At 56.0% G+C, this 56,910-nt stretch carries 50 protein-coding genes and 2 pseudogenes (2 of these 52 running past the window's edge); 29 read left to right on the top strand and 23 right to left on the bottom strand.

What is annotated here, in order from left to right:
• Positions 1–870, bottom strand: partial view of an IS110 family transposase gene (locus HLUCCO03_RS17750; RefSeq protein ID WP_027831535.1) — the 5' portion only. The gene continues 168 nt to the left of window position 1, outside the view; the window shows 870 of its 1,038 coding nt (coding positions 1–870); the start codon lies at positions 868–870; its stop codon lies beyond the left edge, outside the window.
• A 100-nt stretch (positions 871–970) separates the two neighbouring features.
• On the opposite strand from HLUCCO03_RS17750, the gene HLUCCO03_RS17745 reads away from it, so the two are divergent.
• The 3 genes from HLUCCO03_RS17745 (at position 971) to HLUCCO03_RS17735 (ending at position 3,321) form a co-directional block, all read left to right on the top strand.
• Entirely contained in the window at positions 971–1,348 is a 378-nt protein-coding gene (locus HLUCCO03_RS17745) for a transposase (protein ID WP_027831536.1), read from the top strand.
• On the top strand, positions 1,345–1,680 hold the full coding sequence (gene tnpB / locus HLUCCO03_RS17740; RefSeq protein WP_027831537.1) for an IS66 family insertion sequence element accessory protein TnpB: 336 nt from the start codon (positions 1,345–1,347) through the stop codon (positions 1,678–1,680). The genes HLUCCO03_RS17745 and tnpB overlap by 4 nt, the downstream gene beginning before the upstream one ends.
• A gap of 75 nt (positions 1,681–1,755) precedes the next feature.
• Positions 1,756–3,321: an IS66 family transposase gene (locus tag HLUCCO03_RS17735; protein ID WP_027831538.1), complete on the top strand. Its 1,566-nt coding sequence runs from the start codon at positions 1,756–1,758 to the stop codon at positions 3,319–3,321.
• A gap of 551 nt (positions 3,322–3,872) precedes the next feature.
• Here the strand turns inward: HLUCCO03_RS17735 and HLUCCO03_RS17730 are convergent.
• A pseudogene (locus HLUCCO03_RS17730) lies at positions 3,873–4,079 on the bottom strand (transposase domain-containing protein); the annotation flags it as partial.
• 106 nt (positions 4,080–4,185) lie between these two features.
• Between HLUCCO03_RS17730 and HLUCCO03_RS19440 the strand changes: the two are divergent.
• Both HLUCCO03_RS19440 and HLUCCO03_RS19435 read left to right on the top strand, forming a co-directional pair.
• Positions 4,186–4,281: pseudogene (locus HLUCCO03_RS19440) on the top strand (ATP-binding protein); the annotation flags it as partial.
• Between the two features lie 77 nt (positions 4,282–4,358).
• Complete coding sequence (locus tag HLUCCO03_RS19435; protein ID WP_197025656.1) at positions 4,359–4,610, top strand: HipA domain-containing protein; 252 nt, start codon at positions 4,359–4,361, stop codon at positions 4,608–4,610.
• Positions 4,611–4,758: 148 nt separating this feature from the next.
• Here HLUCCO03_RS19435 and HLUCCO03_RS17720 read toward each other — a convergent pair whose 3' ends face one another.
• From HLUCCO03_RS17720 to HLUCCO03_RS17705, 4 genes are all read right to left on the bottom strand, one after another.
• Positions 4,759–5,226: a nucleotidyltransferase domain-containing protein gene (locus tag HLUCCO03_RS17720; protein WP_081813524.1), complete on the bottom strand. Its 468-nt coding sequence runs from the start codon at positions 5,224–5,226 to the stop codon at positions 4,759–4,761.
• Positions 5,227–5,236: 10 nt separating this feature from the next.
• The gene (locus HLUCCO03_RS17715) at positions 5,237–5,476 is read right to left on the bottom strand and encodes a hypothetical protein (protein ID WP_027831541.1); all 240 of its coding nucleotides are present in this window, start codon (positions 5,474–5,476) and stop codon (positions 5,237–5,239) included.
• 257 nt (positions 5,477–5,733) lie between these two features.
• Positions 5,734–6,369: a metallophosphatase domain-containing protein gene (locus HLUCCO03_RS17710; RefSeq protein ID WP_027831542.1), complete on the bottom strand. Its 636-nt coding sequence runs from the start codon at positions 6,367–6,369 to the stop codon at positions 5,734–5,736.
• A gap of 44 nt (positions 6,370–6,413) precedes the next feature.
• Entirely contained in the window at positions 6,414–7,169 is a 756-nt protein-coding gene (locus HLUCCO03_RS17705) for a 3'-5' exonuclease (RefSeq protein ID WP_081813617.1), read from the bottom strand.
• Positions 7,170–7,459: 290 nt separating this feature from the next.
• Between HLUCCO03_RS17705 and HLUCCO03_RS17700 the strand changes: the two genes are divergently transcribed.
• Together HLUCCO03_RS17700 and HLUCCO03_RS17695 are read left to right on the top strand one after the other, a co-directional pair.
• Positions 7,460–8,317, top strand: a complete 858-nt coding sequence (locus HLUCCO03_RS17700) for a hypothetical protein (protein ID WP_027831543.1) — start codon at positions 7,460–7,462, stop codon at positions 8,315–8,317.
• Positions 8,318–9,007: 690 nt separating this feature from the next.
• Entirely contained in the window at positions 9,008–11,044 is a 2,037-nt protein-coding gene (locus tag HLUCCO03_RS17695; RefSeq protein WP_292016761.1) for a DEAD/DEAH box helicase, read from the top strand.
• A 33-nt stretch (positions 11,045–11,077) separates the two neighbouring features.
• Here the strand turns inward: HLUCCO03_RS17695 and HLUCCO03_RS17690 are convergent, their stop codons facing one another.
• The 5 genes from HLUCCO03_RS17690 to HLUCCO03_RS17670 all read right to left on the bottom strand — a co-directional run bounded on the left by HLUCCO03_RS17690 (position 11,078) and on the right by HLUCCO03_RS17670 (position 13,698).
• Positions 11,078–12,229: a hypothetical protein gene (locus HLUCCO03_RS17690; protein ID WP_051603817.1), complete on the bottom strand. Its 1,152-nt coding sequence runs from the start codon at positions 12,227–12,229 to the stop codon at positions 11,078–11,080.
• A gap of 196 nt (positions 12,230–12,425) precedes the next feature.
• Positions 12,426–12,551, bottom strand: coding sequence for a hypothetical protein (locus HLUCCO03_RS17685; protein WP_292016760.1), 126 nt, complete (start codon positions 12,549–12,551; stop codon positions 12,426–12,428).
• Positions 12,552–12,584: 33 nt separating this feature from the next.
• The gene (locus HLUCCO03_RS17680) at positions 12,585–13,211 is read right to left on the bottom strand and encodes a hypothetical protein (RefSeq protein WP_155939910.1); all 627 of its coding nucleotides are present in this window, start codon (positions 13,209–13,211) and stop codon (positions 12,585–12,587) included.
• 93 nt (positions 13,212–13,304) lie between these two features.
• Positions 13,305–13,550, bottom strand: coding sequence for a hypothetical protein (locus tag HLUCCO03_RS17675; protein WP_027831545.1), 246 nt, complete (start codon positions 13,548–13,550; stop codon positions 13,305–13,307).
• A 22-nt stretch (positions 13,551–13,572) separates the two neighbouring features.
• The gene (locus tag HLUCCO03_RS17670) at positions 13,573–13,698 is read right to left on the bottom strand and encodes a hypothetical protein (RefSeq protein ID WP_292016759.1); all 126 of its coding nucleotides are present in this window, start codon (positions 13,696–13,698) and stop codon (positions 13,573–13,575) included.
• Between the two features lie 78 nt (positions 13,699–13,776).
• Here HLUCCO03_RS17670 and HLUCCO03_RS17665 point away from each other — a divergent pair, with 78 nt between their 5' ends.
• Together HLUCCO03_RS17665 and HLUCCO03_RS17660 are read left to right on the top strand one after the other, a co-directional pair.
• The gene (locus HLUCCO03_RS17665) at positions 13,777–14,241 is read left to right on the top strand and encodes an antitoxin Xre/MbcA/ParS toxin-binding domain-containing protein (RefSeq protein ID WP_051603818.1); all 465 of its coding nucleotides are present in this window, start codon (positions 13,777–13,779) and stop codon (positions 14,239–14,241) included.
• Positions 14,242–14,591: 350 nt separating this feature from the next.
• Positions 14,592–15,449 (top strand): hypothetical protein, encoded by an 858-nt coding sequence (locus tag HLUCCO03_RS17660; RefSeq protein ID WP_027831546.1) that lies wholly within the window; start codon positions 14,592–14,594, stop codon positions 15,447–15,449.
• Here the strand turns inward: HLUCCO03_RS17660 and HLUCCO03_RS17655 are convergent.
• Positions 15,431–20,917 (bottom strand): hypothetical protein, encoded by a 5,487-nt coding sequence (locus HLUCCO03_RS17655; RefSeq protein WP_292016758.1) that lies wholly within the window; start codon positions 20,915–20,917, stop codon positions 15,431–15,433. The genes HLUCCO03_RS17660 and HLUCCO03_RS17655 overlap by 19 nt on opposite strands.
• A gap of 612 nt (positions 20,918–21,529) precedes the next feature.
• On the opposite strand from HLUCCO03_RS17655, the gene HLUCCO03_RS17650 reads away from it, so the two are divergent.
• From HLUCCO03_RS17650 to HLUCCO03_RS17640, 3 genes are read left to right on the top strand one after another with little or no spacing between them, the layout of a single operon-like run.
• Complete coding sequence (locus tag HLUCCO03_RS17650; protein ID WP_027831551.1) at positions 21,530–22,279, top strand: CLCA_X family protein; 750 nt, start codon at positions 21,530–21,532, stop codon at positions 22,277–22,279.
• A 39-nt stretch (positions 22,280–22,318) separates the two neighbouring features.
• On the top strand, positions 22,319–23,440 hold the full coding sequence (locus tag HLUCCO03_RS17645) for a DNA repair exonuclease (RefSeq protein ID WP_027831552.1): 1,122 nt from the start codon (positions 22,319–22,321) through the stop codon (positions 23,438–23,440).
• Positions 23,437–26,073 (top strand): AAA family ATPase, encoded by a 2,637-nt coding sequence (locus tag HLUCCO03_RS17640; protein WP_292016757.1) that lies wholly within the window; start codon positions 23,437–23,439, stop codon positions 26,071–26,073. Before HLUCCO03_RS17645 ends, HLUCCO03_RS17640 begins: the two co-directional genes overlap by 4 nt.
• A gap of 83 nt (positions 26,074–26,156) precedes the next feature.
• Here the strand turns inward: HLUCCO03_RS17640 and HLUCCO03_RS17635 are convergent, their stop codons facing one another.
• Positions 26,157–26,345 (bottom strand): DUF2892 domain-containing protein, encoded by a 189-nt coding sequence (locus HLUCCO03_RS17635; protein WP_027831553.1) that lies wholly within the window; start codon positions 26,343–26,345, stop codon positions 26,157–26,159.
• Positions 26,346–26,463: 118 nt separating this feature from the next.
• On the opposite strand from HLUCCO03_RS17635, the gene HLUCCO03_RS17630 reads away from it, so the two are divergent.
• Both HLUCCO03_RS17630 and HLUCCO03_RS17625 read left to right on the top strand, forming a co-directional pair.
• On the top strand, positions 26,464–27,084 hold the full coding sequence (locus HLUCCO03_RS17630; protein WP_027831554.1) for a Crp/Fnr family transcriptional regulator: 621 nt from the start codon (positions 26,464–26,466) through the stop codon (positions 27,082–27,084).
• Between the two features lie 212 nt (positions 27,085–27,296).
• On the top strand, positions 27,297–27,674 hold the full coding sequence (locus HLUCCO03_RS17625) for a fibronectin type III domain-containing protein (RefSeq protein ID WP_292016756.1): 378 nt from the start codon (positions 27,297–27,299) through the stop codon (positions 27,672–27,674).
• A gap of 24 nt (positions 27,675–27,698) precedes the next feature.
• Here the strand turns inward: HLUCCO03_RS17625 and HLUCCO03_RS17620 are convergent, their stop codons facing one another.
• From HLUCCO03_RS17620 to HLUCCO03_RS17605, 4 genes are all read right to left on the bottom strand, one after another.
• Positions 27,699–30,266 (bottom strand): CHASE2 domain-containing protein, encoded by a 2,568-nt coding sequence (locus HLUCCO03_RS17620; RefSeq protein ID WP_027831556.1) that lies wholly within the window; start codon positions 30,264–30,266, stop codon positions 27,699–27,701.
• 33 nt (positions 30,267–30,299) lie between these two features.
• On the bottom strand, positions 30,300–31,937 hold the full coding sequence (locus HLUCCO03_RS17615; RefSeq protein ID WP_027831557.1) for a FecR domain-containing protein: 1,638 nt from the start codon (positions 31,935–31,937) through the stop codon (positions 30,300–30,302).
• Between the two features lies 1 nt (position 31,938).
• The gene (locus HLUCCO03_RS17610; RefSeq protein ID WP_027831558.1) at positions 31,939–32,664 is read right to left on the bottom strand and encodes a response regulator transcription factor; all 726 of its coding nucleotides are present in this window, start codon (positions 32,662–32,664) and stop codon (positions 31,939–31,941) included.
• 66 nt (positions 32,665–32,730) lie between these two features.
• A complete protein-coding gene (locus HLUCCO03_RS17605; RefSeq protein ID WP_027831559.1) occupies positions 32,731–34,896 on the bottom strand; it encodes a DNA topoisomerase III in 2,166 nt (721 codons plus the stop codon).
• Between the two features lie 123 nt (positions 34,897–35,019).
• Here HLUCCO03_RS17605 and HLUCCO03_RS17600 point away from each other — a divergent pair, with 123 nt between their 5' ends.
• Together HLUCCO03_RS17600 and HLUCCO03_RS17595 are read left to right on the top strand one after the other, a co-directional pair.
• Positions 35,020–35,364, top strand: coding sequence for a BolA/IbaG family iron-sulfur metabolism protein (locus HLUCCO03_RS17600; protein ID WP_027831560.1), 345 nt, complete (start codon positions 35,020–35,022; stop codon positions 35,362–35,364).
• On the top strand, positions 35,361–35,984 hold the full coding sequence (locus HLUCCO03_RS17595; RefSeq protein WP_027831561.1) for an L-threonylcarbamoyladenylate synthase: 624 nt from the start codon (positions 35,361–35,363) through the stop codon (positions 35,982–35,984). Before HLUCCO03_RS17600 ends, HLUCCO03_RS17595 begins: the two co-directional genes overlap by 4 nt.
• Before the next feature lie 5 nt (positions 35,985–35,989).
• Here the strand turns inward: HLUCCO03_RS17595 and HLUCCO03_RS17590 are convergent, their stop codons facing one another.
• Positions 35,990–36,643 (bottom strand): hypothetical protein, encoded by a 654-nt coding sequence (locus HLUCCO03_RS17590; protein WP_027831562.1) that lies wholly within the window; start codon positions 36,641–36,643, stop codon positions 35,990–35,992.
• A gap of 219 nt (positions 36,644–36,862) precedes the next feature.
• Here HLUCCO03_RS17590 and HLUCCO03_RS17585 point away from each other — a divergent pair, with 219 nt between their 5' ends.
• Together HLUCCO03_RS17585 and HLUCCO03_RS17580 are read left to right on the top strand one after the other, a co-directional pair.
• The gene (locus HLUCCO03_RS17585; protein ID WP_027831563.1) at positions 36,863–38,479 is read left to right on the top strand and encodes a methyl-accepting chemotaxis protein; all 1,617 of its coding nucleotides are present in this window, start codon (positions 36,863–36,865) and stop codon (positions 38,477–38,479) included.
• 194 nt (positions 38,480–38,673) lie between these two features.
• On the top strand, positions 38,674–38,976 hold the full coding sequence (locus HLUCCO03_RS17580) for a monooxygenase (protein WP_027831564.1): 303 nt from the start codon (positions 38,674–38,676) through the stop codon (positions 38,974–38,976).
• Positions 38,977–39,030: 54 nt separating this feature from the next.
• Here HLUCCO03_RS17580 and HLUCCO03_RS17575 read toward each other — a convergent pair whose 3' ends face one another.
• Both HLUCCO03_RS17575 and HLUCCO03_RS17570 read right to left on the bottom strand, forming a co-directional pair.
• Positions 39,031–39,903 carry a patatin family protein gene (locus tag HLUCCO03_RS17575; protein ID WP_027831565.1) on the bottom strand — a complete coding sequence of 291 codons (873 nt, stop codon included), beginning with the start codon at positions 39,901–39,903 and terminating at the stop codon, positions 39,031–39,033.
• 4 nt (positions 39,904–39,907) lie between these two features.
• Positions 39,908–40,804: a cation transporter gene (locus tag HLUCCO03_RS17570; protein ID WP_027831566.1), complete on the bottom strand. Its 897-nt coding sequence runs from the start codon at positions 40,802–40,804 to the stop codon at positions 39,908–39,910.
• A gap of 123 nt (positions 40,805–40,927) precedes the next feature.
• Between HLUCCO03_RS17570 and HLUCCO03_RS17565 the strand changes: the two genes are divergently transcribed.
• From HLUCCO03_RS17565 to HLUCCO03_RS19430, 7 genes are all read left to right on the top strand, one after another.
• Positions 40,928–41,497, top strand: a complete 570-nt coding sequence (locus HLUCCO03_RS17565) for a LysE family transporter (RefSeq protein WP_051603819.1) — start codon at positions 40,928–40,930, stop codon at positions 41,495–41,497.
• A 113-nt stretch (positions 41,498–41,610) separates the two neighbouring features.
• The gene (locus HLUCCO03_RS17560; protein ID WP_051603820.1) at positions 41,611–42,357 is read left to right on the top strand and encodes a hypothetical protein; all 747 of its coding nucleotides are present in this window, start codon (positions 41,611–41,613) and stop codon (positions 42,355–42,357) included.
• A 428-nt stretch (positions 42,358–42,785) separates the two neighbouring features.
• Positions 42,786–43,865, top strand: a complete 1,080-nt coding sequence (locus HLUCCO03_RS17555; protein WP_036197398.1) for an AI-2E family transporter — start codon at positions 42,786–42,788, stop codon at positions 43,863–43,865.
• A 151-nt stretch (positions 43,866–44,016) separates the two neighbouring features.
• Entirely contained in the window at positions 44,017–45,393 is a 1,377-nt protein-coding gene (locus HLUCCO03_RS17550; protein WP_027831569.1) for a hemolysin family protein, read from the top strand.
• The gene (locus HLUCCO03_RS17545; RefSeq protein ID WP_027831570.1) at positions 45,390–46,406 is read left to right on the top strand and encodes a CNNM domain-containing protein; all 1,017 of its coding nucleotides are present in this window, start codon (positions 45,390–45,392) and stop codon (positions 46,404–46,406) included. The genes HLUCCO03_RS17550 and HLUCCO03_RS17545 overlap by 4 nt, the downstream gene beginning before the upstream one ends.
• A 492-nt stretch (positions 46,407–46,898) precedes the next feature.
• Positions 46,899–48,158, top strand: coding sequence for a tyrosine-type recombinase/integrase (locus HLUCCO03_RS17540; RefSeq protein WP_367142377.1), 1,260 nt, complete (start codon positions 46,899–46,901; stop codon positions 48,156–48,158).
• A 106-nt stretch (positions 48,159–48,264) separates the two neighbouring features.
• Positions 48,265–48,432, top strand: a complete 168-nt coding sequence (locus HLUCCO03_RS19430) for a helix-turn-helix domain-containing protein (RefSeq protein WP_197025659.1) — start codon at positions 48,265–48,267, stop codon at positions 48,430–48,432.
• 33 nt (positions 48,433–48,465) lie between these two features.
• Here HLUCCO03_RS19430 and HLUCCO03_RS17535 read toward each other — a convergent pair whose 3' ends face one another.
• A complete protein-coding gene (locus tag HLUCCO03_RS17535) occupies positions 48,466–48,819 on the bottom strand; it encodes a hypothetical protein (RefSeq protein WP_027831572.1) in 354 nt (117 codons plus the stop codon).
• A 162-nt stretch (positions 48,820–48,981) separates the two neighbouring features.
• On the opposite strand from HLUCCO03_RS17535, the gene HLUCCO03_RS17530 reads away from it, so the two are divergent.
• Positions 48,982–50,235 carry a hypothetical protein gene (locus HLUCCO03_RS17530; protein WP_027831573.1) on the top strand — a complete coding sequence of 418 codons (1,254 nt, stop codon included), beginning with the start codon at positions 48,982–48,984 and terminating at the stop codon, positions 50,233–50,235.
• A 1,084-nt stretch (positions 50,236–51,319) separates the two neighbouring features.
• On the opposite strand, the gene HLUCCO03_RS17525 is transcribed toward HLUCCO03_RS17530, so the two are convergent.
• Together HLUCCO03_RS17525 and HLUCCO03_RS17520 are read right to left on the bottom strand one after the other, a co-directional pair.
• Positions 51,320–52,273 carry an integrase domain-containing protein gene (locus HLUCCO03_RS17525; RefSeq protein ID WP_027831575.1) on the bottom strand — a complete coding sequence of 318 codons (954 nt, stop codon included), beginning with the start codon at positions 52,271–52,273 and terminating at the stop codon, positions 51,320–51,322.
• A gap of 971 nt (positions 52,274–53,244) precedes the next feature.
• Positions 53,245–53,463: an antitoxin Xre/MbcA/ParS toxin-binding domain-containing protein gene (locus HLUCCO03_RS17520; RefSeq protein ID WP_027831576.1), complete on the bottom strand. Its 219-nt coding sequence runs from the start codon at positions 53,461–53,463 to the stop codon at positions 53,245–53,247.
• Positions 53,464–53,648: 185 nt separating this feature from the next.
• On the opposite strand from HLUCCO03_RS17520, the gene HLUCCO03_RS17515 reads away from it, so the two are divergent.
• The 3 genes in view from HLUCCO03_RS17515 to HLUCCO03_RS17505 are tightly spaced (at most 47 nt apart) and all read left to right on the top strand, a layout consistent with a single transcriptional unit that may run on beyond the window.
• Positions 53,649–54,131, top strand: coding sequence for a hypothetical protein (locus tag HLUCCO03_RS17515; RefSeq protein ID WP_036197400.1), 483 nt, complete (start codon positions 53,649–53,651; stop codon positions 54,129–54,131).
• A 47-nt stretch (positions 54,132–54,178) separates the two neighbouring features.
• Positions 54,179–55,399 (top strand): hypothetical protein, encoded by a 1,221-nt coding sequence (locus tag HLUCCO03_RS17510; protein ID WP_027831577.1) that lies wholly within the window; start codon positions 54,179–54,181, stop codon positions 55,397–55,399.
• Positions 55,392–56,910, top strand: the 5' portion of a protein-coding gene (locus HLUCCO03_RS17505; RefSeq protein ID WP_027831578.1) for a phospholipase D-like domain-containing protein. Its footprint extends 518 nt past the window's final position; only the first 1,519 of its 2,037 coding nucleotides appear in the window; its start codon is at positions 55,392–55,394; its stop codon lies beyond the right edge, outside the window. Before HLUCCO03_RS17510 ends, HLUCCO03_RS17505 begins: the two co-directional genes overlap by 8 nt.

The following is a 56,910-nucleotide window of genomic DNA, read 5'->3' as shown; positions in this document are numbered from 1 at the left end:
GCTGCAACCGGTAGTGATCGCTCGCGCTCCGTGGATAAGCTGGGTGCGGAGGTAGCGGTCGCCATTCTTGGTGATTCCCAAGAGCTGCTGATGCCCACCGCTACTACGCTGTCGCGGTACCAAGCCAATCCAGGCCGCGCACTGGCGCCCGGTGCGGAACTGGTGTCCGTTGCCGATGCGCCCGATCAAGGCCGAGGCGACCAGCGGACCCACGCCTGGGATCGCCTGCAATGCTAGCCAGGCCGGCTGTTGTCTTGCCAAGGCATTGAGCTCCCGGGTCACTTGACGAATGAGATGGTCCCAATGCTTGAGTTCGTCATAGAGCCTGGCAAGGCACTGGCGCGCGACAGGGGATAATCCATTCTCGGCGTCTTCCAGGGCGCCGGGCAAGGCGGAACGCAAAGCGCTCAGGCCAATCGGAAAAATGACACCATACTCACTGGCCAGCCCGCGGATCTGGTTACCGATGGCGGTGCGTTGCTGGACATAGCGCTGGCGCTCCGTATGCAGCAGCATCAGATCCTGCTGAGCCAGGGGCTTTACAGGAACAAAATGGATCCCGGGACGGGTCGCCGCTTCACAGATCGCCAGCGCATCGCCGGCGTCATTCTTGTTCACCCGGACGAAAGGCTTCACGTGCTGCGGCGGGATCAGCCTGACCTGATGTCCCAGGGTCTGGAACAGCCGCCCCCAGTAGTGAGCACCGCCACAGACCTCCATCGCGATGAGGGTTGGCGGCAATTGCCGCATCTCGTCGAGCAGCCGGGGTCGCTTCACCGCTCGGTTGAACAGCACCTTGCCATGCGGACTAAGTGCGCAGAGCTGAAAGACATTCTTTGCCAGATCAATCCCAAGAATCTTAATATCCATGGTGGACGCCTCCTTTATCCTTCGACTTGGACTTCACACACTCAAGTCTGGCGCAATTGACGCCGATTCGGGAGGGGAGGCGTCCATCTCATCACTTACCATGAACGACTTAAGCGTAACCAAGCCCTACCAACGCCGTCGCCGGTTTTCCCGGGAATTCAAAGCCCAGATTGTTGCCCAATGCCTGAAACCCGGTGCCTCCGTGTCCCGAATTTCGCTGGATAACGGTCTCAACGCCAACATGGTCCGACGCTGGATTAGCGAGGCGCGGCGAGCGCCGAAAGCGCCGGCGACAACACCTGGGTTCGTGCCGGTCAATCTGCCAGAGGCAACCTCAGCACCGACCAACCCATCGGCCTCGGACAAGCGTAGCACCATCCGCATCGAGATTCCCCGTGCCGGCGGTGTGGTTGTGGTGGAGTGGCCGGCGGAGCAGGCCCATCAGTGTGCCGCTTTGCTGCGGGACCTGTTGGGATGATCCGCATTGACGAGATCTGGCTGGCCACGGAACCGCTGGATATGCGGGCCGGTCCAGACAAGGCCCTGGCCCGAGTTATTCAGGTGTTTGGTTCGGCCCGGCCCCATTGCGCCTACCTGTTCGCCAACAAACGGGGCAACCGGATGAAGGTACTGATCCACGATGGCCTCGGCATCTGGCTGTGTGCCCGCCGACTGAACCGGGGTAAGTTCCATTGGGGCGAATCCTGGCGCGGTGACCAACTGCGCCTGACCGAGGAACAGTTATCCGCCTTGGTTCAGGGCCTGCCCTGGCAGCGCATTGGCGCTGAAGGCGTTATCTCCATCCTGTAACCACAAGTGCCGTAATGCCGCTATAGCCAGAACCGCGAATCGCTTACGGCTCATGGGCTTGGCATACTACCGGGCATGACTCAGCGCCCTGATATTAACCAACTCTCTGCAGATCAGCTCCGTGCCCTGGCGACGGAACTGATGGACTCGCTGGACGCCAAGGATCAAGCCTTGGGCCGGAAGGATCGAGAGTTGGTGCGCAGCAATGCCATCATCGAGAAGCTGACCCACGAAGTGGCCATTCTCAAACGCCACAAGTTCGCCCGCCGCAGTGAACAGCTCAATGCCGTTCAAGGAAAGCTGCTGGACGAACTGATCGACAGCGACCTGGCTGCCATTGAGGTCGAGCTGGATCAGGCGATGACCGAGGAGGAGAAAGCCACCCGGCCAAAGCAGCAACCCAAGCGTACACCGCTGCCACCAGAACTACCCCGCACCCTGATCCACCACGAACCCGAAAACACCCAGTGCCGCTGCGGTTGTCAGCTCAAGCGCATTGGCGAGGATGTCAGCGAGAAGCTGGATTACGTTCCCGGCGAGTTCACCGTGGAGCGCCACATCCGGGGCAAGTGGGCCTGCGACGAATGCGAAACCCTGATCCAGGCACCGGTACCACCGCAAGTGATCGACAAGGGAATACCTACCCCTGGTCTGTTGGCTCAGGTGCTGGTGGCCAAGTACGCGGACCACCTGCCGCTGTACCGCCAAGAACGCATCTTTGGCCGAGCTGGCCTCGAAATCCCGCGTTCCACCCTGGCCGAATGGGTCGGTGCCTGCGGTGTGCAATTGCAGCCCCTGGTGGATGCGCTGAGAAACGCCTTGCTGGAACACAGCGTTCTGCATGCGGACGAAACGCCGGTCAGCATGCTGGCCCCGGGCAAGAAGAAAACCCACAAGGCCTACGTTTGGGCTTACTGCACCACACCGTTCTCAGATCTGAAGGCCGCTGTTTACGACTTCGCGCCCAGCCGCGCGGGTGAACATGCCCGTACCTTCCTGGGTGACTGGCAGGGCAAGCTGGTCTGCGACGATTATGCTGGCTACAAGGCCGGGTTCGGCAACGGCATCACCGAAATCGGATGCATGGCCCACGCCCGGCGCAAGTTCTACGACTTGCATGAAGCCAACAAGAGCGAGCTGGCCGCCAAGGCCCTGGAATACATCGGCGGACTCTACGAGATCGAACGGGACACCAAAGATCTGCCACCGGATAAGCGCCGGGAAATCCGACAAACCAGAGCCAAACCACTGGCTGACGCACTGCATCAGTGGATGTTGGCGCATCGACAGAAGGTGCCGGATGGTTCCGGCACGGCCAAAGCATTGGATTACAGCCTCAAACGGTGGGAAGCGCTGACGCGCTACCTGGACGATGGCGCTGTGCCCATCGACAACAACTGGGTGGAAAACCAGATCCGACCCTGGGCATTGGGGCGCAGCAACTGGCTGTTCGCCGGTTCACTGCGCAGCGGTCAGCGTGCGGCTGCCGTCATGACGCTGATCCAGTCGGCGAAGCTGAACGGGCATGATCCCTATGCCTACCTGAAGGATGTACTGACCCGCCTGCCGACGCAAAAGAACAGCGCCCTCGACGAGCTGTTGCCCCACAACTGGAAGCCGGCTATACCTGACAAGGTGTGATGGCCGGACGCTTACAGATCGACTGCTCGGCATCAGTAAGCGAGGCGACGGTTATCTGAGGAAGTTGCTGGTCCATGGAGCACGAGCCGTCCTCTGCCGCGTGGACGATAAAGAGGACAACCTAAGTCATTGGATCAAAGCACTTCGGGCGCGGAAGCATGCCAATGTCCACCGTGGCGTTGGCAAACAAAACGGCACGGATGGCTTGGGCGCTGGTTCGCGATGACATGGAATTTGATCCAAGGCTGGCAGCGGCAGCGCTATAAATTGAGAAGGGACCACTCCGGCAAACTTTGGGGAGAAGACCACCACGATTGCAAGGCAGTTTGATTGATGGCGACCAGGTAGAACCGATGCTGGGAAACCCCTGCCGGACGAGGAGCCGACAAGCTCCTGTAAGCGTTTGGGAACCACCATGCGAATAGCCCATCAGGGTCCGATGCTCATCTACAGGGCATCATTATAGAGACCGGATACACGTAGGCAGTCGTACCTTATCATGATCAAACAGAGTGCTTGCAATAGAGGAGGAGTCGATACACGTCCGGCCATCACACCTTGTCAGGTATAGCCGGCTTCCAGTTGTGGGGCAACAGCTCGTCGATGGCGTTGTTCTTTTGCGTCGGCAGGCGGATCAGTGCATCCTTCAGGTAGTCATAGGGATCATGCCCGTTCAGCTTTGCGGACTGGATCAGTGTCATGACCGCCGCCGCACGTTGGCCACTGCGCAGTGGCCCTGCGAACAGCCAGTTGGAACGGTTACGCTGAGCTCAGCATAAAATGGTTTATGAGCTAGCTCAGTCTAGATATACAATCGGATAAACGGAATCCAAAGGCCGGCTTTACCACTGCAGAACCCGTTCTGTGACCTTTGAGGCGAGGGTGGCGGACCCTATTCTCGATCGGCTCTTGTACAACAGCCACAAGCTAAATGTCAGTGGTGAATCCATGAGAAAAAGCCATCGGCAAAATGCATTCCGAACACTTCGAGTGACGGGGGGAACGGTTATCTTGATACCGATTTCGACGTTCTGCTCGTGGAATACCTGCTCCGAGATGTTATTAATACGGCTATCGGAAACACCGACAACCATGACCGTAATACCGCCATTCTCAAGCAGGATGGACTCATACATCTTGCATCAGCTTTCGACTTGGCGCCCATGGAACTCGACCGGGAGGCGGTCGCCCAGTCGACCGTATGGCCAAAGCCTTTCCATCATCCGCGTGGAGTGAATTATGTCGCGATCATCCAACGCCTGGCGCATGATCCAGAGGCGACCACCTAAGCCCTGATAGGCCGGGTTGGGACCTTGGCCGACTTCAGGGCTCGGGCCATCGACAAAGGCCTTCCGGAATCAGTTCAGATCAGCCCACTAATCCACCTGGATAGTTTCAGCTCAGTAGCGGAAACCATTCAGGGACAGTGGAATGAGGTCAGGACTGACAGACAATGATGCCTTCCCGGGCAATGGTCAGCAAAATAGTAGGATTGGAATAAGCTTCTGGCTCGTACCATTCAATTTCCCAGACTGGGAAAGGCTGAATCCGAATACCGGTCTGGAGCAGCACTTCGTAGGCGAGACCAGCCATGGCTAGTTTCGTCTCGACAAAATTACCGGGCTCTCCACGCAAAATTACTGCTACATCAGCATCGCTATCGGGCTGGTAATCACCACGGGCCCGGCTGCCAAACAGAATCAGTTGGGCGACTTTGTACTGGTCACTTAGCAGCTCGCCAAATGCCAGCGCCGCCTCCCGGATATTAACCTGACCTTCCATCACGTCCTGCTCTAAACCCACGGGCTCCGCCTGCTCCCATTCCAGTAGCTCTGGGGGCACGGGCGAACCGGGGTCGCATTGAACAAGAAGCTCTTCGAGCGTGTACGTTTTTCTCTCGGACATAAAATTGCCGTTATCTCAAATTTCCCCGCCGCCCGAGAATCACTGTGACAGGGATTGTTTTGTCTCTGTCCCCAGTGAACTTGTCTACTGCTGAGTACTCGCCATCCCATTCCTGAGCTTTCCGGTATCGAACCACGTCCAGGGTTTTTAGATCGACAATATCGTCATAGCCAGTCTCATAACCCTCGACAAGAACCGTTGATTCTGGCGGCAACGATTTCAATCGCTCTATCAGTTCTACAGCGGTCATGTTTTTCCTCACGGGTATGCACGTCTTCAATATCAAGAATAACCACCGCTATTCAGGTGGTCCAGGTAAGCTCGTACTTCATCACCTCGACCGCTGGAGACGAGATCTTCCGGTGTTAAATTGCCGAGGGAAGGAATCTCTGTCGTCCGATACCAGGTCCAGGCTGCGCTTTCTGAGCCAGCCCAAGGCGCGACTTGCCGAATAATGTCTTTCGCTTCCTGTTCCAGAGCCTCAGTCATCATCCTTCGGTCCTCCAACTAATCAAGATCCAGCACAATCGGTGGATTGGTAGGCTTGTATCGGACGGTGCACGTGCTGGCGTTAATAAGCCGCATTGCGCCTCGCATGTACTCACCGTAACCCTCGTGGATGTGGCCGAAGATATGTGCCCGCAACGATAGCTGGTCGATTCGGTGCAACAGATCAATGCATCCAGCGTTGAAACAGCGGAAACCCAGAGACACCTCGTCGCCGATATTTTTCGGTGGCCCATGGGTAATCAATACATCGGTGTTATCCGGAATAGTCTTCCACTTTTCATGCAATGGCTGCCCCCGATCCAGCATAAACCACCAGTCCTCGAAAGACGGCGTCCAGGGCGAACCCCAAAACCGAACCCCTTCTATCTCAACACCACTATCTTCCAGATAAACTGCGTTGGTCAGAGCCTCCCGCGCCAGATCCGGCGTTTCCTGAAATGCTGCGTCATGGTTGCCAGCAATCAGGATCTTGTGACGGTGGGGTAGAGTGCCGAGCCAGGTATTCAGATCCTCTACATCATCCAGAGTGCCTGCCCCAAGGCAATCACCTGCGTGGATCAGAACGTCGCCGTCTGGAATCCCCGGGATTCGGCGATGTAAAGAATGAGTGTCAGATAGACAAACAATTTTCATTCATCGGATCCCACATCCCGAAACAAGTCGTCAAAGCTCTCACCTTACCTTTCTCCCAGTTCACGCGTCACCCTGGCCGTTTCTGGATTGGGTCTACGCGGTTTTCCGAGCATGTTTAACCGTCGCGCCTTTGCTCGGGTGGCCTCGTCCATAGCATCAAGGCTAATAATGCGCTCCGACGAGACACTGCCTTTCAGGTGCTTGATTCCAGGATGCGTCACTAATTCGGTCTCGAGCGACCAGTCCATAAACGGAAGCAGCCGCACGATATTCCGCGCATCATCTACACCCCGATGATGACGACCCTCAAAGTCCAAATTGTGGAATGCCAGCGCATGGGCCAAACCATTTTTTTTCTTCTGACCTGTAGTGCGACGCCAGATCCGTTTCAGATTTAGATGCGGATACGCCATAAAACGCGGTGTATGCCCATGTTTTTGGCTCTCAGCCAGCACATGCAGGCGATCGTAGTTTCCCCAGCTGCACCAGATGAAGTCTTCAGAAGGTTGGCCAAGCCATTGGTCGAGGGCATCAATGATTTCTCGGTAAGACGGCTCGTCGTCCACCATTGATTGGGAAATGCTCGTCAATTCCGTACAGAAGTCACTAAGCTCCGGAAATCTCGTGGGGCGCACCAGAAAGGAACGGCTATCGAGCAACTTTCCCGCCCGAGTCGCCAATGCACAACCAAATTCAATGATCTCCATGTTGTGAACGCCCTGGGGCTCGCCGTCTGGCGTCGTTCGATGCTTCCAGCAGGTGGCCTCCAGATCGACGACCAACAATGTTTCGTCATGCACTTCTAGATTCCCCTTCACCAGTGGGACCGACGAACTCTTCAGTATGAAAAGTACCATAGCACTAATTTTACCAGACCTTAAAAAGTACTCACCTGTGGCTTTTCAGGCCTTCACAGTGCCGAAGCGTCGCGTAAGTGACCCGACTTTACCGTCGCTCAGAGCTTCACGCCCAATTCCGGTCTGAACTGTGTTAAAAGTTTTGATTGAAATTTAAGCATTAGCATAACGCCGACCTTGAGGACTCGGTTGACGGCCCGACTGGGATAAGAAACTTTACAGGATCAGACGCTATGACCAATCAGAACGCCTATGGAACTCTCGATACTTCAATCCTCGTACTGCATCCATCGAGTGCACCACATGTAATCAGCACTGCTGGAGCATTGGAATTCGAAGGTGAAACAGCCCTGGTGTTACCGGCGCAAAAGCAGCTAAAAGACAAGATGGTGAAAGTCCTCAACGAATTCGTAAGTTTTCGAAAAACACCCGGTATTGCGGTCGAAGCTCGCTTAAGGATTGAATCTCAGCAGCGAACTGAATTTCCCGCTACCCATGTTATCAGGCTTGAAGGATCAGGAGTTACGTCCGACGAGGTGATGGTGTTTCGGGCCGCTGCACAACTCATACTAAGCTCACTGGTTTCGCAGCGATCTTTTGGTGAGCAGGAGATGGAGCATGTTCTCACGGAAGATGAGAAGTTTTACTTGAACGAGCTAGGGAGTGGCGTTGCCGCCAAGTTTGCAGGTAAGTCGATTCCCCAGGGTTTTATCGTGAGGTTAGGTATCAACGACCGTCACGGGATAAACGTCCACGGCAATATGCAGCTATTGGCCTTGAAGCAAAGTGCGCACGGCACTATTGAGGGAGTTGGCAGGCCGATAGGCTTCGATGAACAGAAAAGCAGTGCAACTCTCTGGTTCAGAAAGGCTGCTAACGACGACGATGAGTCGCCAAACGCGGGGAAACTCGAGGTTTTATGCCACAACTTGGATTTTCTCCGCGTATTAGCTGGAGCGTACGCGAACCGCAACCAGGTCGAGTTCAAAGCGCTCAGGCAGCCTGAGGCGAGAAAAAAGAAATCAGTCATCACGCTTTTGGAGTTGAGGGAGGTGGCAGCCAATGACCCGGATCAATTTCAGCTCGAGTGAATTGCTTCGGATTCTCGTAAGGGCGACAGCGGTCCTGTCCGCGGGCAGTAAGCTGCTGCACTAGAAATGTAGGCCTACACTAACTAAAGACCGTCATGAAGGGGAGCCGGCAGCCGGTTTTGCCAGAACCAGCCCGAGCAAGCGATTGGTTGAAATGTGACGTTCCGACGCTAGATGAAGAGAGCCCAGTCAGTTCACTGGATATTCACAAGTGTCCGCGCCGGGCTATGGATGTTCTTAATAAAATTGAGGGTTTTTGAGCTCAGCCAGGTCCGACCTTCAAAAGGTTCAGTGAAGTAAAGGCCGCCAGGTTACACTATTACTGAACCGGCCGATTGCACAGGGTAGGAGGCACGTATCCGAATAGAAGACGAACTCTCGGCCATTGCACTGAAGCTATCCGAGCTTGAGAGGGAAAAGGCTGTCCTTCTTTCCCGAAGGAGCGAGCTTTATGCCACTGCGCAGCGATCCACAACAACGCAGCTGACACCTGATCAAAAAGCCGAACTGTTCCGGAACCTCTTTCGCGGAAGACGGGATGTTTATGCGTTCCGTTGGCAGGGATCCGGAGGCCGTTCCGGCTATGCGGTCGCCTGTGAGAATGAGTGGGTTCCGGGGATTTGTCAGAAACCCCGAATCAAATGTGGGGAGTGCCCGCATAAAAAGTTCAAGCCCCTGGATTTCAATGCCGTGTATGATCATTTGTCCGGCAAGCATGTGGCTGGGTTATATCCGTTGTTGCGGGACAGTTCTTGTTATCTATTGGCCGTCGATTTTGATAAGGAGGACTGGCGGGCAGACGTTCGTGCGCTGGCAGAGGCTTGTCGTGATGAAGACATTCCTTACCTTGTAGAGATCTCCCGGTCCGGTGCTGGTGCCCATCTATGGATCTTTTTTTCGGTCGCCGTTCCGGCTTGGTCCGCGAGGGCTTTGGGTTTCAAACTGCTGGATAAGGCGATGGAACGCCACCCTGGCTTGTCTTTTGATTCCTACGACCGTTTATTCCCCAACCAGGATACGATGCCTGAGGGTGGCTTTGGCAATTTAATTGCCCTTCCGCTTCAACACGAGGCGAGAAGTCGTGGATGTACGGTGTTTGTCGATGATGAGCTGAATCCGCATCCGGATCAGTGGGCGCTGCTCAGTCGGCAAGAGACCGTTTCGCCGGACGCGCTTCGAGAGATGGTTGGTAAAGAGCCTGATTCCGATGCTGCAGCGCCAGTTGCGTTACCGTGGGAGCAATCCTTGCCAGTCGAGACGGGGTTGATTGCAGGATGTCCCGAGAGCATAACTCTCACCCTAGCCAATCACATTTATATGAAGTTGTCAGACATACCGGGACAACTGGCTGCACGAATAAAGCGCATGGCGAGCTTTGCCAATCCCGTGTTTTTCAAAACCCAAGCACTTCGTTTCTCAACTCACTGCATCCCTCGCTACATATCCTCTGCCCGGATTGAGCAAGGTTATCTCTCGGTGCCAAGAGGCTGCTTTGATGAGCTTCAGGCATTGTTGCGGGAGCAGGGGATAACGGTAGAAATCGATGACCGCAGAACCCGGGGCCAGCTGCTGAGCGGAATCAGCCTGAAGGCAACGTTGCGCGGTGAACAGAAGAAGGCTGTCAAGGCACTCGCCCATCATGACACCGGAATACTTCATGCTCCGACCGCTTTCGGTAAAACCGTAACCGCCATTGGCATTGTGACCAGGCGGCAGGTCAACACGCTGATCCTCACTCACAGTCGTCAGTTACTTGATCAATGGAAGGAGTGCTTGGAAACGTTCATTGAGGGCGCATCCGTGGGCGTGATTGGCGGAGGCAAAAAGAAACCGACCGAGCAGATCGACGTTGCCACCTATCAGAGCCTGATCAACAAGAAAGACAATACGGTCTCGAGCCTGGTCCGGCAATATGGCCAGGTTATCATTGATGAATGCCACCATATTTCGGCGCCCCGTTACGAGATGCTGCTTAACGAAGTCAGCGCCCGATATGTTGTAGGCCTTACCGCAACGCCTGACCGTCAGGATGGTCACCAAAAAATCATGTTTATGGTTGCCGGACCCGTTCGTCACAAAGTTGCAGCTGAACATGGTTCCAAGTTTGTCCAACGCGTCGTCGTTCGGGAGCGTCACGAAACGCCGCCCACTGACCTCTCTCAGGGTGGTGAACGGCCTCACATAGCGTCAGTTTACCGCTGGCTTGCTGAGACTAACGCCCGGAATCAGGACATTGTTCAGGATGTCGTACGCTGTGTGCAAAGTCAGGCAAACTGCCTTCTGCTCACGGAACGACGAGAGCATGCTGAGACGCTGGCATCGCTGCTGGAAGCTGAATCCGTATCGTCGCTGGTGTTGCGTGGCGGGATGCGCGTCAGAGAACGCCGAGCTGCGGAAGCAAGGTTACACGAAGCCCAGGTTATCGTTGCAACCGGAAAATACATTGGAGAAGGGTTTGACTTGCCTCGACTGGACACCTTGTTCTTAGCCCTGCCCATCGCCTGGAAGGGAACGCTGTCGCAGTACGCAGGCAGGATCCACCGGGATGCCGATGGCAAGCAGGAAGTCACTGTCTATGACTACCTGGACACCGGCTTGCCCATGCTTGAGCGTATGTTCCGAAAGCGGGAGAAAGGCTACAAGGCGATGGGGTATCAGTTTGCCTCTTCTGGGCAAGAAAAGTTGCTAAAGATTTTAATTCATCGTTGTACCTTGCCCGGTAGCTGATGCCAGAGAGCGGCTTCTTTCTGGATTGAAACGTCATGTCTGGCGCTCAGTCGGGTCTTGTGCGAAAGCCTCAGCCACCCAGATTTTGAAATCCATGTCCTCGAATACCCAGACCCCTTTCTCGACCGGTGCCAGGAACTCTCCCCGAAGACGATTCAGCGCATTCTGGATTGTGTGCGTTGCCACCGCAGACTCTGACATCCCCAGCCAGGTGGCAATGAACCGGCGGGCTTCCTCTTGGTAGGGACCGGCAATGTCCTGCGCAATGACGGCCAGGATGGCTTGCTCGATGGGCTTAAGCTGGGACCAGGTTTTCTCGTACTCATCGGCATCACTGGTGAACTGCCGATACCGTTCGGTCGCGGAGGTGATGTCTGTTTCGCCGGAGAGCACCATCCCTTCGATGACGGCTCGAAAGTCTCGCGGGACCCTGTTCAGGGTAAGGAAAGCGTTCCAGGCGTTGTTGTAGCTCAGGGTCCGGGCCGTGGCCCGATCAAAAGCATCAAGCATGTGTTTGACGAATCCTGAGCCCAGCTCTGGCAAGTCGATCTGGGACGACGATCGAAACAGTGGCGCTTTCCGTCGATTGAACAGGCGATACAGGCCATCCCGGGAAGAGCCGGTATAGACGACATAGAGCTTATCCCGGTTCTCATCCAGCAGGGTCCTAAGGAAAAACACCAGGGGTTCGAAGGCACGGTCTGTGGCCAGATGCTGGACTTCATCCAGGCAAAGCAGAATCTTCCTTTTCCCTTTCAGTAAGGTCTCAAATCGACTGCGAAGCTGACTCAGGTCATCCTCCTGCGGCGGGATATTCTGACCAGAGACCTCGGCCGAGGCTTTCGCCGTCCCATCAATTCCGACCTCGCCACCCAGCTTCAAAGCCCCGAGGTGGGAATTCGCCCAGCGACGGCGCTCCAGCCAGGTCATTTCTCCGATGCTCCTTTCAAGACCTTTTTTGAGACAGGTAACGGGATTCCTGGGGTTGTCCCAGAAGCTCACATAGATGGGCCGGTAGCCCTGTTCATGCGCTTCCGGGATAAGGTCAAAGAGGATGAATTCCGTCTTGCCCATGCGCCGGGGCGCAAAAAGTGTCAGGGTGTTGGAGACACCGCTGGCGAAGGTTGACAGAAACTGATCTGTCAGTTCGCGGCGGGGAAAGTGCCAGTCCACATGTGCGTTCATAAAGCGCCTCGGCGGCCAGTAGTCGAGATTAGTAAATAAACCACTATGTTAGTAGAGTAAATTACTAAAGGCTACTAAAGGCGCCCTGCCTGCTGGCTTGTGCGATCTGCTCGGTCCCCGGGGTCTTACCTCAGCGGTGGTTGAAACCTTTGGAGCCACTTGGTCGTTATTGAAGTGGTGGCTGAGCCTGATAACGTCAGGGTTTCAGTTTCCTTTTTGCCCAAGCCTCCAGAACATCGGCTTTCCAGTAGCCAATGATGCCAATTGTAGAGAGGGCTAAAACAAAGCCTCCATAGCCGATAAGGGCTGCCATCATGTCCATATCGCTCCAGAATATTTATGAACTCTAAGAGAATTATATCTGCCCCGAGATATCCCTGGCGAGCCTCTCCACTTCTACTGGCTCATGCCCTGAGGCAAGCCATTCCTGAGGGCTTAGGCAGCGATTGTCGAGTGGCAGATCGCAGTGTTTACTGGTCATAAAACGGTTGATGGTGAGTGCGCTTACTTTTGGATCAATGTGCTTCAGGATCCTCTGAAGATCCGGCAGGAGACCTTGTTCTGTGAATTGCCAGCCTGGAAATAGCAGAACTCCATTGGGTGCTTTGAATGCGTGTAGGCCTGGGTGCTTCTTCGTGAGAAGCTGGAGAGCAGCCTCTTTTGACACGGAAAGCCGTTGCGCGACCTCGTTGAGGGTGAGCGCCTGCTGAATCATGGTACGAAGTTCGTCCTGGATTTGTTGAATTTGATGGTGGATGAGTTCGTCACGAGTGTGCCCGAGAGCGTCGCCGAACCGGACGCCACCGCTCTCAAGGATGTCCCTCTCTTCAGGTGTCAGTGGCCGGCGCGCAGTGCGCGGCGTAGTATTTGTTTCCGGGATTGTCGGACCGTTACTCATGGTGTCACCGGACAGCACGTATTTCCGATAATCCCTGCCCACGTTCGCTGCTAGTTGTCTCCGCATATCTTCGTCTGATACCACGCTTTACCACCTCCTTCCGGTGCGATCTTTGAGTCAGCCCCAAATCCTGTTGTCAACATATTATAGGATGCTGTGCCCGGACTTCTGGAGCGTTCACTCCTTCAAATCTTTCGGTGGTTGATCCCGATCGGCCATGAAATCGTCGGTCACGCGCTCCTCCGGCTCAAACCAATCATCCCAGACCGGCTCCAGGGGCCGCTCGTAGCGTTTTACGGAGCCTTTCAGCCGTTCCAAGGGTGTGAGCTCCTGCGAAAGCGGTTGCGCCAGTTCGTCGGCGTGGGCAGCGTGGGCATTGAGGTCTTGTAGGAGTACGTGTTCAGTCATCGGTTTTTCGGCCATAGCTCCTCCTTTGGAAGCACTGTCACTTTTTGTCCATTTTGCGTTCACTGAGTTCCAGTCGGCGTGACCAGAGGCACCAAACGGTCATCAGCCCGGCACCAGAAATGCCGATCGCCATCGCGGTGAGTATCCCGATCTCGAGGTCCATGATTTATCCTCATGAGAAGTGGTACTGAATATTGTAGGCTAAGGGTTGTGTTAGTCATCCTGTCCATACGGTGAAGTCATGCCCAAGTACATCAGTCACACGCCTTACTTTGCCCTCGTGGCTGAGCGCCCGCAAGAAACTCTCTTTTCTCGCGACATGCCTGAAGATGTGCTCTCGAACCCTGTGACTTTTGTTCAGTGGGCTCGCAGGGGTATACCCGGTAGCTGGTTGGCCTCTCTAGTGGGTAAGACCGGCTTGGAAAATGAGATTGCGACAGCACTTGGCATGACTTCACACCAACTACGTGCGGCCTGCCAGGCGGATGCTTTGGATGCCAGAACGTCAGAAATCGTGCTCGATTTGGCAAGGGTACTATCTTACTGCGCATCTGTGTGGGAATCGCGTGGTCAGGCCGTGGAATGGCTGAGTCATCCGGTACATGCTTTTGCTGATCAGGTTCCCATGAGTTTGCTGGATACCTTTGAGGGTAGACGGTGGCTCATGGAAGTGCTTTACAAAATTGAGCAGGGCGATTTCAGCTGAGCTGACACTATGTGACTCGTATGTCCACAGCCGATCTCTCTTCTGAAATATGTGTAAGTCAACTAACTCCTCGAAAATCTAGCCACTGTTACCGAAAAGTGCGCAAAAAACCCCGCTTTACTGCAAACCTGCCTTATTCAATTCTGAAACAATATGTCTGAGGGTGCCCTTGGTTTACCTCGGCAAATCACGGGTGTCGCCGAAATGGCCCGACTTTAGGCTTCTCGCCAAAATTCCGGTCTGAGCTGGTTTAAGGCTCTGATGGAAATTCAGGCGTTAGCTTAACGCCAACTGTGCACAGACAGGTGGCGGTCGGGCTGGGATCAGAAAATTGTAAAGGGCTAACTGTTATGACCAACCAGAAATCCTGCCAGACTCTCGATGCTGCCATCCTGGTGCTACACCCATTAAGCGCGCCCAGCGTGGTTCATTCAGGCGGTGCGCTAGAGTTTGAAGAGGAGGGTGCGCTGGTTTTGCCGTCGCAGAAACAATTGAAAGACACCATGGTTCGGGTTCTCAATGATTTTGTGAGCTTCCGAAAAACACCTGCAATCGCAGTCGAGTCTCGGTTGCGGGTTGAACCCCAGGACGGTACTGAATATCCCGCAACCCATGTCATCCGGCTCGTTGGATCTGGGACGACACCAGCCGAGGTCATGGTCTTTCGAGCGGCTGCACAGGTTATTCTCACGGCATTGGTTTCACAGCGATCATTTGGTGAGCAGGAGACCGACCATGTTCTCACGGAAGAGGAAAAACTGTTTTTGAACGAGCTCGGAGGCGACGTTGCCGCGAAGTTTGCGAGTAAATCGATTACCCAGGGTTTTGTGGTGAGGTTCGGTGCCACCGATCTTCATGGGATAACCGTGCAGGGCGTAATGCCGCCATTGGCGTTGGAGCAAAGTGCGCACGGCACTATTGAGGGCGTGGGCAGACCGCTGGGGTTTGATGAACAAAAAAGTACGGCAATATTTTGGTTTTCAAAGGCGGCAAATGATGGCGGTAAGGTGCCCTATAAAGGGCGCCTCGAGATTGTCTGTCATAACCTGGATTTCCTGCGCACGGTCGCGCGAGCGTTTGCGAACCGAAACCTGCTCGAGTTCAAGGCGATCAGCCAGCCCGAGCCGAAAAAAAAGAAACCGGTTATCACGCTGCTGGAGTTAAGGGAGGTCGCGGCAAATGATCAGGATCAGTTTAAGCTCGAGTAAATTGGCTGGGAGTCGGCTAAAGGCTGCATTGGCCCTTTCCGCGGGCAGTAAGCGGCGGCTATAGCGATGTAAGCCAGAACCAATTCAAGACCGTCGTGAAGAGGGCCAATAGCCGGTTTTGCTAGAACCAGACCAGCGTAGGATCGCGCCCGTCCAAAGGTTTTGCTGTGGTCTTCATTGAACGTATCCAATTGAGTCGTAACACCAGCTGCCGGGGCGAATTGCGCTTCGAGCAGTAAATTCTGAGCGCGTGGGACAGCGCTGGGCGGACTTTTTATCATCACCATGAAAGAGGTTTCCGGTAGCTCGAAGCTGTCGACAACAAGGCGAAGGAGGTATGACTCCTTCGGTAGGTTCATGAGCAAATGGCCATTTCTGCCGACGAGGTTTGAGGCCTGATCCAATGAGGGTAGAGGCCGAGAGTTGGCCAGTTGGTTTCTGGGCGGCAGTTTTTCAGCCAATTCCAGCAGTCGTGGCCAGACGCCAGAGGGTCGGGATTTAAGAAGAAAACGCGGTAGAGACTGACCATAGACATACGCCTTCTTACCCTGTTCAGGATCGAATACCTTGAATCGAATGCCCGCATTGATTCGGTCGACCAGGGTTTCAACGTCTGTCAATTCCCCGGGCTCAAAACGCAACAGGTGCTCAATCCGGTTTGTAGGATATCCAAGTGCCATAAGTCGTAAAGCCTCGATCACGATCGCAGGCGTCAGTTCTGCTTTTTGGGAGAAGATCGTTTGCAAAACATCTTGATCCGGCAGAGATACAATAGCCCAGTCGTTGGTGTTAATTGCCTTTGCAATGGAGCTGGCATAGTGGGATTTGACCGGGGTGAGCGTATCGGCCCACTCTGTGAGGAGGTGATTGTAGGAGCGGAACTGCGTGCGTGGGCTCTGATGTCCCAGTGCCCGGCCGATTGCCATCGCACCGCGACGTGATGGCTGCTCATGTTGTCCCAGCATGATATGTATGATGGCTTCTCGATCAATGGATTTGCACAAATTGGCAGCCAGTGGTGTATGAATCCCAAACAACGCAGTGGTCAATACGTTACAGAATGCATGCCTTGCCTGATGCAGGCTCGTTCTTGGATTGCCAGTGGCCAGTTTGAGCGCCTTCGCAATGTCGGTGGGAATTGAGCGAGCAAAGGGTGTGAGCGTCCCGTCGTTAGCCCCTAATATTGGCTTATTGGTGGCATCTGCAAACCGGGTTGTATAACGAGTCAGTGTCGTTTCAATCAGTGTCTGTTCGATCGCGTCCAACTGGAACAGTAGGGGTATCGCACGCCGGCTGTTTGTGGTGTTTTTTAAGGACCGAATAGCATTGCTCTGAACCAGTACCCAGGTCAGTTTTCCGGATTGGCACCAATCGGAGCGCAGCAAGCCCAAGGCCTCCTGGGCCCGAAGGCCGAATCGGAAGGCAAGAAAAAGAACAAAGGCAGCTTGCCTGCCACGATCCGGGTCTTCCGAATCAGCGCGTAGCAGTATCCGAAGCGCGTCCAAATATTCATCTTCTGAAAACAGCCAGGGGCGAACTGATCGGCGTGCTCCGCCCAGATCGAGCTCATCCCAGTCCGGAGTCGACACACCACGCTCCCCAGCCCAGTCAAAAAATTCGATGAGACGGGCGGAAAAGTAGTCCAGGTCCTTCTGTTTTTCCGCATGCCGGGAGAGCATTCTCGCGCACAGCTCGGTGACATCCTCATCGGTCATGATCATTAGATCGGCGTTATAGGCCAGGCCACCGAAAGACGGGGCCAGTGCACTCAGGTAACGTTTTATTGAGCTGGCTGCATAGGGTTTGTGGGTACGATTGGGTCTTCCTTTGCCTCTGCGGACCAGATGGGCGATCCAGTAACCGAGCATTAAAACGGCACTGCTGACCCCGTGGGCATTGGATTTACAGTGCCGCTCGATTTTCCTGGCACTCTCCTGTGAGGAGCTTTTTGTGTAACGATTCAGAATGTCATGCAACGCCCGGAAAAACGCCTTGGATGAATCGTAGAAGGCATTGGGGTAGCTGGCGGAGGCCATTGCTGGGATGTTTGGTAAAGCTTCCGGCGCCGAAATTGGGGGGCGTGTGTCACTTCCCGGTATTTGATAACGGCGGCCTTCGGTAAGCCGCAGGTAATCGTACAAACAGACGCTTGTCGGAGGGTTTCGTTCGCTCAGGGCGCCGGCGACTATGCCAGGAAAATCGACCAGGTTGGCCTGCTCCACAAGTCGGTGTAACGACTTGAGTACCTCGGCAAGCGTCAGGTCTGCTTGTCTCTTCCAGTGTTCAGGTCCAAAAGTTTTCAGGGTATGCTGAAGTGATCGCAGTGGCTTGGGGCAAGGCGTTCGAGTGAGATCCTTTGTGTCCTTTATGCCCGATCCTCTCGCCAACAGTCGGGCAGTGGTATGGTCGATTTCATGGCGTTGAACGGGCTGATCGAAGTTATCAGGCTCCAGTGCCTCACTGTACTCGAGGTACACACGTCGTTTGTGTTGGATCACTCGGTAATTCAGTCCCTGAACCAGGTCTGACAGAAACTGCGGATAGGATATTCGTTTTTCGATGGCGAGAAAGGCGACAGCAAGCGCCAGCCCATCGGACTTTGACAGTCGCCTCTGGCGGAGGGCGTGTCTGGTTTCGCTCGCCCAGCGCTGAAGTTCAGGCATCACTTGCAGTGCCCGGGGGCAGGAGCTGCGGAACAGTGAACGCTCCGTCCCCAGACGGGCCAGCCGGTGGCGGACAAATTGCCGTGCCTGTGGCCCCGAACTCTCCAACCATTGAATCAGCACTTCCATACGGACGGCAGCGCGGGGATGGGGTAGCCCGTTCTCGCGTAAGAGCATGCCTTTCACCACACCATCAACATACGTTTGGGTGAGCTGCTCATCCCCGTTGGGTGGATTAGCTTTAAGAATCAAATCGAGATCCTTGCGGGCCAATGCGCGAGCCTGATCCCGGGCCTGCAACCGCTCCATGTGACGCTTCGCTTGACCGAAATGCGTCGGCTCACGGTAGTTGTCTGTCTGGCTCCGGGGTTGAACCTGGATTTCGCCGTAGGTTGTCTCGGGTAGTTGAATCAAGAAACCCAATCGGTCAAAGCAGTCATTCAATGTCTGGTGATATCGCTCAGCATCCTCCTTCCAGCACCGTGGTGAATGATCGCTGTAGGTGATTGCCCCTCGTTCACCGTGTCCCATCCAGCCGTCAATGACTTCAGGATTGACACCACATCGTGCTAACTGCTGGGCAAATCGGTGCCGGAACAGGTTTTGGGGAAGAGGCCATTGGAATAGCCCGGCGCCCTGCACGGTTCCGTCATTCAGTGGATGCCATAAGCCAGAAGAGTCCAGGAAGAAAAACAATGGTAGCGAACTGGATGTGCCTTGCAGTACCTGGTCGATACGACCAGAAAGCTCCGCGTCTTGATTTGCCAGACCCTTCTGGAGATGGCGGAGGTGTTCACAGTACGTACTAACAAGCGCTCTGGCTCCATCGGCCAGGGGCACCATTCGGCCGCTGTGAAGACCGTCTTCGGTTTTGTCATTAATAAAGACCGCAGGAGGCTCATCACAAAAATGGCTGAGAGATTCAAAGGGCTCGGAAAGGTGGCGGCATCCCGTGGCGGCATAGAGCGCGGTGACCGTGTATTGCACCAGAGTGTTGTGGAATGTGACCGAATCCCCCTTGGTGCTGTCCAAGAGACTTCTGGTGCCTTCTTGAACTCCCTCAATCAGTACCGATTCGAGCGGCGCTAGGAGGCTGCCGAGCAGGTTAACCCGTTCATCGCTCGTAGATGAGTGCTTGAGCGGCAGCGCAAACCCATTCTGCACTTGCCGGATATCCCAATTGGCATAGCCGCAGGCTGCTGGAAGGGCGCTGCGAGGGTGGGCGGAGATCAGTCGCGCTAGAGAATGGTCGCCTTGTTCGTCAAAAACCCGTTGAGGTTGGGCATTGGCGAGTTTGGCGCTGGAGAGCCTGGGAAAATGCTGACGTGCATGTTGTCTGAACCAGGTTTGCAGGGTATGCGGGCAAGTCCGCCCCCATAATCGCCGCAGTGACGAGCTCTCTTGATACGACTGAGTCGCTTGCCGAAGTATTTCCTGGATCCGATCGGGCAGGGCAGTACATAAAGATTTCTCAAATGGCTCAATGAGGATCTCACCTGCTTTATCGGGAGTCCAGGAACTATGGCGCCTAGGTGTTTGGCGATGGGCTGATTCAAAGTCACTGGAGAGGCTCCACTCCGCCTGAGCGTCATCGGTGATCTGGAACTCCAATACAAACTCCAAAGATCGCCCAAAGTGAAGCGCCAGCCATACCAGGGCTGCGCCGAGTTGTTCCGGAAGTTCATCGTGAGCAAGGGTGCTTGTTAGCCACTGCTCAAGAAGGTACGTTTCCGGGGGAAGCGGCTTGTCCCATGACCATGGCAGATAATGCGATAGCTCTGCCGTTTGCAGCAGAATGCTTCGGCCGGATAGTTGTTGCTGTTCTGGAGTCTCTTGCGGGTTGACGTCGAACAGGATCAGCTGCTCAGGCCCTTCTTCACCGGCAGGGCTGCCCTCGCTGTCTGAAAGAGCCAGAACTTGGGGTGCTCCAATTTGCTTGTCGAGGGTGAGGGACGGGTCTCTACTCTTAAATAGCCCGCTGAAAGAGGATTCGGACAAGCGTTCTGTTCGGTGAGTTAGGATTGGGTTTCGTTGACCTTCGGCTACCTTTTGTAGGGAATTTAGTAACAGACGTTGTTTGCGTTGGGTTGGCTCTGAATATAGAGGCAGCAATTGTATGGCAGAGTGCCGTATCGCAAGGGAGAACTGTCCGTAGGAATAACGATCTGACGGGCAATTCTGCAAAGACATCGCAAGGACTGAGTCAATAGCTCTCCATTTATCGTCCTGCCCGTATAAACAGAGTGCGCTGGCAACCTGTCGTATTTCGTTGTCGTGGTAACAGGAATGCTCGACCGACCGTTCAAGGGCCTGCACGACGAGCCAAATTCTCAGAGTTTTGCGGAGGCGGTCCAATGACTCAGAACCGGATAGTGCCAACGGTTGCACGATCATTTCGAGCAGGAAGTGCTGGTGCTTGATATCGGCCCCGGCAGCGCGGAGAATATTCTTGGTATTGGCTCGTGATACGCCTTGGGGAATGCCAGCGAAGGCTGAAGAGATTTGTATTTCTTGGTTGTAGGCCGTGATCAGCTTGTTGAGCTGATAGATGTATGGGTTATCAGTCCATTGGGTAAGTATGGCCTGGGAATCTGAATCGGACAGTTCGCGCGAGAGGTTACCGATAATCGTGAAGTTTTCGGTAAAGCCAAAAGTGAGAGCAATGGCCTCAAAAATCTCGGATACGTCGTGTTGCTTCGCCCAGGTTTTGAGCGTTTCAAAATGGGAGCCAGCATGCCTTACGGTCAAATCGCTGTCGTCCGAGCCTTCAATCCTGTGCCAATGTAGGTGGTCGTCTTTCGCCATTAATGCACCTAGTCTCCGGAGCCTGTTGCTCTTGAAACTCTAATTCATACATCAATTTAAGGCAATTTCCACTAATTTGGCACAAAAAAAGTGGGTAATAAACTTCAGTCTCATAACCGTCGTAGGTTCGAATCCTGCCCCCGCTACCATATTTAGGAAAGGCAGATCAGTAACTTACTGGTCTGCCTTTTTTGCGTTTCGGGTCCGTAAAAAATGCCTGTGTCATCCAGTACCGGCAATGTTACCGAGCCGACGTCCAAACAACTCGATTGGCCGTATCAATAGCATCCAAACCAACCAAACAGGTACCCCATGTCACAACCCGGGCCCAGCAAAGAGTCACAATCCTCGCACCGCCTTCCCTGTCGGGGCTGCCTCCGCGATTGCACCAATTACGCTACCTGCAATGGTACGCCCTGGCGTGCAAGCGCGAGCAGTGGAGCCGCGCACCAGAAGCGCACCCTGTCCTGAGATAGTACAGTCAGTGATTGCCCGGTTCGTGTTGGCCGGGCCCGGGGTTGACCTGCCAGTCGATGCCATCCAGAATGCTGTCTTTATATACAGTATTCAGCGTGGCGCCAGAGATTCAGGCGCCCTGGCGGGAGAGTCATTATGACAGGGCAAGGCCCGGTTTCCTTTGTCACGGTAAGGCGCCAGTTCGAATTCCGCAGCATTGAAGTCGGCCGCTGGGTAACACCCGATGAGCGTGACAGGGCGGCTGGCCGGTTCTATCAGGCGCTGTGTGATCTGATGGCAATTCTCCGGGGGCCGGAAATCCTTATTTCCCTCCGTAGCACTCTGGGCCTGCAATACGGCATCGGTGGCCAGCCCGGCGTGGCGGCCCACTATATCCCCGCAACCCGGCAACTGGCCCTGGCCAAAAACGCCGGCGCGGGAAGCCTTGCCCATGAATGGTTCCACGCTTTCGACCACTACATGGGCAGCAAGGCGTTCCGCAAACTGGAGAAGCACGGCTTTGCCTCCGCCGGTTGGTTAAGCAGCGCCAGCCAGAAAGAGCACCCCCTGAACCAGCGGTTGAATGCCTGTTTTCAGGCTATCCTGCTGAATGAAAACGGCACCGCCCCCAGTCCATTGTTCCGGGCCTCACAAAAAGCCGATTCAGCCCTGAAGGTGCTTTATTACGCCCGGCCGGAAGAGCTCTGCGCCCGTGCCTTTGAAGCCTTTGTGGAAGATTGCCAGCCCCGGAACAGCTTTCTGGTAAGGGGTACCCTGCACTCTGATGAGGCGAAAGCCGGTCTGTACCCGGAAGGCGCCCAGCGTCAGCGGATCAACGACGCTTTCCTGTATTATTTCCAGGCACTTGGCGCCGCACTGTTTCGGGAACAGGCCAAAGCCGGCTAGAATTGCCCTCGGTTTCGCACTCAATCCAGGGAAAGTGGTATGCCCAAGTTTCTACACACGGCAGACTGGCAAATGGGGCGGGCATTCAGCCGCTTCGAAACAGAGGATGGCGCCGCGCTGGTGGAGGCCCGGTTTGAGGCCATTGAAAAACTCGCACGCCTGGCCAATGAGCACCAGTGTGATGCGGTGCTGGTGGCAGGGGATGTCTTTGACGCACAGACTGTTTCCGACCGCACTATCCGCCGCGTTTTCAACGCCACCAGGGAATTCACCGGCCCCTGGGTAATGCTGCCGGGAAACCATGATGCGGCGCTGGTGGAAAGCGTGTGGACCCGTGCAGAGCGCCTTGGCGCCGTTCCGGGCAACGTTCAACTGGCCCTGGAGCCGGGCGTAATCACCCTGGAAGCCGAGGGCCTGGCCATCCTCTGCGCACCCCTGACGCAACGCAACACCTACAGCGATCTCACTGAAACCTTCAGCAACACCGAAACCCCGGAAAGCCTGTGCCGGGTTGGTCTTGCCCACGGTAGCGTGCAGGGGCTATTGCCCGAGGAGATCGACTCCACCAATCCCATTTTGCCGAACCGTGCAGAAACCGCGCGGCTGGATTACCTGGCCCTGGGCGACTGGCACGGCACCAAGCAGATTGATGAGCGCACCTGGTACAGCGGCACCCCGGAGCCGGAGCGGTTCCGGAACAACGGTGCCGGTTACGCCCTGATCGTCAACCTGCCCGAACCTGGAGCAGTACCGGAGGTAACGGCGGTGGAAACTGCCCGCTACCAGTGGCACCAGTGGCGAGAAACCCTGACCGTCGAATCCGACCTGGATCAGCTGCTGGACAGGCTGCGGGCATTGCCTGAGCCTTCCGTGGTAGATCTTCGCCTGGAAGGCTCCGTGACACTGGCCGGCGAAGAAAAGCTGGTCAACGCGTTGTCCGTGGCTGAGGCGAGATTCCGGAGCATCCAGTGTGATCGCAGCGAGTTACAACTGGCGCCCACCGACGACGATATTGCAGCACTGAAAGCCGATGGCTATGTGGGGGAGGTCATTGAGCAACTGCGAACACGACAGCAGGATGACAACGCGGAGGCAGCGCGGGATGCGCTCGCCATCCTCGCCGGCTTACTGAAAGACCGGAAACAGGAGGCCAGCGAATGAAGCTCCGCAGACTACAGGTGGAGCAGCTTCGCCAGTTCCGTCAGCCGTTCGTACTGGACGACCTGCAGCCGGGCCTTAACCTGATCCACGGCCCCAACGAGTCCGGCAAGAGCACGCTGGTAAGGGCCATTCGCGCCGCCTTCTTCGAACGCTACCGGACCAGCTCGGTGGATGACCTGCGCCCCTGGGGCGATTCCGCTGCCGCGCCAACCATCACCCTGGATTTTGACGCCCGGCACAAGTCCTGGCACCTGGTGAAAAGCTTTCTCCAGCGCAAACGCTGTGACCTGAAGATCGACTCGGACAGCTACAGCGAAGATGAGGCGGAAGAAAAGCTCGCCGAACTCCTTGGCTTCCAGTTCTCCGCCAAGGGCGTCAGCAAACCCGAACACTGGGGTGTACCGGGACTGTTGTGGGTAGAGCAGGGCACCGGGCAGAACATCGAACAGGCGGTGGCCCATGCCGGCGATCACCTGAAATCCGCACTCAACGCGCTGGTGGGCGAAGTAGCCAGCACTGGCGGTGACGAGCTGATCGAACAGGTCAGAGCCCGCTGGAGCGAGCTGTTCACCCCCACCGGTAAACCCCGTGGTGATTACCAGAAACTGGAGAAAGAACGGGAAGAGCATCAGCAGGACATTGACGAACTGCAGGGCCGCGTGCAGAAGTACCAGGAGCAGGTGGACCGGTTGGGCAAACTGGCCCAGGACTTTGAGCGCACAGAGAAGGAACGCCCGTGGGAAGACGCCGAACGCCAGCTTGAACAGGCGAAGGAGCGTTACCGCCAGGTGGAGAAACTGGAGCAGGAACAGGCCAGGGAAAGAGAAAGCCTGGCCCACCTGCAGCGCAACCAGCAACTGTTGCGGCAGAACCGGGCACAGCTGGAGAGCCTGAACAGGAAACTGGAGGCGCGCAGAACGGAGCTTGATAAAGCCCAGCGGGAACTGGACCAGGCCGAGGCGCGCAGCCCGTCCATCACCGGCACCGTCAAGGAAGCAAAAGCCGCCTATGACGCCGCCGTAAAACAGTTGGACCAGGCCCGCCTGCAGGAAACCCGTGCCAGGCTGGAACAGGAAATCCGCAGGCTCGAACAGCAGAACCAGGCGCTGACCGACAACCTGAAAAAAGCCCGGCGGTACCAGCAGGATCTGGAGCAGGCCAGGGAGCAGGCGCGGCAGAACCAGATTGATGCCGATGCCGTGAAAACCCTGAAGAATACCGAGCGCCAACTGAACGACGAAGCCATTCGCTCGCAGACCATCGCAACCCGGCTGACCTGGCAACTGGAACCCGGAGCCAGCCTGGCGCTGAATGACGAAAACTTGCAAGGGCAGGGCGAGAAGCAGCTGCTTGAGGAATCCAGCCTGGCGATTCCGGGCGTTGGTACCCTGGGTATTGCTCCCGGTGGCGAGGACCTGGCCAGTACCCGGCGCAGACTCTCCACCCTTGAACAGGGCCTGGCCGGGCAGATGAAAAGCCTGGGGGTGACATCCACCCAGCAGGCCGAGCAACGGCTTACTGCCTGTGAAGCCGCGGAGCGCACCCTGCAACACACCCGCGAACTACTCAAGTCCGTTGCAGCGGGCGGCATTGATCAGCTCCTGGCGGACCAGAAAGAAATCGACGGGCAACTGCAGACAGCCAAAACCGAACTGCAGAACAGCCCACAGCCGGGCCAGCAACCCCGGGTAACCGACGTTGCTTCCGCCGAAGCCGAGCGTACCAAAGCAGAAACGCGACTGGCCGAAGCCGAGGCGGAAGAGCGCCGGCATCAGACCGACCTGCTGACCCGCCGCCAGACCCGGGACAACGCCAGGGCCGAATGGCAGCAGCTACAGGACGAAGTGCATAACCCGAAGCACCAGGAGCAACTGCAGAAACTGTCAACAGAGCTGGCTGACATCGAGCAGAAGCAGGGGCGCCTGGAAGCCGCCCTTCAAGCCCGTGACCAGGAAATCAGGGAAGCCCATCCGGCCATCCTCAGGCAGGATATCGAACGCTACCAGCGCAGTATCAGCAACCTGCGCCAGGCCCAGGAAGAACGCCAGCGGGAATTGCGGGACATACAGGTAAGGCTGGAAGCCTGGGGGGCCGAAGGCCTGGAAGAACAACTCAACGAGAAAATCGCCGAACTGGAGCAGTGCAACCGCCGGTACCAGGAACTGCACCGCCGCGCCCAGGCCCTGGACCTGCTGCTGACATTGCTGACCGAGAAACGCCAGGCCCTGACCCGCCGCCTGCAGGCGCCGCTGCAAAAACACCTGGACCACTACCTGTCACTGCTGTTCCCGCAAGCCACCCTGGAAGTGGATGAACACCTGAGGCCCGGCACATTCACCCGGGGAACCGAATTGGGGCAGATTGCCGAACTGAGCTTCGGGGCCCGCGAACAAATGGGCCTGATCAGCCGCCTGGCCTATGCCGACCTGCTCCAGGAAGCCGGACGACCAACCCTGGTGATTCTGGACGACACCCTGGTGCACAGTGATACAGACCGCCTGGAAGACATGAAACGCATCCTCTTCGACGCTGCCAACCGGCACCAGATACTACTGTTTACCTGCCATCCGGAGAAGTGGAGTGATCTGGGTGTGGTACCGAGGGATATTCAGGCGATGAAAAAGCAGGGTTAAGGGGAGCCGCGAAGCTTCCAGTGCTCGGATGGCAGCGCCCGTGCGTCAGGGGCTTACCCTGTTGCGCACGGGTGCCGGTTTGCCTACTGCTTTTTGCAGGTCTTGATACCAATCAGCGAGTAAGCCGGGCAGTTACCCATCAGCGCCGTTGCCAGCGGGATGATGCCTATCCAGCCCCAGGCGGTTTGTGGCCCTACGAATACCAGTGCCAGTAATACAACGCCTACGATTGCCCGTATGGTGCGGTCTGCAGTTCCCATGTTTCTGGTCATTTGTCATTCTCCCTTGGTGATGTCAGGTAATGACTCTATGGTAGGGCAGCGTCACCGGCGACTTCAGTGATAAAGTCACATTCAACCCACATTTTGCCAACCGACAGGATCAGGTTTCATGGCCCGCCACAGCATTCTCGACAGTCTGGATGACACCCTGCGCAGGGAAACCCTGGAAAAAGCCCGGGTGATGCAGTTTCCTCCCGGGCAGATTCTGTTCAGTGCCGGGCAGCATTGCCAGGGGTTACCATTGGTTCTGGGTGGCAGGGTCAAGGTGCAGATGACCGGTGTCTCGGGCCACAGCATTGTTCTCTACCGGATGGACGCGGATGATATTTGCACGCTGTCTATCGGTTGCCTGATGACTGGCCGTGCCTATCGCGCCGAGGCGGTTGTCGAGGAAGCTGCGGAGGCAGTGATGATTCCCCGAGGTGTGTTTGACCGGCTGATGGATCAGTCTGCCGGCTTCCGGTTGGGAATTATGGAGTCTTATGGTCGCCGGCTGGACGATCTCATGCTGCTGGTGGAGGAGGTTGCTTTCCGCCGCATGGACAAGCGGCTCGAGGAATGGCTGCTAGGCCGTGCCAAACGCGGGCCGGTAGTGATTACCCACCAGGAACTCGCCGTGGAGCTTGGCACCGCCCGTGAGGTGGTTAGCCGCCTGCTCAAAGAGCTGGAAAGGCGCGATATGGTCCGGTTATCCCGGGGCAGGATCGAGCTTACCGGCCTTATTGCCTGAATCCCTCATACTTTCGTCCCCGATATTCCCTTCCTGTCGACGTATACCGGGCAAAAAATTGCCCGGTTATCAGTAGTTTCCACTAGTTCATTACCATAGCCTGACAGAAAATTGACAATTTTTTAACTGGCATAATGACGTCCTTCACATCGATACTCCCCCGCGTTTTATACAATTTCACAATCTTGACAGTATATTGGTGTTAAAAAGCTATGAAACGCGTCATTAAAATGTCGAGGGCATGGATAGCCGCGTTTTTCATGGGAGTTGTACTCACAGGCTGCGGGGGCGGTTCATCAGACAGTTCTGCCCAGAGCCAGAGTGGTGAGCGTTCCGCATCGCTTAGCTGGAATGCGCCGGCTACCCGGGCAAACGGGGATGGAATCAGAATGGGGGAATTGTCTGGTTATGTGATCAATTATGGCCAGAACCCGGATGAGCTTACCGAGGCCGTTCGCATCGATGACGCCTCCGTGATGGACTACACGGTGGACAATCTGGATCAGGGAACCTGGTATTTCACCATTCAGGTGGAAGATGTTGACGGTCTGGTGAGTGCGCCTTCAGAGCAGGTCAGCAAAACCATCTGACAGGCAGCGGTATCGGCCTTGCAGTTACCCGATATGGTGCGTTACGGGCAGTTTAATGGTAAAGGCCGAGCCTTCCCCCAAACGGGAATACACGTGGATCTCGCCGCGATGCTTCTCCACCACCACGTTTACGAACGAAAGCCCCAGGCCGGTGCCGTGATTACCGGATAGCTCGCTGCTTTTCTGGCGGCGATAGCGGTCAAACAGGTGGGGGAGTTCTTCCAGGGCAATACCTTCCCCTTCGTCGCTGACGGTCAGGCAGGCCTGATGACCAGCCTCGAACACCTGGATATTGATGGTGGAGTCCGGGGGGCTGTACTGCACAGCATTGGTCAGCAGGTTGATGACCGCCCGTTCCAGCAATTCCGCATTGCCCTTCAGCCACAGGTCTTCGGTTCCCTGCAGTATCAGCTGGATGCCTTTCTCCGCCGCCTGCTCGCTCACGCTGTCTCTGGCGTTCTCCACGATGGCCAGGAATTCGCATTCGTAGAAGCGGGTTTCGGTCAACTGCTCTGCCCTGGCCAGCTGCACGAATTCTTCGGCCAGATGATAGCTGCGCCTGGCCAGTCTGCCGAGTTGATCCAGCTGCTCGGGCTCCACCTGGCCCTGGTTTCTTTTCAGTTGCTCAATCAGTGCCAGCTGGGACACCAGTGGGGAGCGTACATCGTGGGAGATGAAGTCGATGGCCTCCCGGTGCTGGCGTTGTTGCTCCCGCAGTTCCGAGATGTCCGATATGTTGGCGATTATGCCGCTCTGGTCGCTGTCGGGCAGGGAGAAGGGCGCAAAGTGGATGAGGAAATCCTTGTTGTGAATGCGCAGGTCTACCGTGCGGCTTTGCGTCAGGGTCAGTGTTTCTGACACGGTTTCGTGCCAGGGCGGGGTTTCTCTCGGGTCGTGACCTTCCAGAAGCCGGGCCAGGGGCATGCCATTGAGGCTGGGCATGGGTTCCCGGAACCATTCCTCGATGTGGCCGTTGGCAAACCGGATGACACCCAGCTCGTCGGTAACGATGATGCCGTCGGGCATGCGCTCGAAGCTGCGGCGTATGAATTTCTGCATCTGGCTCATGCGCTCGGTAGCCAGCCGCACACGTTCAATACGGGCGGATATGTTTTCTCTGGGGCCAGGCCGGCTTGAAGGCGTGTGAATGTCGGTCAGCGGAAGGCGACGCAGGTAGCGCTGGGTGGCTTCACGGCTGAGGTCGTTGGGCAGCTTCAGGCCCAGTTTGTAGGTAAGCCCGCCGCGGGTGAGGCTGATCCAGCTCTGGCCCTCGATATGGACCCACTCACCGGGGTTCGGCAGGGGTGGAATGTCGGATTCATCCAGCCCGTGGGCGGTAATAATGTCATTGCCCTCGGCCAGCAACCAGCCTTCAGGCTGAAACAGGGCCTGGAAGTGGCTGAGCAGCTGAGGCGGATGCCGGCGTGAGGGCTCCTGAAGGGTCATGGTGGGCCCCCGTGCCAGTTCGTCCAGTTGCCGGTTAAGGAAACGGTTGGTCATGGCCAGCCGGAGCGCACTGGATACCGGCAGGGCCAGCAGTGGGATAACGGCAGCATGAGATACCGGCAGCCAGAGGCGGACGTAGAGCAGCAGGAATGCGTGTGCCAGCAGCAGCGTCGCCAGGCATGCCAGGCACAGGAGAATGGTCCGTGCGGGCCTCATCCGGGGCAGGGCAAACGCAAGCATCACGATGATGGTCAGTGCCAGGCCGATGGCGACCGGGGTCGATACCCTGGAAATCAGTTCGTCCTTCACCAGGGCGGAGTAGCTGTTGGCATGAAACTCAACACCCGACATGGGCTGATTGAGCCCGGAGAAAGGCGTGGGAAGGATGTCGCCGAATCCCGGCGCGGTTGCGCCCACGAAGACGGTCTTGCCCTGGAATACCTCCGGTGCCGGAGGGCGTTCCAGTATTTTGGTGTAGGAATAGGAAGGCAGTGCCCCGGCACCACCGGCCATGGGAACTGCCCGGTATTGATGCCGCACGTTGGTGTAGGGCGCGATGTTGTCGGGTTCCTGTACCGGGAGAGCTTTGTCGGAGGCGGCCAGTGCAAGGCTGGGCCATAACTGGTCACCCAGACCGTTCAGAAGATAAATGCCCCTGGCCAGCCCGTCTTCATCCAGTTCCACATGGGCATGGCCCAGTGCTGAAGCGGCTGCAGCGAGTTCCGGAACCGGTAGCTGTTCACTGATCAGGTAATTGCGTGATGGCGGCGACAGATGCAAGGGCAGAATAACGTTGCCATGCTCGCGCATGGCTTGCGCCATCTCCTCATCATCTTTGGACGATTCCGGGAACAGGATGTCGAACACAATGGTTTTTGCGCCGGCTTCGTGGAGCTTCTCGATAAGGCGCGCATGGGTCGTTCGGGGCCAGGGCCAGCGGCCGAGATCGTCCACGCTCAACTCATCGATCGCGACGAGGACAACGTCGTCAGCGGCCTGCGACGGGTTGGCGGTGATAAGGGTGTCGTAGAGCCAGAAATCCAGCCTCTGGGGTATGGAAGTGGTCTGCAGTAGAAGCAGAATGGTCAGAAGTGGCAGGCCCAGAGTCCACGGGGTTATTTTTATTGGAAGCCAGTTCCGGGTCATGAGGCCTGCTATCGGGTATCAGAGTGTAATGGATTACTCCAGGAACAATTCCCTCCCTGGTCCCCAACGGCTTTCAAGGGGGCCATCAGAAAGGGCTTTCAGGCGCACAAAATACCGCCTTCCGGGAATCAGGCGCAAGGCCGCCGTAGTATCCGACAGCGTAGCCTCTTTAATGATGTTGTTGAAGCCGGGTTCCTCGGACAGCTGCAGGCGATACTCGGAAGCGGTGTCCACTTTCTGCCAGAATACCCGTACCTGGCTGTCCACATAGTTCACACTGATGATGCGAACCGGTGGCAGTGTGCCGTTTACCACCAGGGAGCGGGTTTCGCTGGTTGCCACGGAATTGCCGCCGGCCTCAGTCACCACTCGCCAGTAGTATTGCCCCGGTGAAAGCGGGCGTGAGGGAAGGGCGCTCTGGTCCGGGGCCCATTCACTGGTGGCAACCAGGTTGCCAAATTCCTTGTCCTCAGCAATCTCGACACGGGCCACCTCGTTCTCACCCCGGAACTGCCAGCGGAATTCCGGCATGTCGTCGTTAACTGCGGCATCGGGTTCTGGTTGCTCCAGGGTGGCTGTGCGGGCCTGCAGGTCTACCTCAACGCTCAGGATGCCGGGCATGCCTGCAATACCGCGGCTGTCCAGTGATGCCAGGTGAATGTCGTAGCGGCCATTATCCAGCAGATCGATATTGAAGCTGTCACCATTGACCCGGCTGCTGTCCATCCAGCGGCCGGACTCGGCGTCGAATATATCAACTCTGTGTGAGCTGGCCCCATTGGGTTGCCAGCTCAGCTCGGCGGGCAGCTGTTTGAGCTCCGGTGGCAGCGGATTGATTTTCGGGGCGGGCGGCAGCTGGCGGATGCTCATGCCACCAACGCCAACGGTGGAGACGCTGGCACTGTAGCCGGCAGGAATGCGGCGGGTTTTGCCGGGAGGGCCAAAGGAGACTGCCCCTTCGGTAACCCGAAGATCGGTTTTGCCGGGCCCGGTTCTGAGGGTAAACATGGTGCCCCTGACGGCCGCGACGGCAGAGGGGGTTTCAATCTCGAAGCGGGAGCCGCCTTCAATCACCGGTTTTACCTGGGTTTCGATTTCACCGCGATCCAGGCGCAGCCTGGTGTCCACCATGCCGGACTTGCCGTACTGGGTCAGCCGGTTGAACGCCAGGCGCGAATTCGGGGAAATTCTCACAATCGAGCCATCCGCCAGTTCTACGGTAGCGGTACCCGAATGGGAGAGTATTTCATCGCCAACCCGCACCAGCATGTCGCCGGTGAGGGGGCGTTTGCTGCCGTCGTTCCCGGAGATCAGTTGTACTTGGCCTGACACAGAGCGAATCCGTGCCGGGTCGGGCTGGCGCTGAAGCCAGGCCAGCGGAATGCGCAGGCTGTCGCCGCTGCCAATCGTGGCCGCATTTTCAATACCGTTGTGCTGAAGCAGCCGGTTTGCCGATACATTGCGCGCCAGCAGTGCATCGGCGATTTCATCAAGGCTTTCTCCGGGCCGAACGGTATAAATCCACTCGGGAATCGGGTTTGACTCCGCGAGGGCGTTACCTGCCTGGGAGCCACGGGTAATGGACAGCTCGGCCTGCGCGGGCAGCGCAAGCCACCCGCTGGCCAGTAGCAGGAACACGTGAAACAGAGTCCGGCTGGAGCGTTGAGTCATCTCAGGCCTGTTCCGCGGCAACTGCGTGTGCATCCGGGCCGGAGGCCTTCATGGCTTCGAGGCGGTAGCCCCGCTGATAGATGGTCTTGATCCGGAACCCATTCTCGGGGTTCAGGCCAAGCCTGCGCCGCAGTCGGCTCATGTGGGTGTCCACTGTACGGGTGTTGATGTCGCGAGCCAGGCCCCAGACACGCTCAAGGAGCATTTCCCGGGTCAGCAGACGGCCCTGGTTCTGGAACAGGAACAGGGTCAGGTCGAAGTCTTTGTCGGTGAGGGTCAGCACCTCACCATGAAGTGCGATGGTCCGTGACTGGGTATTGATTTCAAACGGGCCGTACACCAGCACTTCTTTCTCGTTATCCGGGTTGGTGCGGCGGGCCAGGGCGTTGATGCGTGCCACCAGCTCCGCTTCCCGGGCCGGCTTGGAGAGATAGTCGTCGGCACCGGCATCCAGTGCCCGCACAATATCAGCTTCGCTGTCGCGCTGGGTCAGGAATACCACCGGTATCTGCCAGTTAAGCTGGGCACGCACATGTTCCAGTACATCGATGCCGGTCATGTCAGGAATCTGCCAGTCCATCACCAGCAGATCATAACTGCGGTGGAGCACGGCACTCAGAAAAGACTGGCCCGAGGGAAAGCTGTCACAGTGGTGCCCGCGTTCAGACAGGATCGACTGAATGTGCTGTGCCTGTTCAGTTTCGTCCTCAAGCAAAGCGATACGCATTAAACGTCTCCTGACATTAAAAACCACGTCACATTATTACAAATCTGCAATTTCACTACAGTGTCGTTATGTAGTATTGCGTAAACGGAGCGCAGGCTTTCCGTTGTCGTCGTCTACTGTTTGTCGGCAGCCGGGGAAATTACTGCAGCCCCAGAACCAGCCGTTTTTACCTTTTCTGCGCACCAGCGGTGAAAAACAGTGGGGGCAGGGCACCGGTTTGCTGCTGGTGCCGTCTTCAGGCACGTTATCTTCGATGGGCCGCGTGCCCTTGCAGTCCGGAAAGCGGGTGCAGGCGTGGAAGGCGCCGAACTTGCCCTCTCGCTTTCGCATCGGGGCCCGGCATTTCGGGCAGTGGGGTTGGCCCTCCGAAAGAGGCGTGGCCTCGGCTTCCGGGCCCGGAGTGTTGATAAACCCGCGAATCTGTTCCTTCAGGTCCTCGATAAACTGTTTCGGGTTGCCTTCGCCCCGGCGGATACTTTCCAGGGTTGCTTCCCATATCGCCGTCATATCCGGTTTGCTGATGGGCCCCGGCAGGGCCTCGATCAGTGCCTTGCCCTTGGGTGTGGAGCGGATGTGGCGTTTATCCCGGTACAGGTAGTCGCGGCGAAAGAGGGTATCAATAATGGCCGCCCGGGTTGCCTCGGTACCCAGGCCATCGGTTTCCCGCAGGGTCTTGCGCAGCTCCGGGTCGCTTACAAACCGGGCGATGTTGGTCATTGCCGAGAGCAGTGTGGCATCGGTGAAATACTGCGGCGGCTGGGTTTTGCGCTCGGCGATTTCCACCGAGTCACACAGTATCGGGTCGCCTTTGCCCAGGCGTGGCAGGGGTGGCCTGGCAGCTTCCTGCCGGCCTTCCCGCTGGCGGATTTCCAGGTCTTTCCAGCCCGCCTGCACAATCGCTGTTTCAGTGGCCTTGAAGCCATGCTCGCCAATACTGATCGCCAGCTTGCCTTCCCGGTGAATGGCGTCGGGGCTGAACTGCATCAGGTAATACCGGCTGATCAGCCCGTAGATGTTCTGTTCCGCTTCGCTCAGCCGCCCGGATGGGGCCTGCCGGGCGGTGGGGATGATGGCGTGGTGGGCATCCACTTTCTTGTCATCCCATGCGTCGGTGCGGCGATTAAGGTCCGCTGCCTCACAGGCAGGCGCCAGGCCGGAGGCAACCTTGCCAATGGCCTGCAGTACTTTCTGGCGCTGGTCGAAGTGCCCCTCGGGCAGGTACCGGCAGTCCGACCGGGGATAGGTGATCAACTGGTGGCGTTCGTACAGGTTCTGGGCGGTATCCAGGACATCTTTCGCGCCCATGCGGAACAGTCGCCCGGCCTCTATCTGCAACGCTGAGAGCGACAGCGGCAGGGGAGGCGCCTCGTTGCGGTCCCGAAAGCGGGCTTCGGTGACCTTTCCCGGCCGGCCTTCCACGGCGTTGGCAATCTGCCGGGCCACATCGCCGTCCAGCAGCCGGTCGTCTTCGTCCAGGTACTGGCGGTATTCTTCCGCTGGCTGCCACCGTGCTGCAAAGCTTTGTGGGTCTGCCTCTTCATCCACGCCATGGCAGTGCGCCAGAATCCGGAAAAAGGGCCTGGGCGTGAAATTCTCAATGGTGTTGTCACGCTCCACCACCAGCCCCAGCACCGGCGTTTGTACCCGCCCCACCGAGTACACACCCTGTTCACCCTGCTGCTGATAAGAGAGGGTGTAAAAACGGGTGAGGTTGATGCCATACAGCCAGTCGGCCCGCTGACGGGCCAGGGCGGAATGGGAGAGACGCCGGAATTCCCGGTTATCCCTGGGGCTGTCGATGGCCCTGGCCACGGCGGCGGGTGTCAGGTCATTGATCAGGATGCGCTGCACGGGGCAGGTGGCGCCGGCGTATCGGATCACCTCATCCACCAGCAGTTGCCCTTCCCGGTCCGGGTCGCCGGCGTGGATAATGGTGTCTGCCTTGCGGATCAGGGACTCAAGTACGTTCAGTTGCTGGCGCACGCTGTCCTTGGGATGCACTTCCCAGCGTCCGGGAAACAGGGGCAGATCTTCCTGGCGCCATTTCTTCCAGCGAGGGTCGTACTGGCCAGGCTCTGCCGGTTCCAGCAGGTGGCCGATGCACCAGCTGACGGTGCAGGCATTGCTTCCCTCGCCACAGCGAATCCAGCCCGTGCCCTTCTGATGGGGGGCGGGAAGCGCGGCGGCAATAGCACGGCCCAGGCTTGGTTTTTCAGCAATATATAGGCGCATAAGTCGGAAGCAGTTTTCGGCTGGGGGTGGAAGATGGCGCTTTGTCCCGATCCTGTCAAGGTAACACAGCGCTACGTGTAGTAGACTGTTCCGTAACACATTCAATCAGGAGCAGGCCTGTTTATGTCTTTACAACAAGCCATTGAGCAAAAGCTCGCAAATGCTTTCGACAGCCAGCATCTGATGGTTGAGAACGAGAGCCACAAACATAACGTGCCCCCGAATTCGGAAACCCACTTCAAGGTGACCCTGGTGGCACCGGAATTCGAGGGGCAGGGCAAGGTGAAACGGCACCAGTCCATCTACCGCGTACTGGCCGAGGAAATGGCCGGGGGCGTGCATGCACTGGCGCTTCACGTGTACTCGCCTCAGGAATGGGAAGCGTCTGGCCAGGAAGCACCGGAATCACCGAACTGCATGGGTGGCTCGAAGAAGGATCCGGCCTTTGCCCAGGGAGGTGGCGAATGAGCCAGTTTTTCCAGATTCACCCGGTATCGCCCCAAAAACGCCTGATCAACCAGGCCGTGGATATTCTGCGCCGGGGTGGGGTGATTGTGTACCCCACGGACTCAGCCTATGCCATTGGCTGCCAGTTGGATGACAAGCAGGCGGCAGACCGGATCAAGCGCATCCGTAAGCTGGATGACAAGCACAACTTCACCCTGATGTGCCGGGATCTTTCCGATATCGGTGTGTTTGCCAAGGTGGATAACACCCAGTACCGCCTGCTGAAAACGTTCACCCCGGGGGCCTACACATTTATCCTGGATGCCACCAGTGAGGTGCCAAGGCGCCTGCTGCACCCCAAGCGTAAAACCATTGGGATGCGGGTTCCGGACAACGCCATCGTGCAGGCGCTGCTGGCGGAACTGGGTGAACCTATCATGAGCAGTACGCTGATTCTGCCGGGGGAAGAAGACCCGATGACCGACCCGGAGGATATCCGGGATGCCCTGGAGCATGAACTGGATCTGATCATCGATGGCGGCTTCTGCGGCCTGGAGGCGACCACCGTGGTCAATATGACCGGACCCGCGCCGGAAGTGACCCGTGTGGGCAAGGGCGATCCGGAACCTTTCCGGGTCTGACGGGATCAGGCCCGGGTATTCAGGCTGAGAGCAAAGTTCCTGCGGTCTGAATAGCCGGTGGCCTGATCGCTGCTGACGGTCTGGCGCATGCTGTCATAGCGGTGGGCGAGGTCCTGCAGACCGTTGAACTGCTGGTTGTCGCTGACAAGGGTGTCCAGCAGTGAGTTATTCACACCATAGGCCTTGTTCAGCTTCAGCGCGTTGTCCACGAAATGCAGGGTGGGTTCGCTGGCGCTGAGCCGGCTGAATGCTTCCCGGAACGGTTTGCTGTTATTCAGATCCTGCTCGATACGGGCCCGGGTCTGTTCCGGCATTCCCGATGACAGGCTGATCTTGCCAGCGTTATCCTTTGACACTTCCACGCTGGTTGCCGGGTTGAGTTTGTACTCGGCAAGTTTGTGCCGCAGCGTTTCCCGCATATAGGCAAGGTCCTGCCCGACGGTTTGCCTGTATTCCGCCATTGAGAGCCTGGCGGATTTAGGGCGCGCGGCCTCGGAACTGGCCCGCTCTGAAAGAGTGAAACGGTCATCGGTGGCGGAAGCCGGTGGCTCTGGCGCTGCAGGCTTTGCGGCAGTGTTGCCCGGCGCAGACGACGGGCGTTTTTCCATGGCCTGCTGGAACTGGGTACTGGCTTTGATCAGCGATGTAAGCAGCGACATGGCTCTTTCCCCTCCCGCGGTCACCGAAGAAATTTTGACGATTGTCTCTGCTTAAGCACAAAGCGGGCCACTGGTGAGTGGAATCGTCGGAAGAGTCATTGCCTGCCATCTGATCTGGATCATGAAACCTTTATCCCCGGTGATTTAAAGTTCCCTCTGGTTACCCATCACCCGTAACCGGGCATCACTGATTCCTGCATTTTCCGTAGCTGAGCTGTTATGAGAAAAAACCAGTCCATCCGTTTTGTTTTGCTGTTTGCCCTTGCGGGCGCCTTTTCCCTCATCCTTGTTCTTACCCTGCTGTATGGCAATCACTCCCAGCGCCAGCATCTTGAGGACTATACCGGGCGGTATGTCGAGGGCCTGTCCAAGTCCTACTTTGACGCGCTCAATACCATGATGGTTACCGGCACCATCAACAATCGCCAGATGCTCAGGGAGAAGGCCACTGCGCCGGAAGATGTTCTTGATGTGCGGGTTATCCGCAGTGAACAGCTGAATGAAATGTTCGGCTCGGGCGATGATGACGAGCAGACCCGCGGCGAGCTGGAAGCTAAAGCTTTAAGTGGTGAGCGTGTCGAGCAGGTTTCGGATGGGGAAGACGGGCGGGTCTACACGCTGATCGAGCCAGTCCGGGCCATGGAGGATTACCAGGGAGTGAACTGCCTGGGCTGTCATCAGGCCAGCGAGGGGGAAATTCTGGGCGCCATCCGGGTTGATTACTCACTGGCGGAAGGGGACGCGCGCCTGCAACAACAGCTTCTGACCAGCGGCGGCATCCAGGTTGTGATTTTTGTGCTGGCGTTCTTCATGACCGCAGCGGTTCTGGGAAAGCTGGTGACCTCCCGTTTGCGCCGGCTTCACGACAGCATGGAAACCATTGCCGCCAACTCCGACCTGACCATCGAGCTGGATGTGTCCCGCGATGATGAAATCGGTTCAGTCGCCCGTGCTTTCAACCGCATGATGGCCAGAATCCGCGAGAGCATGAATACGGTGATGGACAACGCCGGCCGTGTAGAGCAGGCCGCCCGCAGTATTGCCGGCAAAGCCGAAACCACCGAGCGTGAAGTACTGGCTCAGCGAGACAACACCGACCAGGTAGCCAGCGCCACCACCGAAATGGCCGCCTCGGCGGTTCAGGTGCGGGAAAATGCCGTCAACACCACCCGCAAATCCGCCGACACCGCGGATTCCGCCAACAAGGGCGAGACCCTTGCCCGCAACGCCGTTGAGGGCATAGAGGCACTGAACACCGAAGTACAAAGTGGCGCCCAGCGTATTCAGCAGCTGGATGAACGCACCAGCCAGATGACCGACATGCTGGAGGTCATCTCCAATATCGCCGACCAGACCAATCTGCTTGCGCTGAATGCTGCCATAGAAGCGGCAAGGGCCGGTGAACATGGCCGCGGGTTCTCTGTGGTGGCGGACGAGGTACGGGCGCTTGCCTCGCGTACCCAGGATTCCACCGAAGAAATCCGCAAGACCATCAATGGCCTCAAGGGCGAAGTGGTGGACTGCGTGGCCACCATGCGCCATGCCTCTGAAATGGCAGAGCAACAGGTGCAGGCGATACTGAACGTGGAATCGGAACTGCAGACCATAGCCAGTGCGGTGCGTGAAATTACCGATCTCAACCAGGAAATGGAAAGTGCCGCCAACGAGCAGAGCGAGGTTTCCGAGTCCATCAATCACAACGTGATTGAAATCAGCCGCTCAGCGGAGCAGACCTCCGGAGATGCCCGGGAAACCGCCCGGATAGCCAGTGACCTGCTGGCTATGGCGGAAACTCTGAGAAAAGCGATCGAGCAGTTCCGGCTTGATCAGAAATGAGGCGGTTATTGCCCCGGCATGGAAAGAATCGAAAGCAGTACGGTAGTGGTAATAATCGGTCTGTTCACTGGTCGCCCCCCTGATGATCTTGCCGGTCTGGAATAAGTACATAACATGATCGAACCCAGTAAACTGAGCCAGCGCAGGGTCAAGATGATGCGTGGGTGTATGCTGATGTGAAACAGGAGGCTGCTATGAAAACCCTATTGCAGGTTGATTTTGCCTTTCCCGGGCCCTTTGGCAGAGATATGACTAATGCCATGAAGGAACTTGCCGAGTCCATCGCACAGGAGCCCGGCTTTATCTGGAAGGTCTGGACGGAAAATCCGGACACCAAGGAAGCAGGTGGTATTTACCTGTTTGAGGATGAAGCCAGCGCCAGAGCCTACCTGGAGAAGCACACAGCCAGGTTGAAGGGTTTCGGAATTCCGGAGGTGAATGGAAAGCTGTTCCGGGTAAACGAAGCGCTGTCTGCGATTGATAATGGGCCGGTTTGATAGCGCGCTTGAAGGCCAACAACCCTTCAAGCAGGCATAGCAATAGGCCTCAAATTACGGCACTGCTGGCGCAGGCGTGGTTCCGGTGGTCAATGATGGCGAGATTGAATTCAGATAATTGAGCCCCGCTTCGTGGCCCTGCCGGTAACCAAGTTCCAGCAGGGCCGGTTTGCGTGTCAGGCGGCCTACCGGAAAATCTTCCGGTGGCGCAATCACACGGATGTGGCAATCTTCAGGCGGGTTCTGGATGAATTCCAGGGTTGCGTTGTAGCGCTCTGAGCGAAGCAATGTGGCCTCGGACAACGCTGGATATTCCCTGAATATCCGTTTGGGTACGGAAGGGAACCTTGGTGGTTTCTTGCGGTAGCCGGGCGGGCGTGACAGCACCACGGTAATGTCTCGGGCGCCGTCCTCATAGGCTTTGAAAACCGGAATGGCGTCAGCCACACCTCCGTCGGTCATGGGCTCACCACCTACCATCGGATAATCCCGGTAGGCGATAGGTATGGCGCAGGAAGCGGTCAGCACGTCGTGCATATTGCTTTCATCCATCCGGTAGTAATGCGCTTGCCCGGTTCTGGCCGAGGTTGTCACAACCCACAGTTCTGTCGCTCCAGACAGATAGTTTTCCAGATTCAGTGGGATGTCGCTGAAGGACTGTCGCCAGAGCCAGTGCACATCACACAGATGTCCTCCCCGCGCAAACCGTTTCCAGTCAATAAAATCCGGTTGGCAGGCATGGCCGGTGATGATTTTGTGGTTACGTCCATGATCTCCCGCCAGATAGCCAATCAGATTGGTGGCGCCAGCTGATACGCCATAGGCGCGCGAAAACGGCTGGTAGTGGTGTTCAAGGAACGAATCGAGAACGCCCGCCGCAAATATGCCGCGCATGGCGCCCCCTTCCACAACAAGAGCAGATAACATTGGTTTACCCCTTGATCGCCAGGATGCGCCTGGCGCCATTCAATACAATGGCGCCCACAATGGCGCCGATAATCAGGTCCGGGTAATTGGAACCGGTCCAGGCAACGAGCGCCCCGGCCAGGATAACACCCAGATTGATTACCACATCGTTGGCTGAAAATATCCAGCTGGCCTTCATGTGAGCACCACCATTCCGGTGCCTGTAAATAAGCAGCAGGCAAACGGTATTGGCAACAAGGGCCACAAATGCGATCGCCATCATCCAGAGTGACTCGGGCTCACTGCCGAACAGAAAACGCCTGCCCACCTCAACGAGCACCCCGAGTGCAAGAATGAGCTGGAGAATGCCGGCAACATGGGCTGCCCGCACCTGCATTCTAACGCCATGGCCGACGGCGTACAGTGCGAGACCGTACACGGCTGCGTCGGCAAACATATCCAGGGAATCGGCAATGAGCCCTGCGGACTGGGCAATCAGGCCCATCGTCATCTCAATCAGGAACATCAGGCCGTTAATGGCCAGCAGTATCCACAGGGTACCCGATTCATCAGCCTGTTCGCTTTTGGAGGACAGGCCGGCGCTGAGAGCTTCCGAATCCGCCGCGCGGGTCTCCTGCAGCGAGGCTCCCAGATCAAGCGTTGCCAGTTTCCGGGTGATGGGGTCGGCGTCTCCATTATGGAGAACTTCCAGTGTGCGGCCGGACAAGTCGAATGAAAGCGCCTGGATGGTGTCGAAACCACCTAGTACCATACGGATCATCCGTTCTTCCGACGGGCAGTCCATTTTGGGCACCTTGTAGATGCTGAGCCAGTCAGCAGAAGACACGGAACTCTGGGAAGGGGGCGTGTTTTTCGGGTCGGATACTTCGCAGCTACACTGGTCGTCACACGCTTTACTCATTCCTGCACTCCGGTTGTTGATCTGGATACGATAATTTAAAACCCCGTAGTGGCTACAGGGTCAATAGGAGAATAGGATCTGGCTACCTGGCTGACAGTTGTCACGATATGCATTCTGGGGGCCATGTCTCCCGGGCCGTCTCTGGCTATTGTGCTGAAACAGACGCTGACCGGCGGCCGTAGAAACGGCATGGTTACGGCAGTCGCCCATGGGCTGGGGGTAGGTGTTTATGCCTTTCTCAGTATCCTCGGCCTGGCTGCCATCATTACTGCGTCGCCGCTTGCATTTTCAGTTCTGCAGTGGGGTGGTGCGGGCTATCTGGCATGGCTTGGCGCCAAGGGTCTGTTAGCCAGGCCCAGGGATGATGGACCATTACCGGAAGCCCCCACAACCGCAAGCGCCGCCCGGGACGGTTTCCTGGTTGTGCTTCTGAACCCCAAGATCGCCGTATTTTTCCTGGCCCTGTTCAGTCAGGTGGTGGGAACCGACACCAGCATGCTCGCCAAGTTGGGCTACGCGGCTACTGCAATGGTTATCGATGGTAGCTGGTACCTGTTCGTCACCTGGGTGTTCTCGAACCAACGCTGGCTTCACCTGTTGCGCCGCAAAGCTATCTGGTTCGAACGTCTGTTTGGTGTCGTTCTGCTGGGGCTGGCAGGCCATCTGGTGTTCGGTATTCTGGGTGGGACATGAATTCACCAGAGGAACGTCCGTTTATTCTGATCCGGCTGGTCAAATGTATTTCTGATAAGCTCCTTTCCAGGCCTGCCTCCGCGGCTTGAGACTGACATCGGAGCCAGATTCGTATGAACAGACAATCCGCTCGCGCCACCGTTGCTGCCCTTCTGATGGTGTCCTCGGCCGCTGCCATGGGGGACTGGACGCTGGATATAGAAACCGGTGCCCTTGGTTTCACCCGCAACGATGTTCAGATTCCCAATGACAGCCAGGGTGATCGCTTTGACCTTCTAGACCTGACAGGCAAAGGCCCCGATCCATACCTGCGCCTGAAGCTCGAACGTGACTGGGGCGAACGACACACCGTGACAGGCCTGTATGCACCTGTGCGGACGAGCGGTACCGGTACCTTTGACACCGATGTAAACTTTGCCGGGGAAACCTTCATCGCCGGCTCTGCGGTCCGGGCCAGCTACGAGTTCAATACCTACAGGATCGGCTATCGTTACACTTGGCGAGAGACCGATCGCTGGCGACTGCGGATTGGTGGCTCATTGCTGATCCGCGATGCCAACATCCGTCTGCGGCAGGATGATCGCTCCGCTGACGATCCCGATCTGGGCTTCGTGCCTTTGCTGGCCTTTGAGGCAACCCGCTTCCTGACTCCGCGCTGGTCTGCCGAACTGGATGTGGAAGGCCTGGGCGCACCCCAGGGCCGGGCCATCGACGCCAGCGTCAGCCTTAACTACCAACTGAAGGAGGATCTCAGCTTGCGGGCCGGATACCGGACGTTAGAGGGAGGAGCAGATAACAGCAGCGTATATACCTTCGCCTGGTTGCACTACGGGCTAGTGGGCGTGAGGTACGGGTTTTGATTGCGGATGGTATCCGGGTAATGGTACCCCGGCAGGACTATAATCAATGGCTAACCAGTTGAAAGATATTTGATAAAAGAAATATTAATATCCTTTGTGTCCCCAAATATACCCCCCAAAAAAAGGTTCTGCCACCGGGGTGAGTCCTGGTGCCAGAAACTAGCTATTCGAATGATCGCATCCTACCAATTGCAGTCTGCACTGTTGTAGGGTCCCTCAAGCCCGAAAAAATCCAGAGGTCTCCCGACCGCCTTTGCTCGAATTTTCGGGAGGAGCTTGTAGTAAAGGTAGCCGGCGGTTTTTTTGCTCCCTGTGTTACATTGCTATGTTCCCATCGGCGCCCTAGTATAAGCCCAGCAATACAAATCAGCATCCAGGAAGGTGCGAGTGCACAAAACGTATATCCCATTCGTTCGAGTAAGCTGAATTTGACTACCCGTACCGACAGCCCCGCCTCACGCTGGCTATTAATCCTGCTGCTGCTTATCGCAGGGTATTTCTTTCATGAGTTCCTTGTGCCTGTTCTTGGGGCGCTGATTATCGGCTTTGCAAGCTGGCCGATCTATCGCCGTCTTCATGAAGCGGTCAGTGGCCGTGATGGGCTGGCGGCCAGTATTGCTGTGTTAACGGTTATGGTTGTCCTGATCGTACCTTTGTCGATGGCTTTCACGTTTGCGTTCGATGAGGTTAAAAGTTGGGTGGAGTGGCTGATTGAGGCTAATCGCGATGGCGCCCCCATGCCCGACTGGTTGCGGACCCTGCCCCTGGTTGGCGAGTATCTCACTCCATACTGGCTGGAGCATGTCGACCGGCCACAGGCACTCAGTGAATTGGCTGTTCTGTTCAGTGGCGAGCAACTTGGCAATATCTACCGTTGGCTGTTGGCACTGAGTACTCAGGCATTTCATCTCCTGCTGATTCTGGTGTTCATGCTGATCACCTTGTTCTTCGTGTTCAAGGATGGCTACGTGATCGCAGCCCAGCTTGATCGGGTAGGGTCGTCAGTTCTGGGTGAGCGATGGGGGCGTTTTTCCCGAATGGTGCCTGCGACAGTCAGCTCGACGGTCACTGGTATGGGGCTGGTCGCCCTGGGAGAAGGGGTTGTATTGGGCACCGCGTACTGGATCGCAGGTGTTCCCTCGCCAGTGGCTCTTGGTGTTCTCACCGGGTTCATGGCATTGATTCCGGGCGGTGCCCCGCTGGCTTTCACTCTGGTGTCGATCTACCTGGCGGCTACTGGCGACATCATTGAAGGTGTGGCGCTCTTTCTGTGGGGATCGGTCGAACTATTTGTTGTCGACAAAACTATCCGGCCGACGCTGGTGGGTGGTCCGATCAAGCTGCCTTTCCTGCCCACGTTTTTCGGTCTCATTGGTGGCGTGACCACGATGGGTATCGTTGGCCTCTTTATCGGTCCCGTACTTATGGCATTGTTGGTCGCGATCTGGCGGGAGTGGCTTTATAGCCTGTCCGGCCCGACGACCAATCCTGAACAAGAGGGCAGCTGAACATTGCTGGGTGATATTCACTGGACCGAACTTGTAAGATGCCAGTATATTTAACACCTTTCTGGTAACCAATGGAGTACTGTGTGGACCCTGAGCCCGGCCGATTACGTAGACCGTTCTTCCTCACCTTTGATCGAGGGAGGGCGGTACGATGATTGGCACCGTCCTGACCTTGCTGCTGGGCATCCTTATTATTCTCGCGATCATCGCGGCCAATGGCTATTTCGTCGCCCAAGAATTCGCCTACATGGCGGTGGATAGAACCAGGTTAGCAGCGTCAGCCGCTTCCGGTGATGATTCGGCAAAGCGGGCCCTCGAAGTAACCAAACGTACCAGCTTCATGTTATCCGGCGCACAGCTTGGAATAACCGTGACCGGACTGATGGTAGGCTATGTGGCCGAGCCGCTGGTGGGTGAGTCCATGGGGATTCTGCTGCAGGGTACCGGGATGTCGATTGAAACCGGCATTGCCGTCGGTACGGTATCGGCGCTGGTCGTGGCGACGGTGGTTCAGATGGTTGCCGGCGAGCTTTATCCGAAAAACCTTGCCATTGCCAACCCGGAGCCACTCTCCCGTAAGCTCGCGCGCTCCACGTTGATCTACATGTCGGTGTTTGGCTGGATCATCAGTTTCTTTGACAAGTCCGCCAATCTTCTCCTCCGCGCAGTTCGAATTGAACCGGTTCATGACCTTGACGTAAGTGCGTCTGAGGACGATCTGCCGCACATCATCGCCAACTCCCGTGACAGCGGTGATCTGCCGATTGAGCTGTCGTTGATGATGGATCGCATCCTGGACTTCCCCCAACGCGATGTTGAGCACGCGATGGTGCCCCGTTCACAGGTGGATTGGGTCGAACCGGACACTACCCTGGAAGAACTCCGCAGTCTTATGGCGCAAGCCCACACCCGCTATCCGGTGATTGACGATGACGATGCCCCGGTAGGCGTTGTCCATCTGGCCGATGTACTTGCACGCATGGAAGCAGGGCAGGCCGACGATACCGTGGCCTCGGTGATGCGCCCGGCGACGGTGTTACCGACATTGATGCGGCTGCCTGATGCACTGGAGCATTTGGTGACCTCCACCAATCAGCTGGCCTGTGTCATTGATGAATACGGCGGCTTTGCCGGCGTTCTCACTATCGAAGACCTGGCGATGGAGATTGTCGGGGAAATAACGGACGAGCACGATGTTGAGGTCACCGAGGCGGTGGTGTCCGAAGGCGACAACACCTGGTTCATGGAGGGCGATGTGCATCTTGACGAGGTTGAGCGCGCCATAGGCTTTGGCCTGCCTCGAGGTGATGTGGAGACGATTGCCGGTATGTTGATTGCCGAGGTCGGAGCCCTTCCTGCGGAAGGTGACACTGTGAATGTTGATCTGCCGGTAGATCCCGCCGAGTTGGTATCCGATGAGCCTGTACGGCGACGGCTTGAAGTAGCTGTTTTGCGTATCGAGCGGCATGTGCCTACGGAAGTACGTGTAAAACTGGTCGAAGTGCCCATGACTGAGGATGACCAATGAACGATCCACTGATCGTCACCCTGGTGACTGTCGCCCTTATCGTCCTGAGCGGCTTCTTCGTAATCATCGAGTTCGCGCTGCTTGGTGCGCGCCGGCACCGGCTAGAGGAAATGGCAGCATATAGCCCCTCTGCCCGGGCTAGCCTGAGGGGTATGAACGATCTCACGCTAATGCTGGCTGGTGCACAGCTGGGTATTACGTTTTGCACTTTTGCGCTAGGCGCGGTCACCAAGCCAGCTGTCGACTACTGGCTCGGCCCGGTTCTGCTCACCCTGGGTTTACCAGACTGGGCAGCCGGCGGAGCAGCGTTCGGTCTGGCGCTGTTCGTTGTTACCTTCCTGCACCTGGTGGTAGGAGAGATGGCGCCCAAGTCCTGGGCGATTGCGCATCCGGAAAAGTCGGTACTCGCAATCGGCCTGATTGCCAGGGCATACATCTGGCCGTTACGCCCGCTATTGAATTGGATCAACCGGCTCGCCAACCGCCTGGTCCGGGCTTCCGGGGTGGAGCCGGTTGAAAGTGCTGCCGTCGGAGGGCAAGACATCGAAACCATTCGCCAACTGGTTGAGCACTCAGGAGAGGTGGGTACTCTCAAGCCCCAGATTCAGCAACAACTGGCCGGCCTGATCGATCTGGGCTCTCTGCCCGTTGAATCCCTGGTAACCGAAGGGGAGTCGCCGGTTCAGGTTGACCCGAGCGCCACGGTAGCTGACGTTCGAGCCGCGGCTATGGAGTCTGGCCACCTGCGAATTCTGATTCCCGGAACGAAAGGTCTTAAACCCCTTGTAGTCCATGTGCGCGATACACTCCTTGAGCCGGAGGACCGCCCAGCTCGCGAGGTTGCCCGTAAGGCTTTTGTGCTCGATTCAAAAACTCCGGTTTACGAAGCCCTGGCGCGTATGCGTAAGGCCAGCGTTCAACTGGCAGTGGTCAGGCGCGATGGGGAAATGGTGGGAGTGGTCACACTGGCCGACATTCTCAAGCGCGTTCTGCCGGCTGCCACAGCCGCCTGAGGTGACGGCTCGATGGTCTGTAGTCGTTCCGTTCCCCATCGTAGCCATTTTCTCCAGTAGCGCTATCAACCGTGCTGGTTGAGCCGAGTATTACACGCCAGGTCGGCGTCACAAGGCGATATCCCAACGATCGTATTACCGGCGGCTCAGGATGAGCAGTAATACCGCCTGGAGAAACGGGTAGCCAAGGCTGGCGAACGGATTCGGGATGTTCATAGGCCTTCAATCCCGATACTGGCGAACCCGTGGTTAACTTCAAACTGGATAAGCCGCCGTCACATCGGTTGAGCCCACAGCGGAGTTTCTGGGGTATCCTTCAGCGTTTGGGGCATAAAGCTAACCATAGTGGGGTCATTTCAGTTTGCACCCCCAGTTGTACCCCCAAAGACTATGGCTGAGCATGGATATCAATGGATGCTGATGGACTAGTGATAAGTTAAAACGTGTATAAAAAACGGCAGGTTGCGGGATTTTTTGGGTCTTGGTGGAAAAGTGGTTGGTACCCCCGGCAGGGTGGGTGGGATAGACGGTCTAGTTTTGCAATGTCGTCCGCCAGCGGCTGGACAGGAAATCGGTTCACGCTCTTGGCTTCTGGTCACGACGGTGGGCCTCCGTCGTCGCGAGATTGGCCTGAGAGGCTATCCCGATGTGAGCCTAGGAGAGGCGCGAGAGCAGGCCCGCCAGAAGAAGGAGGATATCCGCAATGGCGTGGATCCTGTTGAACAGAATCAGGAGCGAAAGGCCAGAGACCGTGAGCGCCAGCGGAAACAAGTCACCTTCGGAGAGCTCGCGGAGGAATATTACAAGATTAAAGAGGTCACTTTTCGCGGCAAGAACCCGCAGCGGCAGCGAAACCGCCTACGGAAGTCGATTGATCGATGTCTGCTGGAGATTGGTGATACCCAAATCGGCGACCTCACCGTTGAGGACGTCGTACGAGTTCTGAATCCGCTATGGACCACCCAAACACCGACGGCCACCAGAATTCGTCAGACTATTGCCCAAGTCTGGAAGCTGGCGGCATCTCGCAACTTGGTTTCCGGGAAGAATCCTGCAGATTGGGACGACAATCTGGATGGCTGGCTGCCACCGGCAAAGCGTATCCATCACACTAAGCATAAACCTGCGATGCGGCATCATGACTTGCCTGAGTTTATGAAATTCCTGCTGGAGCGAGACACGACGCCCGCCCGAGCATTGGAATTTCAAATACTGACTATCGCTAGACCGACAGAGGTTCAATTTGCTGAATGGCCGGAAATCAATCTCGACGAGGGAACTTGGACGATTCCAGGCTCGAAAATGAAGAATAGGAACCCGAATGAGCTCCACGTGGTGCCTTTGGTGCCAAGGGCAATAGAAATCCTCCGGAGCATGCCTCGGTCCGGACGATACGTATTTCCGGGTTACAAAGAAAAAGCGCAGATCAGCGAGAACGCGCTGAACAACACTGTGAAGGCAGTTCATCAAGAGTCTTTGAAGGCTGGCGGCAAAGGATTTATGGACCCTCGGTATAACAAGATCGCGTGTGCACATGGAATGAGAAGCTGTTTCAAGAATTTTGCTGCAGCCAAGACAGATTTTGATGATGTGGTCTCCGAGCTCAGTTTGGCGCATCTGGAAAGCGATGAGACCCGCGCAGCTTATCTGAGCGAACAGATCTTGGATCGTCGCTTGCAATTGCTCAACGCCTACGCCAGGTATGCATACACAGGAAAGTTGCCACGGAAACGCCGGCAAAAGGATTATTAACCATAAATCCTGAGTTTCTGCAGTTTTCTGGCAATTACACGCCCCAACCGCCCCTTGTTACCGATTAACTTATTGAGTACCAATTAATCGGAATGAGGTACATAACGTGTTTTACAGCATCAAAGAAGTCAGCAATCGTTACGGCGTTTCTCCCAAGTCCACCTGGCGTTGGATTCGTGAAGGGCGCTTTCCGAAACCAGTCAAGCTCGCCCCCAAGACTGCGAGGTGGCGAGAGGCTGACCTGCAAGCCTATGAGGACGGTCTGGACAGTTAATGGTCCAGAAATTCGACGGCAGAAACATATTGGTTAATGGCGGGTTCTGTTTGTTTCGAACCCGCCACACAGTATCGCTCTTTTCATTGCATCATGGTTACGCTGGCCCTTGGTTGACCTGTTTTTTCGGAACAGGGGGTGGGTTGGCGGGAAGCAAGCGCGCTGTTTCTTCTCCCTCTCAGCTCGACGCTGCAGTGCCAGTTTCTCTCGTTCAATCTCTTCCTGATGTAATTCCTGCTTGAGTTGGCGTAATACCGCTTTGGCGTTCGATGCGTTACCAAGCTGGCGGGCCAAATTCCTGCATGCCTCCACGTTGCCTGCTCGGGCACCCCGGGCGAGCGCCAGAAGGTGAGGGAGGTTTTTGGGTTCCAATATGCCGGCTTTCATACGTTCGTTCCTCAGGCTTAATTGTTGGTTGACCTTCAGCAACATTGATTTATCGACGCTTCAAAGCCTAGTGGAGGATGATGGCCATAAACCTTTTGAAATGTGATCAAATGTGGCAGCGTCTGAATTTCAGGGCTTTGTCGCCACAGTATCGAGGAGCATATGAAGAACAGAATCAGGGTTACACTTCCGCCACTCGATGTGTTCTTCCTTCCGCACGTGTCTGATTTTCTGCGAATCGCGCTCGGCGACTCAGGCTCATTTCCCCGTTTGGTAAAGACAATGGCGAATGCTGCCGGGGTTAAGGCACCGCATCTGAACACGTTAAAGAAAGCTGAGCAGAAGCCAGTAACACCCAGCACCGCGATGAAAATTAAACGCGTCTGGCACGCAAGTATTCCCAACAAGCAATTCCTAGAATTGATCGAAGCTGCAGTGGAGCCCTGGAACGGCCTCCAATTGAAGAACAATGGCTCCTCGTGGGTGGCTGCACTGGCGGGTGCTGAGAAGTCGAAAATTGGCTCGGCCCTCAAGGGATCCAGAGTTGCCAGCTTCCTTGAGAAGCGGATGGTCCAAGAGAAGGCTTTTCTCGATTGGGTCAAACAGGAGACCAGCCGACAACCGAATGAACAGCATAACCCCACCGTCTGGATTCGACGGGGTCAAGAGTTCTTGAGGAAGCACACCCTGGTGGATCCGGAACTCATCTTCTTGATCGCCGAGATCGACCACACAGCCAGAAATCCAGAAAGCGCAGAGTGGCGCAAGGGAAAGAGCATACTGCACTTGGTTAACCACCAATTGCGAGTCGATTTCTGCTACACGCTGCTCTGTGAGTTAGCTTTGGACGTGGCCGATTATCTTGTTGCACATGGGGCGTATGAAACGCACAAACAACAGTTGGTCGATCAGGGATTTGTGGGAGATATTGCTCCCCGAGCATCGGCTCAGGAAGCTCCGTCTGAAAAGGACAGACCTCTAATTCGGCTATTTGAGGTTTGGAAATATCGATTGTCTGCGCTCAATGGTGGTGACTTCAGCTATAGACGAATGGCCAGCTACTTGCCTTTGCCCGGAGACTGCTCTGAGGAAGAGTTTGCTTCTCGTGCATCTGAAACCCCTGCGGATCATAAGTACGGAAAGCTGAAGCGCTGGCGCAAAGGCACGATTCCCGATTTATCCGATTTTGAAACATTCATTGCCAGGCTCTGTGCTGGCCACGACTCAGACCATTATCTGGCGTGGATGAAAGCTCAGGTTGCGCTGGCATGGGGGCGATTGATCGATGAGGAAGAAGAGGCCCTTGCCTCAATTTTCACTACGCATCCAGATCTTCAATGTTTCAATGCCATCGGGTCCTACAGTACATATTGGAACTGTTATCAGAAACAGGCCGCCGACATTTCAGCGGCCTGATCTTGCATCGCTATTTACCCTTGGAAGGGGCATTCCCTCGGCCTCCTCCAGATGGCCGGCCGGTTGTGCTTGGCCAGTTGCCACCCGGATGACCGTTGGAGGGGCGAGAACTTCCTTTACCTTTTGACATAGGAATCTACTCCAGTTCTTGAGTGTGTTTTAAGGGGTTGGATCGCGAGGCACTACTGTTTGGTTAGATGCCAACCCGTTTGGTAGGGGCATTCATATACCCGCAAATGAATGTGGTTTTCGCAACCAATGATCTTTGCCCGAGCCTCTGCTCCCGCCTTAGTTGAATACAGCTCCTTGGTTTCTCCGTCGCTATCGGTGCAGAACTCGCAGGGTTTACTGGGTGTGTATCGCTCCTTGGGGGTTAGATGCCAATGTTGGCATTGAGGACAACGGTAATATGTGAATTCTTGACCGTAGAACAGGCTCGCATGGTCGGAAGCGCTCCAAGCCTCATATTCACAGTCGTAGGCTGCCAGTGGTTTGCCTGTTCGTTTGCTGACGCAACTGTCGAATGTGTGTCTCATCGGGTACTCCAGTTCAGATTGTGGATTTGCGTTTTCCAGGCAATGAGCTCTCTCATCACCTAACGCGATCATCGGAAATCTGAACCAGTGCCGGGAGGGGGCTCGGCCTGTGAAATTTTTCAAAGGACCGCACCCGAACAATCGGACGATCGTTTATCGACGATTTCGTGACCTGGTTTTCGTCACTCGTGAAACCACTCGCCGCCCTCCGCGTATCCGGTCCTGGACCAAGCCCAGGTAACCGAACCAATGCCGGTCTTTCCCCAGAGCCTTAATCATGAGCCGCATGGCACGGGTGTAATCAGCCATTGTTTTCGGTGCCAGGCCTTCGTTGTCGAACCAGGCCTCCCTCACATATTTCAGGTGCTTCAGCTTGATCTGATTGCAGTATCGGACCTCTGGAAACTGGACCTCAATAGCGTTTGCCATCGCCTGGATCCGTTGGATCGTTCAATTTTTAGTCGCATCAGAGGCACCCTTCTTCCATTTAATGTGCTGCGTAATGTCCCGGATATTCATTAGTAGCCCCCGATGTAGGAAGAGGCCACTTAGGTACGACCATGCCCCAGCAAGCGAGCGACCGTTTCACGGGCAATACGATCCAGTACTCGATCCCCGATAGGGGCGCGGAGGGGGCTGGGCCCCCGCACGATTTCTTCGTAAATGTCCTGAGCGAATCCACAGCGCAATTCCCGGAAGGAAGGAATCCCGCACTTTTTAAGGATTCTCCTGCAGCGCCCGAGCTCTCGACGGTAAAAGCTAATCGCGTTGTCTGTTTCCGACAGCAGACACGAGGAACCTGCAGGCCGAACGGAGAGAGCGAATTCAAGTGCCTCGCGCTGAAACTCATCTGCTTTGATTGTCCGGCTTCGGCAACGTCTACCCCCTTTTGTTCCTTCAAGAATGGCGGCGGATCCGGTTTCTGTTACCTCCTCCATCATCCGGTTCAGGTCCTGCAGAATGGACTCATTCGCTCTCATTCCCCAGGCGCGGGATAGCAGAACCACGGCAGCTCCGCGCTCGTGGCCGGACGCGATCATAAGATCTGCTGCGGTCTTTGTATCCGCTATGTCCGCCTGAATCTCAGTTTTACGGACGTTAGACCTGGCTACGCCGAGCGCTTTGCGAGCGGACAATTGCAACTTCTCATCTCGACGCATCGCGTACAGACAGGTGTTCACCGTCGAGATGAGATTGTGTGCATATGACACTGAAATCTTCGTGTCACGCTTACCATCGGCCCACTCGTAGGCATCATACAGGCGGTGACGTAGGTAGCTGCCATAGGCCTCCACAAGCTCATGATCGATATACCGGGCATCCCGGATGCCATGTCGCAGGCAGAATTCGACGAAGATTCTGATTCGAATTCCGTGAGTTCGGCGCGTCCCGTAATGCTGGTCCGGGCCAAAGAGGACGTTTAATGCCTTCACAAAGGCATACAGCAATTGCTTGCCGTAGCCGAAATTGCGCTGCTGGCTGCGCGGTGTTTTCCGTTTCATTGCTAAATTACCTGCTTCAAATAGTCTGAGATCGAAAGCAGCTGATGCGAGGCCAACCCTGCGGCTATGAGTGCCCGGTCACCTCGCTAACACTCCACCCCGTCGCCGCAGTCAGATACATAACCATGGGGAAGTCTCCTATGATCGTTGGGAGTGTCGTTCGTGCCGCTGCAGGCACAGTGTTTGTCCATTGCGAACCGTGGCTAACAAATCAGCGAATGCTGATCGTTGGGGTAGCGGAGGCGTCACGGAGTCAGCGTGACAATGCAAAAGATGGGCGTCTGATATGTGGATCAGGCTGAGGGGCGAACAGGTCGAATCGAGCTTGCCGGTGGTGATGCACCGGGGGAATGATTCCGCTCGAATCTGGTTTTAGTCAGGGTTTTCGACCAGTTCTAGTCCGAGGACCGGCTTGGAGGTATTGGAAATACTGGGGTTCCCAGCTCCAGGTCAATGCATCTCTCTAACGTTCGGTTGTCGCTTGCAGAGATGAGGGGGCCCAGAAGGGTGGTTGGGTTGGCGGAAATGAATTCCGCTCGGCTGCTGTGTGCAGTTTGGATCGGGCTTTGCCCTGAAGGAGACCGTTCAAGAATTGAAGGTCATTCGCGTACTGTTTGAGATTTAACGAAGGCCAGCTACCTCGCCGAGTGATCTCACTCGGATTGAGCCCCCATTATCAGAACCGAGAATGGGCTTGTCTACTCGCGTAAACGCAGAATTAGTGCAATAAGACCAATATGATGCCTGTTACCATGCGGCATTATGTGGGGCGCGAATACAGTCCGGGATTGTTTACTGGCCTCCCAGTAGACTCCAAGTGTACTTAGGAGCGATAACCTGGGATGAGCAAAAAGGAAACTCGCCCCGAAAGTCCATTACAGGTACATTTGGAGGACACTACGGGGCACCTGGGAGGAGTTTGAGCATCACCGGTGCACATCTTTTGCCGAGAAATCGTTCAGACAGGATTTCTAAGTCCAAACTCCGTGTTCGAGCCGGCCGATGATATCGAGCAGCTGTTGTGCTTGCTCGGAGGTATCAATGTAGTTGATGGGCACCTCGTTACCGATTGCAGGAAGAGGTTTTGATAGCCATTTTTCCGCCATCTCCTGATCGCCTTCGAAAAGCTCGGTAGCGTTGGAAATGACTTGAGCCCGAAGCCCTTCAAGGTCCGCTTTTAGATTGGCCATGTGAACCCTCGTCCTTCAGCCAGCCCGTTACTCTATCGATTCTATGCTGGTGGTAGGGGATAGTGAACCCTTGGAAATTTCTAACGAAGAAAGCAGTATTGATGACTGGTCAAATTCGCAGGCTAACTACTGGAGTCCGGAAGTTGGCAACATCCGATGGATGGTTCTAAGTTTTGGGAGAGGAAATGATTGAACTGCTGGAATCCTGGATTGATGAGATCAATGAGGCCCACAAAAGCGACCGCCGCCCCTGTTCAGTTTTACAGCACCAATTTGAAGGCTATTATCGCCCGGAGCTGCTCCGCTCATCCTATTTCGTGGTCGTGAAGGCTCTCCCCATGCCAAAGATGCCGGAGCTCAGAGAAGCAGGGTTGGGTGACTTTCTGGATAACGAGGACCAGCTCGGAGGTATCACCTACAAAGATACTTACTACCTTCTGCCAGATGTGGCCAGAGATATTGGTATCCACTTTCACGAACTTGTACACGTAATCCAATGGCGAACGCTTGGCGCGCGAAACTTTATACAGCGCTATATGGAAGAAATACGAAGATTTGGGTACAGCGAAAAGGCACCGCTTGAGGGGATGGCGTATGGTCTGCAGAGAATGTTCGAAAAGGGAGTAGTGTCCTTTGATGTGGAGAAAAAAGTAGTCGCGACCCTCTGACGAAAAGCGGGGGGTCCAGAATAATAAACAGAGGGATCTGAAACGATATGCCTTTCCTTTCACTCCTTGATGACCGAGCCAAACCCAAAGGTTCACGTGACCCACTGGGTTTCGAGCTTGTATGGACCAATTTCGGCCGAAAAGTAGTCGGCAACCTGACAACCATCACCAGCTCCGTCGAGAACTTCACCGTTGCGCTGCTCGGGTTCTATTGGTCACACCAGATTCATGGAAATGCCGACAAAGACAGTCGCGAGCGGCTAATCAGGGAGACGTTCCTCCGCTACGAGCAGCTTGCCGCCTACCTCCGGCACCAGTCCGGTAGCAAAGAAATCATGGGTATTACCCGCGTTCACAAAAATATGACAGCTCAAGCGGAGTCGTTAGCTATCAGCTTGAAGGCTCAAATTCTGAGCAATCAGGCAAGCTATGGATTGTGGGGCCTTTACAGTTCGGCCCTTAAAGATTCCGGGCTTGCAGAAGGAAGCGATCGGAAGCTTACGGCTGAAGGGGAGGCGCTTGCTGAAACAATCGCGAGGGATCTCAACTCCAACGAATTCATTCAGCTGTTCAGAGTCGACGGTCAGCTTTCCCGAAATGAATGTGAACGCTTGGCACCCCAATTTTGGGAGGCAATTCGAAAGGAAAGCGTTCGACAGAAGCTCACTCATGTCCTGCTTCGTGGGCACCAAAACCAAAATGCCTTGGTTCAAGGCGAGCTTTTCTCCGTAAGCGCAAAACTCGTAAGCGAGGGCAAATTGACCGATGGATTTGCCCAGAACCTGAATGAAGTTCAGAGCGCTGCATCAGCTGACTTGCAGAGGTATCTCGAAGAAATCCAGCGAGTAGAGCGTGTGCTGGTTGCTGCTAACAACGTGTTTTATTACCTGCTAACGCAGGATCATCGACCGGTTGCTTCAGTAGTGGAGCAGCTTGAAAGCCAAGCTTATGACTATGACCACTTGCCAGAGACTTTGCCCCAAGGGATGACGCGACGGAACGCGCTTTGTGAGATCAACGACAATCTGAAAGCTGGCAACCACTGGGGAGCAGTGAAAGCCGTCACTAAATTAAATGCGGACGTTATGAAAGCGAGGGGCGGTGCTCCCTGGGTAACCTGTGACGGCGACATTCTCAACGTCAAAGTGAAGTCAGAAACAGCTGTTCTTCGGTCCCAGAAGGCTCTCCTAGGTGACTGGGACTACGATTACTTCCTGGGCTCCTATTTTCGCATTGCCAAAGCGAACCTGGAGGGGCGTAATGGATAATGCGCAGATATCACAATACCTTGAAGAGCAGTTGGGAGGACGCCCAGTCAAAGCCGCTGTCTTCACCACCTACACGTTCGATCCCGCATTTTTTGAGCTCGAAGTTGTTCCTCTGCTCTTGCCAGAAAACAGCTCATTCTCGATCGATGAGCGGGTGAAACAGTTCCAGGTGCGAGAATCCCTCAGGGAAGCCGAACTGCCGATTGATGTCTTTTACGATCAGAACATTTTCCGTATTCAGGGTGAAAGCTCACCTGGGATGGAATACGGCTGCCACGGTGTTTCAGAAGGAAATCGTGCTTTCCACGCGAAGCTATCGTTTCTGCTTGTAGGTAACTGCGCTGGGGAAAGTGACTCCTTACTGATATCCGCCGGTTCCAATAACCTCACTAAGGCTGGTTGGTGGGATAACATTGAATGCCAGCACTGGGAGGAGATTGGCCAACGCGATGGTCACGGAGAGTTTCTGCAGGCATTGAAAAGGGATCTCGACTATCTGCAAGGTAAACAGATACTCCAGTCGGGCAATGGTGCTGTCGCAAAAATACAGAGATTTTTGGGCAGCTGTGTAGTAGATCCTGAAGCACCGCCGGTTCATTATTTCGGATTATCGAGTACAACACGGTTTCTGGACTTTCTATCGGAAGAGATCCGCCAGCTTAAAGAGCCCGTTGAACTGGAGATTATCTCACCATTTTTTGCCGACGACTCCAGGAATAATCTGCATAAGGCATTTCAGGATTTGGGCGTAAGTAATGTGCGCCTATTGTTGCCGCGTGATGACAAACAGGAGGCGCTTTGTAACCTCGATTATTTGGCTCACATTGATAGTTTGGAGAACGTCTCCTGGTCTGATTGGGTGCAAACAACATCAGAACCATTGGGAGTAGGGAAAGAGCCTCATCGGGAACTGCACGCCAAGATTTTCAATTTCATTGGCGCTGATCGGGCTCTAACCTTTGTTGGGTCAGTGAATTTCACCTACAAAGCGCTCAATGAGAATGTCGAAGCCGGGTTTCTGGTAGCTACGGATACCGAGTTGCTCTTGGAAGTCATCTCTGACGATCTGCCGGACGTTAGCCAAAGATCCCTAGACCCGGCACCCGGCGAGCAGGATCAGGAAGCTGAGGGTGTCAGGCCTCAGATCTCCCTCACCTTTGATTGGCTGAATAAAACGCTGAGCGGAGCAGTGGACTCTGAAAGCCCGATCGAAATTGATCTTATCGGCCCAGATGGGGTAGGCAATGCGGCAGTGACCGGCTGGCGTCTCAGAAACGTTTTGAGCGACTACACAGGCAACACCGAAGCTCTGGAGAAAGCGCTCGCCAATGGCTCCCTGATCCTCGTGTCTGGGCGGGTTTGCGATTCCGGTGAACTAATCGCTCCGCACCGTGTTTTACTTCAGCAAACGCACTGGTCGCACAAACCGCAACCTGAGCTCGCCACACTGTCTCCTCAACAGATCCTTGCGATTTATGCCGGAATGTCTCCGGAGCGCCGTCAACTGTTGC

This window comes from Marinobacter sp. HL-58 (assembly GCF_001314605.1).
GTDB lineage: Bacteria > Pseudomonadota > Gammaproteobacteria > Pseudomonadales > Oleiphilaceae > Marinobacter.
This window is presented reverse-complemented; position numbering and strand designations above follow the sequence as displayed.

Bases quoted from the DNA above. Each gene is read 5' to 3' on its own strand.
- HLUCCO03_RS17535 (WP_027831572.1), bottom strand. From the start codon at position 48,819: ATGAAAGCCGGCATATTGGAACCCAAAAACCTCCCTCACCTTCTGGCG.
- HLUCCO03_RS17530 (WP_027831573.1), top strand. From the start codon at position 48,982: ATGAAGAACAGAATCAGGGTTACACTTCCGCCACTCGATGTGTTCTTC.
- tnpB (WP_027831537.1), top strand. From the start codon at position 1,345: ATGATCCGCATTGACGAGATCTGGCTGGCCACGGAACCGCTGGATATG.
- HLUCCO03_RS17700 (WP_027831543.1), top strand. From the start codon at position 7,460: ATGACCAATCAGAACGCCTATGGAACTCTCGATACTTCAATCCTCGTA.
- HLUCCO03_RS17560 (WP_051603820.1), top strand. From the start codon at position 41,611: ATGAACAGACAATCCGCTCGCGCCACCGTTGCTGCCCTTCTGATGGTG.
- HLUCCO03_RS17570 (WP_027831566.1), bottom strand. From the start codon at position 40,804: ATGAGTAAAGCGTGTGACGACCAGTGTAGCTGCGAAGTATCCGACCCG.
- HLUCCO03_RS17520 (WP_027831576.1), bottom strand. From the start codon at position 53,463: ATGGCCAATCTAAAAGCGGACCTTGAAGGGCTTCGGGCTCAAGTCATT.
- HLUCCO03_RS17685 (WP_292016760.1), bottom strand. From the start codon at position 12,551: ATGGACATGATGGCAGCCCTTATCGGCTATGGAGGCTTTGTTTTAGCC.
- HLUCCO03_RS17625 (WP_292016756.1), top strand. From the start codon at position 27,297: ATGAAACGCGTCATTAAAATGTCGAGGGCATGGATAGCCGCGTTTTTC.
- HLUCCO03_RS17600 (WP_027831560.1), top strand. From the start codon at position 35,020: ATGTCTTTACAACAAGCCATTGAGCAAAAGCTCGCAAATGCTTTCGAC.
- HLUCCO03_RS17650 (WP_027831551.1), top strand. From the start codon at position 21,530: ATGACAGGGCAAGGCCCGGTTTCCTTTGTCACGGTAAGGCGCCAGTTC.
- HLUCCO03_RS17605 (WP_027831559.1), bottom strand. From the start codon at position 34,896: ATGCGCCTATATATTGCTGAAAAACCAAGCCTGGGCCGTGCTATTGCC.
- HLUCCO03_RS17735 (WP_027831538.1), top strand. From the start codon at position 1,756: ATGACTCAGCGCCCTGATATTAACCAACTCTCTGCAGATCAGCTCCGT.
- HLUCCO03_RS17590 (WP_027831562.1), bottom strand. From the start codon at position 36,643: ATGTCGCTGCTTACATCGCTGATCAAAGCCAGTACCCAGTTCCAGCAG.
- HLUCCO03_RS17660 (WP_027831546.1), top strand. From the start codon at position 14,592: ATGACCAACCAGAAATCCTGCCAGACTCTCGATGCTGCCATCCTGGTG.
- HLUCCO03_RS17655 (WP_292016758.1), bottom strand. From the start codon at position 20,917: ATGGCGAAAGACGACCACCTACATTGGCACAGGATTGAAGGCTCGGAC.
- HLUCCO03_RS17610 (WP_027831558.1), bottom strand. From the start codon at position 32,664: ATGCGTATCGCTTTGCTTGAGGACGAAACTGAACAGGCACAGCACATT.
- HLUCCO03_RS17585 (WP_027831563.1), top strand. From the start codon at position 36,863: ATGAGAAAAAACCAGTCCATCCGTTTTGTTTTGCTGTTTGCCCTTGCG.
- HLUCCO03_RS17665 (WP_051603818.1), top strand. From the start codon at position 13,777: ATGCCCAAGTACATCAGTCACACGCCTTACTTTGCCCTCGTGGCTGAG.
- HLUCCO03_RS17690 (WP_051603817.1), bottom strand. From the start codon at position 12,229: ATGAACGCACATGTGGACTGGCACTTTCCCCGCCGCGAACTGACAGAT.
- HLUCCO03_RS17670 (WP_292016759.1), bottom strand. From the start codon at position 13,698: ATGGACCTCGAGATCGGGATACTCACCGCGATGGCGATCGGCATTTCT.
- HLUCCO03_RS17645 (WP_027831552.1), top strand. From the start codon at position 22,319: ATGCCCAAGTTTCTACACACGGCAGACTGGCAAATGGGGCGGGCATTC.
- HLUCCO03_RS17525 (WP_027831575.1), bottom strand. From the start codon at position 52,273: ATGAAACGGAAAACACCGCGCAGCCAGCAGCGCAATTTCGGCTACGGC.
- HLUCCO03_RS17515 (WP_036197400.1), top strand. From the start codon at position 53,649: ATGATTGAACTGCTGGAATCCTGGATTGATGAGATCAATGAGGCCCAC.
- HLUCCO03_RS17720 (WP_081813524.1), bottom strand. From the start codon at position 5,226: ATGTCCGAGAGAAAAACGTACACGCTCGAAGAGCTTCTTGTTCAATGC.
- HLUCCO03_RS17710 (WP_027831542.1), bottom strand. From the start codon at position 6,369: ATGAAAATTGTTTGTCTATCTGACACTCATTCTTTACATCGCCGAATC.
- HLUCCO03_RS17545 (WP_027831570.1), top strand. From the start codon at position 45,390: ATGAACGATCCACTGATCGTCACCCTGGTGACTGTCGCCCTTATCGTC.
- HLUCCO03_RS17510 (WP_027831577.1), top strand. From the start codon at position 54,179: ATGCCTTTCCTTTCACTCCTTGATGACCGAGCCAAACCCAAAGGTTCA.
- HLUCCO03_RS17675 (WP_027831545.1), bottom strand. From the start codon at position 13,550: ATGGCCGAAAAACCGATGACTGAACACGTACTCCTACAAGACCTCAAT.
- HLUCCO03_RS17715 (WP_027831541.1), bottom strand. From the start codon at position 5,476: ATGACCGCTGTAGAACTGATAGAGCGATTGAAATCGTTGCCGCCAGAA.
- HLUCCO03_RS17630 (WP_027831554.1), top strand. From the start codon at position 26,464: ATGGCCCGCCACAGCATTCTCGACAGTCTGGATGACACCCTGCGCAGG.
- HLUCCO03_RS17550 (WP_027831569.1), top strand. From the start codon at position 44,017: ATGATTGGCACCGTCCTGACCTTGCTGCTGGGCATCCTTATTATTCTC.
- HLUCCO03_RS17580 (WP_027831564.1), top strand. From the start codon at position 38,674: ATGAAAACCCTATTGCAGGTTGATTTTGCCTTTCCCGGGCCCTTTGGC.
- HLUCCO03_RS17565 (WP_051603819.1), top strand. From the start codon at position 40,928: ATGTCTCCCGGGCCGTCTCTGGCTATTGTGCTGAAACAGACGCTGACC.
- HLUCCO03_RS17745 (WP_027831536.1), top strand. From the start codon at position 971: ATGAACGACTTAAGCGTAACCAAGCCCTACCAACGCCGTCGCCGGTTT.
- HLUCCO03_RS17575 (WP_027831565.1), bottom strand. From the start codon at position 39,903: ATGTTATCTGCTCTTGTTGTGGAAGGGGGCGCCATGCGCGGCATATTT.
- HLUCCO03_RS17615 (WP_027831557.1), bottom strand. From the start codon at position 31,937: ATGACTCAACGCTCCAGCCGGACTCTGTTTCACGTGTTCCTGCTACTG.
- HLUCCO03_RS17635 (WP_027831553.1), bottom strand. From the start codon at position 26,345: ATGACCAGAAACATGGGAACTGCAGACCGCACCATACGGGCAATCGTA.
- HLUCCO03_RS17620 (WP_027831556.1), bottom strand. From the start codon at position 30,266: ATGACCCGGAACTGGCTTCCAATAAAAATAACCCCGTGGACTCTGGGC.
- HLUCCO03_RS17640 (WP_292016757.1), top strand. From the start codon at position 23,437: ATGAAGCTCCGCAGACTACAGGTGGAGCAGCTTCGCCAGTTCCGTCAG.
- HLUCCO03_RS17595 (WP_027831561.1), top strand. From the start codon at position 35,361: ATGAGCCAGTTTTTCCAGATTCACCCGGTATCGCCCCAAAAACGCCTG.